Below are 57,340 nucleotides of genomic sequence, written 5' to 3'. Positions count from 1 at the left end.
CAGGCTCGCAGAAGTGCTGGAGATGGCCGCTGAACTGATTGCGGAAGGCGAAGGGCACCTGGAGCGCTCGAACGTCGTCAGCATTTAGGTCGCAATCCTCCGACTATTGGGCGCGGGCAGAGAATGGGGAATCTCCAGCGCCTCACATCAATGCCTTCTGGCGTTCGGAATAGTAGATCTTCGGTCTCTGTTTCATGGCAACACCTCCGTTGCTCACACAGATTCTAGGTGTTGCATCGACCGATTGAATCCGCCGCCAACTTCCGCCTCCGGCGCCACGCGGTCGACTCAGGTCGACCGCCTTGCTGCCATTGGTATGTGGACGGGCTGAATGTCTGGTCGGGAAGTGACTCCGATGCTCGAGAATCTTCGCCAGAGAAGGATGCGAACAGCGGAGAAAGCGCTTCGGCGAAATCCGTGAGCCCGAATCGCATCCTCTCCCTGGACGCTTACTGGAGCTAATTCCCGGCTCTTTCAAGCGTTGCCATCGCACTCTGCCACGCAAGCTCTAGACGCGCCTCGGATTCGAGTGACGGAAAAGGCATTTCCACACTTATTGCAGTGTCACGTCCTGATGGGAGCGCCCTCAGGAGTTCGACAAGCGGCAGCACCCCTTCACCAGGGAATAACCGTCCGCCGCGGGCCTCCGCAATCGTCGCCTCATCGTCACGAGGCGCTTGCGCGGCTGCGTCGCAAAGCTGAACGGAGCGGACCATATCCGAACGCAGTCGTTTCAGCTGATCGGGCGTCCCGCCAGATCGCGACAGATGCAACGCATCGACGAGCACGGCGCCATTTGTCTTGCCCGCGCCGTCAACGACAGCGCACGCCTGCTGAAGCGTCCCAACGTGGCGCCACTTCATGAACTCGATGTCGACCCGCAAGCCAAAGCGAGCAGCCAGGTCGCACATCTCCCCGAAATTTTTCGTCAGTCGAGCGAAATCGGAATCATCTCCCGACACGGTCACCGCGCGCGCACCAAGATCTGCTCCCGCCTCGAGTATGGATTCATATGACAACACATCGATATCCGGCTTGATCTGAATGAATTCGATGTCATGCAGTTCCATGCCTTCGCTTTCCAGCAAGCGACGCAATTCAAGATGTTCGGCGCTACCAACCTTGGTTGGATAAGCGGGAGCGCCTGGAGCTACCGGTACGACTCGCAGACCGACAGAGCTAAAGCCAGCTTTCGCGGCCTGCTTTACGAACGTGCCGGGGTTGAGATCGAGCGCAGTCAGATGCGCTACACCAATTTGCGGTTTCAATATGTTGCCCTCCCACCTGTCAGATCGAACGTGAACCCAGTCGTAAAACTACATGCCGGGCTCGCTATCCAGCTGACCATGGCGCCCACTTCATCAGCCTGAAGAAAGCGGCCCATTGGAATCTTTGCCTTGCTGGCTTGGATATGTTCAGCCGACATCTCAGCGAACAGCTCCGTTTCGACCATCGCCGGCGCGACGCAGTTGATCAGCACATTGTCCTTTGCCAGTTCTTTCGCTGCTGCCTTCGTGAACGCGATGACACCAGCCTTGGCCGCTGAGTAGCCGGAAATGAACTGCACGCCCTCTTTGCCTGCAACGGAGGCGACATTGATGATCCGTCCGCCACCGTGTTTTCTCATATGCGGTACTGCGACCCGACAGCCGTAGAACACACTATTCAGATCGACGGCCAGCACGCGCTCCCAGGCTTCGACCGGGTATTCCCAGCACGGCGCAATCGGTCCGTTGATCCCAGCGTTGTTAACCAGGATATCGACCCGTCCCAACGTCTCGACGGTATTCGCAAAGGCCTGTTCAATTGAGCCGAGTGACGACACATCAACCTGTTGAACATAGTCCGGTGCAAAACCAAGGTGATGCACGTCGCACCCATCGATATTGATATCCCAGACCGCGACGCGAGCACCATCGGCCTTGAGCCTTTGGCAGATTGCAAGCCCGATTCCACGAGCGCCACCCGTAACTATGGCTACCTTGTCGGCGAGAGAAGTCTGATTCATGCTATGTCCCTTCGTTAAGCAATAGGTTCGTCGAATTCGATGCGCTTGATGTCGCCGACGATAAAGATGTAGGAGAGCGCGCCAATCAAGGTCACTGCGGAAATGAAAGCGAGAGCATAGACAAATGAACCCGTGGCATTGACGATCAGGCCAATCACCAGCGGCGTAACTATCCCTGCGGCGTTGGCAAACAGATTGAATATCCCGCCGCTCAAGCCGAGGAGACCCTTCGGTGCTATGTCTGAAACGATCATCCAGGCGAGCGCCGACATGCCTTGCGCGAAGTAGGCGCAGCAGAGGATGGCAATCACGGCCGTAGTGGAATCCACGTAGTTAGCCAAGACGATCGTCGACGCTGCAAGCAGACCGAAAATGACGGGGAGTTTTCGCGACCAGTTCAGCGACACGCCACGGCTCAGTAGCGCGTCCGAGATCCATCCGCCCGCCAGTGTGCCGACAGACGCTGCAATGAACGGCAGCACTGCAACGACGCCGACTTTCAGCCACGGCATGTGGCGCTCGGTCGCGAGATAGGTAGGAAACCAAGTCAGGAAGAACACGTTGGTCGAGTTGCATGCGAACTGCCCGAGGCAGATACCGGCCATGCTGCGGCGCTTCAGGAGTGCACCAACATAAGACCACCGGAAATGCGTGTGTTGCTTGCTACCGTCCACCACGCCGCCGCCACCGGCGATGTAGTCGAGTTCAGCCTGATTGGCACGCTTCGATTGATGGGGCTCACGGAAACTCAGGGCCCACACGACTCCAAATAGCACGCCGACGGTCCCCACAATCCCGAACAGCGCACGCCATCCATACCGGTGCTCGAGCCAAAAGAGCAAGGGGCTGAGGAATGCGAGACCGATATATTCGGCAAACGTGTAGATTCCGGTGGCTCGCGCCCGCTCGCTTTGGGGGAACCATATCGCAACGACACGACTATTCGTGGGGAAGCAAGGCGCTTCGAAGATGCCAATCAGCAGGCGCATGACCAGCAGTGACGCAAAGCCCAGCGCAAGACCCTGCAGTCCTGTAAAGAGCGACCACAGGGTGAGCGCGAAGAAGTAGGTCCATTTTGTTCCGATGCGGTCGAGCAGCACGCCTCCGGGAATCTGGGACGCCGTATAGGTCCACGAAAATGCGGAAAAGATGACGCCAAGCAGCGCAGGTGTCAGCCCTAGATCGTGGCTCATGCTCGGCGCGGCGATGCCAGCGACACTGCGGTCCAGATAGTTAATCATCGTCCCAACAACGAGCAGCGCGAGAATGCCGAATCGCGCGCGGGAGCGTCGGGTGGTTGCCGCGGCGCGGGGATGCGCGGCCGGGGAGTGAGTCATCGGGTTCATCGTGTCTCCAGATTTTTCTGGCTATGTGCCATCTTTTTGCGCCGGCCTGCTGCATTGCACAATCTCGCCGGACGCTGTTCCACAAAACATCCTTGAATCGGGACGGCAGCTCGCCCCTGTCCCGTAACCAATAGTAGGGAAGTCCTCGCGCCTTGTGCTATGCCGGAACTACGGTAAGCTATAGCCTCAGGTTATTAGCCGGCGTTGACACCGATGCGCTTCAAACTCAGGCAGATGGAAGTATTTCGCGCTGTGATGCTCACCGGCTCGATCAATGCAGCCGCAAAGATGCTGTTCGTCACCCAGCCCGCCGTCAGCAAACTCGTGTCCCACATGGAAACGACGTTGGGGCTGCGGCTATTTGAACGGACGAAGAGCCGGCTGGTCCCCACCGACGAAGCACACGCACTCTTTCGCGAGGTCGAACAGGTCTATCAGGCTGCGTTGCGTGTCGACGAATTCGCGCGTGCCCTTGCGCTCGGACCGACGAGTCTGCTGCGTGTTTCATGCAGCGACGTGCTCGCTACGTCAGTGGTCGCGCCAGCAATCCTCGCGTTGAAGAAGCAGTTGCCAGGGCTAAGCATCGACTGGCATACATCGTTAATGAGAGACATGCCGCAGGAGGTTCTGAGCAAGACTGTTGACATTGCGATGTCGGCGTTCCCGATCGAACATGAGCACCTAGAATCGGTACCATTCCTGCGTGGAAGAATGGTTTGTGTGATGCCGCGTCGCCATCAACTGTCGCGCAAAAAGGCGATTTCCTTGGCTGATCTTGCAGACGAGAGGATGATCCTGTATCGACGTGACATTCCGAGCGGAACCATGATTGCGCGTGCATGCCAGCAAGCGAATGTGGAATTGACGTCGGTCGTGGATATCACCCGGGCAGAGCAGGCGCTCGCGCTTGTGAATGGGGGGCTGGGGCTCGCGATTATCGACGAATTCTCTGCCGCGCGTGCCGATGTCGACGTCCGACCACTTGTCGAAGAACTGGAGTTCGTATCGACTTTTGTCTATTCGAAATTCGTACCGCCCTCTCGCAATGCGTCATTGCTGATGGACGCCACACGCAAACAGGCTCACATCCTCAAGCGGCAAATCACTTGAAGCTAGAACGTGGGGACCGGCCAGTTGCAACTGACGCGGTCCCCACTGGCGGACTTCTGTTAGAACTTGTGGCGCAAAGCCAAACGAACAACGAATTGGTGATTGTTCGCGGAGTCGCCGAGGTTGCCGATGTCGGCTACCGCTGCGGTGCCCGTCGAGGACGTACCCGAAGCACGCTGCCAGGCACCCTCCATGTACACGTCGGTGCGCTTGGACAAGAAATAGTCGCCCAGGACAGCAATCTGGTTGTAGTGCTGGTTGCCGACCGTCTTTCCGTTTGCCAAAGCGACACCCGCACCATTCAGATAGTCGTAGGACGCAGCAAGCGCCAGCGACGGGGTTGCCATGTAGCGTGCGGTAAAGTCGTAATTGTTGAAACGCGCCATCGAGTCGGCGAAGGTCCCGCCAAGACCAGCGTACTGGATGTTGCTCCATGCCGCGGTCAGCGAAAGGGAACCGATGGTGTAGCCCGCGCCAGCGCCCACCACCTGCCACGCAGACGCACTGATGTAGCCTCGGTTCAGCGAGTTCGCCAAGAAATTCGATCCGTTCGCATTGTCAGTGAAAAATCCTGACCCTGCAGTCGCAGACGTCGGGTTCTTGAAATAGGCGTAAGCCGCGCCCAGGCTCAACGGGCCCATCGCGTAGTTGGCGCCGACCGAGTATCCGCTGTTGCCGGTGACGTTACCCGCCTGCCCGCCCACACTGTATTCGCCGCCGAACGTGACACCCGCATAGTTGCCGCTCATATAGCGGATTGCATTGTTCACGCGCACCGAGTTGCCCGTGTTGTCGATATCGCCCGGGTGCTGAAACGCGGTTGAGCCGGCCTGAGACCCTTGCGAAGTGAAGGGCTGCAGGAAGTACGTGATCATGTCGTACTGGCGACCGAGCGTGAGACTTCCAAGCGTATTGTGACTCAACCCGACGAACGCCTGACGGCCGAAGAAAGTGTTGCCTTGAGCCATCTGACCGTTGTTGAGGTTGATGCCACCTTCCAACGTGAAGATGGCCCGGAGGCCACCGCCGAGATCTTCCTTGCCCGTCATGCCCCACCGGCTGCCGTTGATGCCATTCGTCGAATCAAGCGAGACGCGCTTGCCGCCAGTCGAGCCGCCCACGTTATTTACAAACATCACGCCTTCATCGAGAATGCCATACAGCGTAACGCTACTTTGGGCGTAAGCGCAGGGTACTGCCAGCATCAGCGACGCGAACGTTAGACACTTCTTCATTTCGATCTCCTCCTGAAGGCTCGATAGCCATGTTAAATTTCTTAATAATTAATTTAGTTATGCGAATTAAAAATTACGCTCTATTTGAAATATCTCATCGATTTTTTGACAGATAGTGCCGCCTCTTCAGTTACAACGCACTCGCGATTTTGCAAATCAAACCAGCCTCTAGTCCCGAACGGCCAGAAAGCACTTGAGCAGATGCTAAAGACAAACGCTGCCCTTGTCGTATGCCGAAATACCTCTAACCTATAACTTTCGGTTAATCGCGCGAAGCGAATTCAGTATGCTTGAACTAATCGACCAGCAACTGAGATCAATTGCTGCGTAGATCCGTCTTATTTGATCTCGGCGACTGCCGCACGTAGAGCCAGAAGATAGCTCTGTACCCCAAAACCGCAGATCTGCCCTCTGACAACATCGGCGAATACGGAGTGATGCCGGAATGGCTCCCTCGCATGTATGTTCGACATGTGCAATTCGACGACGGGACAAGTAAGGATAGCGAGCGCATCCCGAATCCCGTAGCTGTAGTGTGTCCATGCACCTGCGTTGATCAGCACGGCATCGTCATGATCTTCGAATGCACGATGAATGCGCTCGCACATGGCCGCTTCGCTATTCGTCTGGAACGAATCGACCTGTATGCCCAGTTCTTTTCCCAGGAATTGAAGCTCCGCATCAATTTCGGCAAGTGTGACCGTTCCGTATTGAACCGGATCACGCTTGCCGAACATGTTGTGATTGATGCCATGAAGCATGAGAACCTTCATTGCCATTCCTTAAAAATGTGAGTTCAGTTCCGTAGCGGCCCGACAACGGCTTTTGCTGCATTCAGCGTCCGACGCAAACGCTCATCCAGTCCGATACTGGCCGCAAGTATCCGGTTGGGGACCTCGAGCCCCAATGGGATATCCGCAGGCAACGCGTTGACGAAATCGGCTAGCGGCAACCCCCCTTCACCTGGCAGCTTGCGGTCGAAGCGTGCTTCCTCAGAGATCGCCGCTAACGTCGCAGGCGCGGCGCTGCTGGCGTCACAGAACTGTGCATAGGGAAGAAGATGTGTCGGAACGCCGGCGATATCAGAAACACTGCCTCCGCTGCGGAACAGGTGAAATGGATCAAGCAGGACGGCGCCGTTCGTCTGACCCGCTGTCTGGACGACCTGAAGTGCCGACTGAACAGTACCCACCCCCAGCCATGCCGCAAACTCGAGGGAACACGTCAGTCCGAACGGCGCTGCGAGTTCGCACAGTTCGGCGAAACGGGCAGACGCATGCGCAACATCAGGAATATCGATCAGCGTCAATGCGTGCCGCGCGCCGAGCCGGGCGGCCGTCTCGAACACGGGCTTGAATTCTTGAATGTCTCGCTGCCCGGTCAGAAACAGGACCTCAATATCGAGGACTGACAGTCCTGTATCCCGCAACCTGGCTTCCGTTTCGCGCAGCATAGGGGCGTCCCCGAACATCGGATGCTGCAGCTCCCCAGCCCGGAAGGGGCTCAGACGCAATCCAACTGCGTCGTAGCCGGTGCGCTGCGCTGCTTCGACTAGTTCAGGCGGCGCCAGTTCGATTGCGGTCAGTGGCGCGAGTGAATAGCGGCGCGACATGTCAACCTGCCTCGCTCATCACTGGCTCGGCATGCTGCTCATCGTGCGCCTTGCCCTTAAGCAAATCGAGTGCAACGTCGACGATCATGTCTTCCTGGCCGCCGACCATCTTACGGCGGCCGAGCTCAACGAGAATATCCACGGTCTTGAGCCCGTACTTGCTAGCCGCAAGTTCCGCGTGCCGCAGGAAGCTCGAATAGACGCCAGCGTAGCCGAGTGCGAGGGTCTCCCGATCGACCCGCACGGGCCGGTCCTGAAGAGGCCGGACAATATCGTCCGCCGTGTCCATGAGCCGGTAAAGATCGCAGCCATGGTGCCATCCCTGGCGTTCGGCTGCGGCGATGAATACCTCCAACGGCGCGTTTCCTGCACCCGCACCCATCCCCGCGAGACTGGCATCAATCCGGTCGCAGCCCTCTTCGACCGCAACAATCGAATTCGCCACACCGAGGCTCAGGTTATGGTGCGCGTGGATTCCCGTTTGCGTCTCGGACTTCAGGACGTCCTTGAACGCACGGAAGCGCTCACGTATATCGTTCATTCCGAGGGCGCCGCCGGAGTCAACCACATACACACAGCTCGCACCATAGCTTTCCATCAGCTTTGCCTGTTCCGCGAGCTTCTGCGGAGTTGTCATGTGGCTCATCATCAGGAACCCGACGGCATCCATGCCAATTTCACGTGCATACTCGAGGTGCTGACGCGAGACGTCTGCTTCCGTGCAATGCGTCGCAATCCGCACTACGCTTGCACCAGCATCGAACGCGTTGCGCAGATCGTGGATCGTGCCAATACCAGGGATCAGGAGCGTTGCGATCCGGGCGTTCTTCACGCTTGCGGCCGCGGCTTCGATCCACTCGACGTCGGTATGCGCGCCAAAGCCGTAGTTGAAACTCGATCCTTCGATACCGTCGCCATGAGCGACTTCGATGCTATCGACACCCGCCTGATCCAAGGCACACGCAATTGCCTTCACATGGTCAATTCCGTACTGGTGACGCACGGCGTGACTACCGTCACGCAACGTGACATCGGAAATGTACAGCTTTTTGTCTGCGAAATTCATTATGCGGCCTCCTTGTGCCCACGCGCGATACCAGCCGCGATCCGCCGTTTCGCCATCATGTCTGCACACGCCAACGCCGCCGAGGTCATGATGTCGAGATTGCCCGCGTACGAGGGCAGATAATGTGCCGCGCCTTCCACCTCGAGATAGACCGACGTTTTCAGTCCATGCTGGGGGCCGATGCCCGGTACGTTGAGCGGCTTTTCGGGCGGGATAACGTCGAACTGAACTTTCTGTTTGAGTCGGTAGCCAGGCACGTAAGCCTGCACGCTCGCCACCATGCGCGCGATGCTTTCCTCGACTTTGTCGGTATCGACGAGATCGGACAGGACGAAGACCGTATCCCGCATGATGAGCGGCGGCTCGGCGGGATTCAGGATGATGATGGCCTTTCCGCGAGTGGCGCCACCCAGTTGCTCAATTGCACTCCGCGTCGTTTCGGTAAATTCGTCGATGTTTGCGCGCGTGCCCGGGCCTGCAGATTTGCTGCTGATCGAGGCCACAATTTCCGCGTAGTGAACTTTGGCGACCTGGGAAACTGCAGCGACCATTGGGATGGTGGCCTGTCCGCCGCACGTCACCATGTTCATGTTGGGTGCATTTTCAGCCTCGAGATTGATGGACGGAATGACGTACGGACCAATCGCTGCCGGGGTCAAATCGATTACCTGAATTCCGTTTGCCTGCAAGACCTCGTTATGCCGACGATGCGCACCTGCCGACGTCGCATCAAAGACGATATCGATATCCTTGAACACTTCGAGCTTGAGCAGGCCATCAATGCCTTCCGCCGTCGTTGCGACGCCCATGCGCTGCGCGCGTGCAAGGCCATCTGACTTCGGATCGACGCCCACCATCGCGCCCATTTCCAAGTTGGTGCTGTTGCGCATCACCTTAATCATCAGGTCCGTACCGATATTCCCCGGCCCGATGATAGCTACCTTCACCCTGTCACCCATTCCCAGCTCCTCTTTCTGCGGTCAACCTTTTGGAAGCGTGGCGCTTCCCTCTACAACTCGATCCGCAACCGTTTTCCCTCCGCGCCCCCAACAATCGGGCGGGACCTCGTCCACCAGTACACGTACGCCATCAATCGGCATATCGAGAGATTCGGCCATCGCGCGCGATACGCTTTCGATCAGTCGTCGCTTCTTTTCGATACCTCTGCCCTCAAGGATCTTGATCAGCGCAATGGGCATGGCGTCACTCCTGCACGTGAAAACCAGTAGTGCCCATTCGCTCCATGTCGAGCGAGACGTATTGACCGGGCTTGATCCATTCCGCAGGTGTCGCTCCACCCGCCATCACGATCCATCCGGCCTGCAACGGCTCACCAGCTAGCGCAGACAATCGCGCAGCGGCAACCAGCGAGCGCAGCGGGTGGCCGAGCAATGCTGCGGTCGAGCCGACCTGGACAACCCGCCCGTCGATGTTCAGCGTCAGGCCGAGGTTTGAGAAGTCGATCGTCGGGCTCTGCCATGCGCCCACGACAAATCCGCTCGACGACGCATTGTCTGCAATGACCTCGGGCAAAGAGAACTTGAACTCCTTGTAGCGCGAATCAATGATCTCGAGTGCAGGCGCGATCGCCTCAACAGCAGCAAGCGCCTGTGGCCCTGTAACGTTGCCTTCGAGCGGGCGCTTGAGGACGAACGCAATTTCTGGCTCAACCCGGGGATGGACGAAGCGCGCGAAACTGGTTGAGGCACCATCTTCAATCTGCATACCGTCGGTCAGGCGACCCCAGATCACATCGGACAATCCCATCTGCACCATCTTCGCCCGACTGGTGAAGCCCATCTTCACACCGACGCGCCGCTCACCGCGACCAACACGCCGCTTAATGGAGAGGGACTGGATCTCGTACGCATCGGCCAGCGAGAGTCGCCCCGTAGGATCGAACTGGCCGACTTCTCTCACTTCCCTCGCTGCGTCGTCGAGCAACGTCGCGTAGTCGTTCAGGTTGCTCATCAACTCACCTCGCTTGAACTGGATTCGAACACTGCCCGCACGGAACCGAGACCGTTAATGCGCGCCTCAAAGATGTCGCCTGGCGCCACAGCAACCATGGGTCCGAGTGCACCGGAAAGGACGAGGTCACCTGCCGACAGCGGAGTGCCGAGCGCGGCCATCTTTCTTGCGAGCCACACCACCGCATTCAGAGGATTGCCGAGGCATGCTGCCCCTGCTCCGACCGATACGGGGTCTCCGCGACGTTCCATCACCATGCCGCACATGCGCAGATCGAACTCAGAGAGTTGGCGAGGCGTTGTCCCGAGTATGTAGTGCGATGAAGATGCGTTGTCGGCAATCGTGTCCGTGATACGAATGTTCCAGTTTTCAATCCGGCTACCCACGATCTCAAGCGCGGGTAGGGCATATTCGACCGCACGAAGAACATCCTGTAGTCCTGGACTAGCTACCTTGATATCGCGGCCGAGCACGAACGCGACCTCAGCTTCGACCTTCGGCTGCGAAAGTATCGACGCCGGGATGGGCTCGCCATCGCCATATCCCATGTCGTCGAAAAGCACGCCAAAGTCGGGCTGATCCACACCGAGCTGCTTCTGCACTGCAACCGAAGTCAGCCCAATCTTGCATCCGACGATGCGTCTGCCCTCAGCAACGCGCCTTTCGGTGTTCATCCGTTGAATCGCATACGCGTCCTCAACGGACATCTGCTCGTATGTCTCACGTAACGGCGCAATGTATTTGCCCGTACGGGCCGCCTCGGCCAGCGCCATAGCTGCCTTTTCGATTTGCTGCGGCATCATTCTCATTGCTCCCGGGACTGGTTGTGCCGCGCGGCCGCTAGCTCATCCTTGGTTTGCTCACCAACAGCCCAGTGCATTGCAGGCACGGATGTCGCGTAGACGCGAATCGTCTCCAACGGTGCGCCGAGCGTCTCGTGCACGGTTCGGGCGACAGCCTTGACACATGCCTTGACTGCCTCGTCGTCCCGCCCTTCGACAAGTGATATATGTACGATTGGCATTACTTCCTCACGGATCAGAATTCAGATGCGGGTGGCGCGACAGTTGCTGCCGTTTGACCACTACGCTCGAGTGACGCGGCAACAATCCCTTCCGCCTTCATCTCTTCGACAAAATTTGCAACGAACCTCTCGCCAGTCGACCGGTGCTTTGGCAGGCAAATGGCCTGCCGGATGGTCATGAAGCTCTCGGGAAAGACTCGAAGTTGGGGAGACGATGCCGCGAATCCCTTTACGACCTCACGCACCCCAGCCAATACGTCGAGTTCTTGCGCCACGAATTGGGAGAAGGACTCCCTGGAAGTGGGAAATCGCTCCAGCTCCGCGGACACCAGACTTCTCGATAGAAAGAGGTCGTAAGCGCTTCCCTTGCCGACCGCGATCTTCACGCCCTTCCTGTCCACATCGGCACATCTCTGAAATGGTCCATCGACGCGTGCCATAAAAGCCCCTTCGATCTCCAGATAGGGAGGCGAAAAGGTAATCTGTTCGGCGCGACTGCTATCAATGGCCAGGAACGCGATATCCCAATCGTCATTCGCGAGACCATCGAAGACTTTGCCAGCAGCGTCGTACACGACGAACTGGACTGGCACGTCAAGCCGGACTGCTAAGGCCCGAGCGAGGTCCACCGATACGCCTGTTGGATCACTCCCCGGATCCGGACGCTGGGCCAGCACCGTGTTGCCAAGATTGATTGCTGCCCGCAGCACGCCGTGAGGCGCAAGATCGCGCGGAAGCTGCGGTTCGGCTTGCATCAGGCGGTCCTCTCAAGGATGACCTGCGCGGGCCGTTCGCCACTTGCCTTTCCCGTAATGGGCGGCTTCGGGAGCTTCGCTTCACCTGCCTCAATGACAAAATGGTGATCAAGTGAATACCATTTGCCGCGCACGTCATCCGCTGGCGCCTGCTCACCATCGTGCAGGACGTACTGTCCGACGAGGGCACGAGTTACGCCGAACTGGACGTCTGTCTCAAGATTCGGATCATCACTGGAATACACCTGGGAAAACTGTGTCTTGAATCCCGGCTTGTAAATCATGAAATGGATGTGGGCGGGTCGCATGTTGTGGCGCCCCTGTGCGCGCAGCAACTCACCGACCGGCCCCGACAGCGGGATCGGATATCCGGCCGGTTTGACGCTACGAAACGAGATATGCCCGTCGGAGTCTGTCGTAAACTTTCCGCGCAGGTTCATGTCGGCCTGCTCCGGGTCCTGGTTCTCGTAGAAACCGTCCGAAGACGTATGCCAAACGTCGACTTCAGCCCCCTCGACAGGGCGCCCGTCAGAGTCGCGTACCCAGGCGTTGACGAAGATCGGGGTGCCGCTCGTCGGCGAACGCACTATCGACCCGCCGTTATCGGTTCTCGGGGAATCCATTCTCCAGAACGGCCCCATCAGGTTCGCGGTGGTATCTGTCTGGCCGTTGTCCCCGTTGTTGAGCAAACATACGAGCGATGACAGGCCCAGCGACCCCGCGATCAACACCACTTCGTTGTGGGACTCGGTGCTCAACTGCCCGAGTTTTGCGATGACGGCGCACGCTTGATGGAATTCAGCCTCTGTGAGCCTTGCGTCCCTCGCAAACGCGTGCAGGTGCCGTACGGCAGCGGACATAATTTCCCGAAACCGTGCGCTTGGGGCGCGGCTTAGCTCCGACAGCACTGCTTCTGTAACTTCATGCTGGTTACTGATGATCACTTCGCGTCTCCGTTCAACACCCACATACTGGATGCGTTATATGGCTGCATAGTGCGGCAGGAGACAAGCACGGTCCAATGCTATATTTCGAGAAAGCGATACCGATTCGGTATAGGATGTCGTGCTGTGTCACGGAGACTGCTGCGATGGAACTCAAGCAGATGCGTTATTTTGTTGCGCTGGCCGAGGAGCTAAACTTCGGCCGCGCTGCTGACCGGCTCCACATCACGCAGCCCCCGCTCACCCGAAACATCAAGGCGCTGGAGGACGAACTGGGTACAGCGCTCTTTGTGCGGACGACCAAGGGAGCTGAGCTGACGGATGCTGGTCGTGCACTACTCGCGGAAGTACCAAATATCCTGGCGCTATCCAGCCGCGCCTCCGAGCAGGCGCAGTTGGCTGGTCAGGGCTTGATAGGTAGGCTCGACGTTGGAATCTTCAGTTCCGGTGTCTTGAACGTGATTCCACGGCTACTCGCCGACTTCCACACGCAGCGCCCGACGGTCAAGATTGGCCTGCATAACATGTCGAAGGCAGAGCAAATTGCTGCATTGCGGGATCGCCGCATCACGATCGGATTTAACAGGCTGGTTCCTCAGGAACCCGACATTGCCGTCGACTGGGTACAACGTGAGGATTTTCTTGTCGCGTTATATGACTCGCATCCGCTAGTAGAAAGAAAATACATCACGCTCAAGGATCTGGACGATGAGCCCATGATTCTTTATCCGAATGCCCCGGTTCATGGACTCGCGCAGGAAGTGGCAACAGCGTTCCGGACTGAGGGCTACACGCTACGTGTCGAGCAGGAAGTCGAAGATGTCGTTACGTGCATCGCGCTAGTAGCGAGCCGGTTCGGATTGTGCATTACCACTGAGTCAGCGGCGAACTTGAGACTTCCCGGCGTGGTTTACAAGCGGCTCAAATCCCCGATTCTTAAGCAGATTGAGTTGTCGTGTCTTTATCGTATGGAGGACTCATCGCCTGTACTTCTTAGCTTCCTGGAACTGATTAGACAAGCCCGTTCCAAGAGAATTTCTGTGAATTACTAGCCACACATTTCTTACTCCAGTCCGATCTAAACGCGGGGCGATCTGCTGTTTTCAATGCTCGCGCAAGCGCTTTCTCGGCCCGCCGCTTACGCTCGTCCCGCAGCGCGCTTCCGGAATCGCCGAGCCCATGCCGACCTAGACGCCGCACGAATGGCCGTTCCCGTTTGCAACGCGCCGTACCCCTCGCATCGGGATGAAAGGCAGTTGTGGGTTGGCTACCGAAGTTCGAGGCTGATGTCCGTCAGGGCGTCCGACAACCAACGTCTATTTCCGAGTTCGGCCATCTGCCGACACTCGCCGAAGCACGCGGTTGGACGCTCGAACGGCTGCTCCGACCCGCCAACGGGCCTTCGAGCGTTGAGCACAAGCGCTCGCCGGGAATCACGTTCAGCCGGACGGGTAGAATGGGCAGACTGAATCGTCAGGGGAAACCGGATGGCGCACCTCCTTATGCTCGGCGCGGGCTTTACCCGCAACTGGGGCGGGTGGCTCGCGGGCGAACTCGCCGATGACCTGATCAGCCGCCTCGCGGATGACCGGGACCTCTGCAAGCGGCTCACCGACAATCCGAACTTCGAAGAGGTTCTAGGGGACCTGCAACATGAGTGGCGTCAGAACCAGCAACCTGCGCAGCGTGAACGGCTGGACGCACTCGAGCGTGCAATCAAGGCTTCGTTCAACGACATGGACTCCATGCTCGCGGACCTTCCCGGAATGGAGTTTCAGGGCAATGGCTCGAACTTCGTCCAGCGCAGCATCGCCGCCTTTCTGGCCCGCTTCGACGCCATCTTCACGCTCAATCAGGATTTGCTTCTCGAATTGTTCTACACGGGAGACCTTCGGGTGGGCATCCAGTATCCCGGTATGCAGGTGCCGCCGAACTTCTGGGCGGCGCGTCCCGATGAAAAGCTTGCCGCAGAGTGGCGACCACGGCCGCAGGCCCAGTATCTTGTGGAGCCGCGAGGCCAGCCGATCTTCAAGTTGCATGGCTCGGTCAACTGGCGCAGCGAGGGCGGCAATGACCTGCTAGTGATGGGTGCGCGCAAGGTGGAGACGATTGCCGGATCAGCATTGTTGGCGCAGTACGCCAACGAGTTCCGCGAACGCCTGCGTGAACGCGGCACGCGGCTCATGACCATCGGCTACGGCTTTGCCGACGAGCACATCAATCGGGAGATCGTCGCAGCCGCAGAGGCAGACGACACCTTCGGCCTGTTCGTGGTCAATCCAAGCGGGCGTAAGGCACTGCGTCCGCGCAATGACAATGGAGCGATTCCGCAGCCGCCCCAGGCGATTGAGAACGTGCGCTACATCGGCGGCTCGACCCGGCCACTGAGCACGACCTTCACGAACGATGAGCTCGAACGCGCGAAATTCGTGCGCTTCTTCGACGCCTGACGCAGGCGAAGTCTATACCTAGATTGGCGTTCGCTCATCGAGCGCAGGCTTCGTTGTCTCGTTCGCTTCACTGAGGAGCTCGCCCCGATCCAGGACGTATTTCGAGCGCCGGTCAAAGTCGCTAGGAAAGAAGCGCATGTGCAAGTTGAAAATCCAGTTCGGCCACGGACTGAAGACGAACCGGTCGAGGTAGTAGTTCGCAAGTATTGCGTGTTCCACGCAGCGATCCCATGCCCACGTTGCCTGTGAAGCGCAGAAGTCCAGTTTTAGCTCCGACGCGGAAACGTCCTCGGGTGAGGGATGCGGCGCGCGCGCTTCGTTGCGTGCCTCCCGATATTGTTCAAGTCGTGGCTCAAACTCTTCATGCGTTCGATGAGCATTGATGATATGGAGAAAGAGCCTCGTATCAATGTCATATAGCTGCGTGACGACCGCGCTGTGAAGTGCGTTTATCGCCGGGCGGGCCCTGATCAGCATGTCGCAGACAAGGCGCTTCTTACGCGCCTTCGTCAGGTGGCTTACCTTCACGGCCGCAACGATCTGGTCGTTCTGGGCTCGAAGGCTGTAGATCTCGGGAAACACGGTGCTCGCAGCAATCCTGCGTTCTCTTCGCGTACCGCGTGTTGCCACAATCAGCGCACCGACGACGCCCATCAGCGCGCCGATGACTGCACCAGCAAGGTCTTGCCAGTCGTGCAGTATGGAGATGAAGTCGAAGCTGTCTGGAATGGGCAGGTGCTCGCACATCAGTGCTGCTGCCTGCGTGATCTGGAATATATGTCCGTCCGCCGCCACGTTTGCCCCCGGTTGTTCTGGTCGCTAGTGTAGCAACGTCGCTGCCTGGGACTTTCCCTTGATCTTTTCTCCGTGCTCCCTGCCGGGTCCTCCGCTCGCCATGCCCGATCCGCCACCCGCTGAACCTGACACTCCGTTCTGCCCACCACCGCCATGCGCGCCGGCCGGGTCGACAGTGCGCATGGCGGTTGAAGCTCGAACGCCGATTGTGGAGCTACCTCGGGTCGAACGGCGGCAATGGGTCGCGTGGCGCGGCCCTCCGGTTCCGGCGGGCGCAGCCTAAGCATGGCCCCGATGAGGCAGAGGTCGGCCATGACGCGTCGTTCGTCTCGGCGCTTGGCGTGACATTGGCGCGGCGCCATCACATTCAATAACGGTCATCCTTCACCAAACAAAGCGTTGACAACAATACTCGCAGACCAAACTATAGATACTCTGCAGGACACTTCCCAAAATATGTGACAACACGGAACACTATGACCGCGAAGACCACGCGCACGATCAAATATTCAATGATCGGAGATATTCGAAAGGGCGACCTTTACGCACTACTGTCGGTTTGTACCGACCATGACCTAAAGCCGCTCCTCTCCCTAATCAAAGACCGTGTTAGCAGCTCAATCGAATCAGACGACGAGTACAAGAAATCCCCCTCACAACCGTCCCGGTACTACCGGGCAATTGGTGACGAGATCCGAAGGTTTGGCGGCAATACGATGGCCAATACGGTGCGGGGGGGCGGTCCTGACTACAGGGAGATCGTCGGTGACGTCTGCAAAAGATTTGGTGTTCCCTTTGACGAAAGCGATATTGTCAAGGGCGAATCGGCGTTGCTGAACCTGTATCTGGACGTTGAGTGGACAACACTCCCCCATTCCGAGCGCGATGCCGCAGCGGAACGGGCACGGGCCAAGGTGCTATCCGAAGCGACGAAATTTTCGAACGTGGTCAAGGGCAACGCAGCCAAAGGACCGCTTGCGATATTCGGGCTTCCGGGAGTACCCGCACTCACAACACTTTCGCTTGCCGATCCCGCGTACCGCGTTACGGCGCCCTGCGTGCTGCATATTGCGTACGTGCGTCGCCAAGTCCTGGAGTCGATAGCGTCAAACTCCACCGCCGTGTTCGAAAACGCTCCGGCTGTCCCGCGGTCTGTGACGCGCTCCGCCACATTGACCGTCAGCGAGACGGGCGCGGACTCCCTGGTTTCGCTGACGCGCATATCCGATCCCGGCATTGAAGACTGGCCGCGTGAGAGCAGCGACGCGGGTATCAGTAGACTTAGCCCGCTGTTCCAGGCGGTACCAAGCCTAGCCGCGGCTCAGAACGTCGCGTCGAATACCTACATGGAAGTGGTCATCAACGGGCCTCTGCTGACGGCAAAGGGCAAAGAGGGCTATCGTTTGATCACGATGATCGATGGCAAGCCGAGTCACGGTACCCTTCTCGATCCTTCGTCACTGTCCAATATCGTTAACGCTGGCGCCCTCTTGCAGGTCGCTTCTGTCGCGCTTGGACAAAAGCATCTCGCTGACATCAAGCGCGAGCTCAATGAACTGAAAACGACCGTCAAGTCCATCGAGGATTTCCAGCAAAACGGCAGATTCGCGGAGGTATCCGGAATTGTCGCATATCTCGAACAGGTAGCTCCCTCGGTGATGGCAGGCGAGGCTCCGGAAGGGTTGTCAATGGTTCTCGAAATGAACGAAGTCGCGCTTTTGCGCGATCAAGGTCACCTGCAAACAGACATTGGCAAGGCAATTGAGGAGATCGCAGGAATCAGTGATCCCGACACCTTCGGGACCGGCGGCATACACACCGCACTCAAAGGACTTCACGCGCGTCTCGAAAGGCTTTGCGCGGAGATGCACTTCTGCATTCGCGCGCGCGCCGCGGTTTTGCAACTCGCCGTGACTCTGGGCCTGAGCGAAAGCCTCAAAACTACGCGGCTCGACAATATCCGACGATCGTTGCACGACCTACGAGAGGATGGCCCGCTTATCGCGAGAGCGACCAAACTTATGCGGCAGAGGGCACAAGCATTGTCTGCGGTAACAAACACGAATTCAACGATTTCACAGCGCAAGCTGGAACTTCTGGCACTGAACCAGAACCTCATTGATCGGCTAAAGCTCACCCGGGAAGACGTAGAGCGCGAACTCGACGCCGCGATCGGGTTCTTTCGCCAGCAGGTTGAGCCCGTACGATTGATTCTAAGACTGGACGGCGAGAGGATAATTGGCTCGAAAGCCGCGTAGTGTAGCGGCCGACACGCCTGCTCGAATGGCTGTTCTTCTTTGGAAGTTGCCGTAGAGCTCGGGGCGAGTCGAAGGGCTGATGTGGGTCGCACTCAGCCGCTCGCTACGAGGCACGCTGCGATCCATGCAAAGCGCATGAGGCAGTAGTCGGCCATCTGCAGTCATACGCCCACGCGCCCATGCAGACGTTCGAGCGTCGCTTACGCTCAAACAGCCGTCACTCACGTATCGCCTAGATGCGCCGCATTTCGGCGGACGAAGCAGTCAATCAGCTGCGGTGATTTAAATAGGCAGGAGCAGCGCTTCACACTGGCGCAGATCAATACAACACCCAGCAAGACACGAATTTGACGAGTCGATATCAGTATCTCAATCCGGGCGTACACGGTGAGATCGACGTATTCAGCTACGGTCAGGACGCAAGGCAAGGCGGCGAAGACGACGACGCCGACGTAGGGAGTAGTTGCGTCGTCTGAGTCAGGCAAGGGCCCGTCATAAAGATGACGTTCGCACGGTTTCATCGAACAGCTGAACATCTACCATGACGGAGATCGGGCTGGATCCGGAGCTTGAACAACTACGGACATCGCGCGGCTCGAATTCGGTGCCGAATTCACACGTGCAGATGGTCGTGATGTTCAGCGGCATCGCCATGATGATGGCGTGACCGCTCAACGAGTGCCGGCATCGTGTGCAGGTTTGCGAAGCGGACGCCGCGCTGGCTAGTAATACCATCCCCACTTAGGCGTACGTTGAATCGGCGACTCAATCGCGTTGCGCCAAATGCTCCGCGCAACGCGCTTGCAACCTCTGGCCCCCATGCGACCGATAGTCCAGAAACCACCTCGTCAGTTTCACGCGCGCTTTCACAGTAATTTCCTCGCACTTTCAATTCACATGCGCAAGCAAGTGAATTGAATGGATCAGAGGCTAATTGACCTGTTTTTTCGAGCGTCGATTGACGCGCCGGGTATGCGGCTATTACCCTCTCGCGCTGATGGTTCCCGGCGACGGGATCAAAAGGGAACGCAGTAAGAGGCGATAGCGCCTTGAGTCTGCGGCTGCCCCCGCAACTGTGAACGGCGAGTTCATGCCTGAAGTGCCACTGGGAAACCGGGAAGGCTGGCAATGGACGTCGACCCGCGAGCCAGGAGACCTGCCATCAAACGGCGTCAACGCATTCGCATCGGGCGGGGTGTCCAGATGAAGGTTCAGGTTCTGCTCCCTGAGCCGGTCTGCTGAGACGAACGCCACTGGAGGCAAGATTCATGCTCAGAGCTTTAAAACACGTTTTCAACGACGGTTCCTCCGATGTCAAAGGCAAGGTCATCGGCATTTACGTCTTTCTCATCGCCGCCAATCTTGGTGCCTGGGCCTGGGCGCTCATCGCGTTTCATAATCGCCCGGTGCTGCTCGGGACCGCACTGCTGGCCTACGGCTTCGGCCTGCGGCACGCAGTAGATGCGGACCATATCGCCGCGATCGACAATGTCACGCGCAAGCTGATGCAGGAGAAGAAGCACCCTGTCGCTGTTGGTTTCTTCTTCTCCATCGGTCACTCCCTGGTACTCCTCATCGGAACAGTCGTCATCGCCGTCACGGTGATGAGTCTCCAGAGCGGCTTCGACTCGTTCAACAATATCGCGGGCATTGTCGGCACGCTCGTGTCGGGCAGCTTCCTGCTGGTGATGGCGATCCTGAACCTCGTGGTCGCGCGGGATGTGTATAAAACCTACCGCCATGTGCGTCGGGGCGGTGACTACGACGATGACAGCCTCAACATTCTGCTCAACAACCGGGGCTTCATCGCCCGCATGCTGAGACCGTTGTTCCGCCTCGTCAATCAGAGCTGGATGATGCTGCCCGTGGGGTTTCTGTTCGGACTCGGGTTCGACACGGTGACCGAAGTCAGCCTGCTCACCGTTGCGGCGACGCAGGCCAGCCAGGGATTGCCGATCTGGTCGATCCTCGCGTTTCCGGCACTGTTCTCGGCCGGCATGTCGCTGGTCGATACGACCGACGGTATCCTCATGCTCGGCGCCTATGGATGGGCCTTCGTGAAACCGATTCGCAAACTCTATTACAACCTCACCATCACCATCGTCTCCGCCGCCGTGGCGATTCTGATCGGCGGGATTGAGACGCTAGGCTTGATCGCTGGAGAACTGAACCTGCAAGGCTGGTTCTGGGATCGCATGAACGATCTGAACAACAATTTCGGCCTGCTGGGCTACGGCATCATCGGGATTTTCGCGGCGGCCTGGATCGTGTCCTTCATCGTCTACCGCGTAAAGAAGCTGGACGAGGTGGAAATCGGCCAGGCTTCGGAGCCGTGAGCATGGATCAGGGCGCTTACGCGCCCGTCTAGCTGTGGGCGAGGTTAAGACCGAAGCGCGAGACGTGAAAAAATGTCCAGGAGCCGGTTTCTGGGGGGCCTCCTCATGAGCACATCTAATGGACACATGAAGGCTATTCAATAGTCGGCAAGGTGTCCTCTAGCGATAATTGCGGGGTCGCCAGATAGAGCCGGTCTTCATGGTCTATTCACCAGATGAATCTGTCCCTGAGTCATCCGGCTCTCGCAGATCACGCCACACACTGCCGGCGATCGTATTACGCACGAATCTGGTTTCCATGACGCCGGCGCCAGTCAGTTCGCCGATTTACAAGGAGACGTGACGCATGCGCGCAACGCCCTTCCGTGACGGCTGTACGATTGAAACGTGTGTACGCGACCTGCGTCGTGTGCCCATCCACCCCGACCATTGGTACCCGCTCGCCTGGTCGCGCGAACTCAAGTCCGGCAAGACGCTGGGCACGCATTTCGCCGGCAAACCGGTCGTGCTGGCGCGCACCGCGTCGGGCAGGGCGTTCGCACTCGAAGACCGCTGCGCGCACCGTCAGGTCCCGTTGCATGCGGGCGTGGTGGATGGCGAGACGATCCGCTGCGGCTACCACGGCTGGACCTACGACTGCTCCGGCCAATGCGTGGATGTGCCCTACCTGGGCAGGGAGCGCTTGCCCAACGGAGTGCGCTCGTATCCGTGCCGCGAGGCGCACGGCATGATCTTCGTCTTTCCCGGCAACGCCACGCTCGCCGACGAGCAGCCTCTGCCCGTGCTGGACTCTGTCGTGAACAAGAACTACAAGACGCGCCGCTTCGGCCGCGAAGTGAAGTGCCACTACTCGTTCATGCACGAAAACCTGATGGACATGAACCACCAGTTCCTGCACCGGCGGCAAATGGGTCAGATGCGGGCGCGCTCGCTCGGGCGGCGGCGCGGTGAGAACTGGATCGAAGTCGATTACACGTTCGTGCGCATGGCCGGCAAACAGCCTGCGGGCGAGGCGCTCGTGTTCGGCGCGAGCAAGCGGGGCACGGACCAGGGCGGCCGCAGCGTGATGACCATCCGCACGCAATATCCGTATCAAACGCTGCAGATCCGTTCGAGCGACGACGCCCTCGTGATGGACCTCTGGATCGTATATGTGCCGCTCGATGCGCAGCAGCGCACGAACCGCACGTTCGGGCTGCTTTCGGTGCGCAAACCCGGCGTGCCGCTCCTGCTCGATGCCGCCTGGCCGCTACTGGTCTGGTTCACGGAGCGCATCTTCAAGGAAGATCGCGCGATCGTCGAACTGGAACAGGCCGCGCATGACAGCCAGGGCGCCGACTGGAACCACGAAGTGTTTCCGGTCATCAACGAACTACGCGATCTGCTGCGTAGTTGCGGCGAACGCACGGTGATACCGATCAGTCAGTCTGCGGAAAGTGCCGAAAGCGGATGCGAACGTTCGTGAGACCCGCCTGACCCGACTGGGTCCAATCTGTCGCCGGCACAACACCCCGTTTGCCAGGCGGTCTGGTAAACGCTCAAACTGCGCTATGCGCGCCGATGTTGCGATAGTGCCCTTTGAAATACAGCAATGGCTGCGTAGCGGCAGCTTCTTGCAGGTTTAACGCTTTCACTTCGCCAATGACGATCAGGTGATCGCCTGCGGCGTGTTCGGCGTAAATTTCGCAATCAAGCCAGTGAAGGCTGCCTGCAATGACCGGATTACCCAGCGGCGATTCCTGCCATTCGACTCCGTGCCACTTGTCCGTGCCTCGCCGAGCGAACTGGTTGGAAATCCGGACTTGCTCGTCTGACAGGATATTGACTGCGAAACGACCTGCCCTGCGAATCTTGGGGTAACTGCCCGAACTGGACATGACGCTGAATGACACCAGCGGCGGGCTCATCGACACGCTATAAAACGACTGGCAAGTGAAGCCAACCGGTTCGCTATCAACGTGTGATGTAATCACCGTAATACCGGATGCGTAGTGCCCGAGCGCTTCACGAAAGCTCAATGGCTCGATAGCATTACTGGAAAGTGACATGGTAGGTACTGGCTACTGTGCGCAGCTCGAATGTGTCAGGGAAGGCCTGAACCAGGCCGACAATGCTGGCTGCTTTACGCCGGCCTGCTAACACTTGCCGGCTCAATCAGAGTCGAAAAAACTCATGGCTTCATCCGGATGCTCGGGCAACCTGGCGGCGTACGCGTCCAGGCAATTCCCTTAAATCTATGCCGCCTTCAAGCCGCCCGGGCACCACTTCCGACTCTGGCTCAGAGTGAGTTCGAGAGTTCCTTGCGAACGATTTCCGCGCCTGCGCTCAAGGCTTCCAGCTTGCCCTTCGCGATTGCGCGAGACAAGGGCGCCATGCCGCAGTTGGTGCATGGATAGAGCTTGTCGGCATCGACAAACTGGAGCGCTTTTCGCAAGGTAGCGGCGACTTCCTCGGGCGTTTCAACGGTTTCGCTAGCCACATCAATGGCCCCCACCATCACTTTCTTGCCGCGAATCAGCTCGATGAGCTCCATCGGGACGTGAGAGTTATGGCATTCCAGCGAGACCATGCCGATATTGGACTTTTGCAGCTTGGGGAAAGCCTCTTCATACTGGCGCCACTCCGAGCCCAGCGTCTTCTTCCAGTCCGTATTGGCCTTGATGCCGTAGCCATAGCAGATGTGGACAGCCGTTTCGCACTTAAGCCCTTCGATGGCGCGCTCCAGCGTGGCAACGCCCCACTCATTCACCTCATCGAAGAACACATTGAATGCGGGTTCGTCAAACTGGATGATATCGACCCCGGCCGCTTCCAGCTCCCGCGCTTCCTGATTCAGGATTTTGGCGAATTCCCAGGCCAGCTTTTCGCGGCTTTTGTAGTGATCGTCATAGAGCGTATCGATCATCGTCATGGGGCCAGGCAGCGCCCACTTGATGGGTTGATTCGTTTGCTGACGTAGGAATTTGGCGTCTTCGACAAAGACCGGCTTTTTGCGAGCAACGGCACCCACTACCGTCGGTACGCTTGCATCATAGCGATCGCGAATCCGGACGGTCTTGCGGTTTTCGAAATCGACACCGTCCAGATGCTCGATAAACGTGGTAACAAAGTGCTGGCGCGTCTGTTCGCCATCGCTAACGATGTCGATACCTGCGTGTTGCTGTTCTTGCAGCGACAAGAGCAAAGCATCCTGTTTGCCCTCGACCAGTTCCTCATCCTGCAACTTCCACGGGGACCAAAGCTTTTCGGGCTCTGCAAGCCAGGAGGGTTTCGGCAGGCTACCAGCAGTCGAAGTGGGCAACAATTTTTTCACAGTATATGACCTTGCGTTTTTGATGGATCAGAGAGCGTAGTTGGCGGACCACTGCTGAAGAACAGCCTGGTAGGGTTTGATGAAGTGCTCTTCAGCAAACTTGCCCTGCTCGATAGCCAGACGGCTACGCTCTTCGCGATCGTAAACAATCCGGGTTAACGAAAAATCCTGATGCTTCAAGCTGGGCTGATAGGATTCCCCTGCCGCAGAATTCGCATTGTAAATTTCCGGGCGATAGATCTTCTGGAAGGTATCCATCGTGCTGATCGTGCCGATAAGCTCGAGGTTGCTGTAATCCGCAATCAGGTCGCCAGCAAAATAGAACGCCAGAGGCGCGACGCTATTCGGCGGCATGAAGTAGCGAACCTTCAGACCCATTTTCTTGAAGTATTCGTCGGTGAGCGAATACTCGTCCTGCAGGTATTCAACACCCAACACAGGATGCTGATTCGCCGTGCGTTGGTAGGTCTTGCTGCTCGAAACGCTCAGGCAGATCACCGGCTGCTTTTTGAAGTTGGCACGGTAAGCGCTGGAATTCACGAAACTCTTGAAGAGCTTGCCATGCAGCGACCCGAAATCATCGGGCGTGCTGAATTCAGACTGGTGCTTGTTATGCTCCAGCAGCAGAACGCTGAAGTCATAGTCTCGCACGTACGAGGAGAAATTATTGCCAACAATGCCCTCGATGCGCTCGCCGGTTTTCTGATCGACAATATTCGTCTTCAGTATCTCAATCAAAGGCAGCGTATGCGTGCTGCTTCCACCATCAACATTCATCTCGACGGAAATGATCTCGTGCTTGACGGTATAACGATCGCCTTTAGGGTTATCCCAATGCGCCAGAGCATTGAAACGATTGTCGATCATCCTGAAGGTGTTGCGCAAATTCTCCTGACGACTCGTGCCTCTCGCCAGGTTAGCGAAATTGGTGGTTATGCGCGTGTTATCCGCAGGGTGATAGTCTTCATCGAAACAAATGCTTTTGATCGCAAATGTGAAGTCTTTACTCATTTTGATCTGACGCCCTAATTTCCGAGATGAATCTGCATCTATTGCCTGTTTTCACAACTTTTCCGGGTTGCTACTCGCCAGCCTAAGTGCCTGATATTTGAAATGAATTGTATGCTGCGCCACTGATGAAAAAAAGTGAATTCATTTCATGAAACCATTAGAAAACGTCATGGTTATGGGGCATCTGTCGCAAGGATCTTCCCTGCTTCGGGGACTTGCCCCACTCAGCACTCAGCCGAGCAATCAGGCTGATGGCGAGTTCAGGATTCGTTCGCGGTGTCTTCGTCGCCGTAGAACTTCACGCCCAGCTGAATGCGTTCCCGGCCGCTTTCCACGCGATGCCGATTGGTATCACGCAGCGAATAGACGCAACCGCAATATTCCTGCTGGTAGAAGTTTTCCCGCTTGCTGATTTCGATCATGCGCGCCGAGCCGCCGCCTTTGCGCCAGTTGTATTCCCAATACAGCATGCCGGGATAGTGCGAAGCCGCGCGCACGCCGCAATCGTTGATTTGCTGCATGTTCTTCCACCGCGAGATGCCCAACGAACTGGTGATGACAGGAAAGCCGTGTTCATGGGCATACAGCGCCGTGCGCTCAAAACGCATATCGAAGCACATGGTGCAACGGATGCCGCGCTCCGGTTCGTTTTCCATGCCCTTGGCACGTTCGAACCAGTTGTCGCGATCGTAGTCGGCATCGACAAACGGAATGCCGAATTGCTCGGCAAACCGGATGTTTTCCTGCTTGCGAAGTTCGTATTCCTTCAGCGGATGGATATTCGGGTTGTAGAAGAAGATCGTGAAGTCGATACCGGATGCCTGCATGGCTTCCATCACTTCGCCCGAGCAAGGCGCACAGCACGAGTGCAGCAGCACCTTGTTATGTCCGCCAGGCAAGGGAAGAGGCTTGCGGTCATTGGTTGTTGTCATGGCACCTCCTTCGATGAAACTGCGCGCCGGCTGACACAGCGCCGGTGCGCGAAAGCAAAGCGTATCGCCGCTCAGGCGTCGCCCCGGATCTCAGGTGCGGTATCGAGCACCGAGGCTGCCGACGCGGAACGCAAAAAATCAGGGAGCGAGCCATAACTTGCAGCGAAGAACGGCCGGATTGCTCGGGTAACCGCGAATTATGCGCGACCGCCCGATGCACGACCATCGATTAATCTTCATGAATCCATTAATTTTGTTCATGTGAAACTCCAACCATGGGCCGCGCATCCTGCTGGGGTAGCATGGAGAAGGTTTGGCTCTTCAAGGCTTGATGCCTCTCTGGAAATGCTGCTACGCGACCCTGTTCACGGCGATATCGAACTCAACCCGGCGGAAGTCCAGATAGCCGATCTCGCAATCGTGCAGCGGCTGCGGGGTATCAAACAGCTCGGCACCGCGCACCTGGTTTATCCGGGTGCCCTGCATACGCGATTCGATCACTCGGTGGGCGTCTGCGCCGTCGCCCACGAGATCGTGACGGCGCTGCGTCATTCCGGACTGCATGTCACTGAGGATCTTGAGACGGCGATTGCCATCGCTGCCCTGCTGCATGATGTGACGCACGTGCCGTTCGGGCATACGCTCGAAGACGAACGCCGGCTCTTCGATCGCCATGACGAGGGTTCGCGGCTCGCGCAGCTGTTTTCACGCGAACTGGGCCACGCGCTTGAACGCCTTGGCTTGCGCGAGATCGTCGGGCACCTGCTGGGGCTGTCGTCGACCGAATCCGCACCGCAATGGGCGAAGGACATCGTGTCGGGTTGTATCGACGCCGATCTGCTCGACTATCTGCGGCGCGACAGTTACTTTGCGGGCAGTTACCCAAATCCGGCCCACAGAATCGCCGGGCAGCGATGGAGCCGCTAACCGCGCCGCCTGCTTTTCCGGCTGGGAGAGGGCGTTGCCTCAGAACTGGCGCCGAAATCCGCGTGAAGATTGAGCGCCAGCCAGCAGTCGATGCACACTTCCCAGGAGCGCGAGACATTCCTCCGTCTGTTCGTTCGAAGCCGGGAACGTCAGCATGTGTTCGAGTAACGAGCGGGCGGCGTAGAGGAGATGTACATGCGTGGCCCATGCACCGTTTCGGGCTCTTGGGATACGCATGATTAAGGCGAGTTCAACGATCGCGTATGCTGCCCGCACACCGTCATAGACAACAGAAACGTGGCGACTGGAGAGTTCACTGCATAAAAACAGGACGCAAGGTGCCTGCCTCGCCTGCGCGGCGAGTTCGATGCCGGATAACAGATTGTCGACGGAGCCTTTCACTGCCCCGGCTTCTATCTGGCGCAACCAGTTGCGCGCCGCAACCTTGTACCCCGACTCCAGGCATGTCCGCGCGATGACCAGTAACAGCTCCATTTCCGAAGCAGGCGACTCACGGAACAGGCGAAGAAAAAGGGCATCAAGGCTGGTAGCGCCCGCGCTCGATCGAAGCGCGGCCAGCACCTCTTGCGCAACATCGTGCGACGACGGTCCGGTGTCGGTCGAGATATTCATCCATCTACCAGTACACTACACCAGCGCAATGCTTCATTCGTTACTGCGCCCGTGGAAGCACCGCTTTGCGGATAAGCGAGAAGAGCGCTGCGTCCACATCTGCCGCCGCAGACTGGACCTGACCGTATTGCGGTGAATCGGGCCATGTATCCGCGAGCTCGCCTTGTGTCCGTAAACTGGCGGCCCACGCATCGACGATGCCAGACATCGTCTTCCGGTCACGCGCGATGAGATGTGAGACGACGATGCGCCCGACCTCTTCGTAAAGCGGCCAGCATTCTTCCCCGTCCGCCTCAAGCACACTCATGAGCCGGTTGAGTTCATCCCTGTCGCCTGTCGTCATTCCACTGGTCTTAGGAAAATCCATTGCAAATATACCGTTGGGGGACGTGCTCTGTCTCCACGAGCATATACGCAGGAAAGCAGGCCCCCGATGTCGACGATGGTCAGCCATGCACCGGCATGTGGCGCGTCATTGCGCTTACCTGAACACGCACGATTCGTTCAAGGATGGCCTGCATTGCGGTGCGGGCTAACTGAAGCGTCCCGGGACCGGACCGGGACACAGAATGCGGCTTGCGCTACGCGCTTATTGCGCCTGGCTGCGCAGCGCCTTCGCTGCCGCGACCATGTTGGTCAGCGCCGGAATCACTTCGGCCCACTGACGCGTTTTCAGACCGCAGTCCGGGTTGACCCACAGACGTTGTGCCGGAATGCGCTCGGCGGCCTTCCGCATCAGCTGGACGATGTGATCCTGCGTCGGGATGTTCGGCGAGTGGATGTCGTACACGCCCGGGCCGATCTCGTTCGGATATCTGAAGTGGTCGAACGCGTCGAGCAGCTCCATATCCGAGCGCGAAGTCTCGATCGTAATGACGTCCGCGTCCATATCCGCGATCGACGCGATGATGTCGTTGAACTCCGAATAGCACATATGCGTGTGGATCTGCGTTTCATCCTGCACGCCATTGGCCGTGATACGGAACGATTCGACGGCCCAGCGCAGGTATTCGCCCCACTGAGCGCGGCGCAGCGGCAGACCTTCGCGTAGCGCGGCTTCGTCGATCTGGATCACGCGCACGCCGGCCTTTTCGAGGTCGAGCACTTCTTCGCGGATCGCCAGCGCCAGCTGGTAGCAGGACACCGAACGCGGTTGATCATCACGCACGAACGACCAGTTCAGGATCGTCACGGGGCCCGTGAGCATGCCCTTCATCGGCTTGTCCGTGAGCGATTGCGCGTAGGTGATCCACTCGACCGTCATTGCCTTCGGGCGGCTGATGTCACCGAACAGGATAGGCGGCTTCACGCAGCGCGAACCATACGACTGCACCCAGCCGAACTGGCTGAACGCGTAACCGTCGAGCTGCTCGCCGAAATATTCGACCATGTCGTTGCGCTCGGCTTCGCCGTGCACCAGCACGTCCAGACCCAGCTTTTCCTGTTCGCGCACGCTGCGCTCGATTTCGGCGCGCATCGCCACCTGGTAACCGGCATCGTCCAGCGCACCGGCCTTGAACTGGCTGCGGGCGTGGCGGATTTCCGCCGTTTGCGGGAACGAGCCGATTGTCGTGGTCGGGAACGCGGGAAGCTTCAGCAGCGCGGCCTGCTTCGCGGCACGTTCGGCGTAGGCATGCTGACGGTTGCCCAAGTTCGCGTCGATGCGCGCGATAGCAGCCTTGACCGCCGGGTTGTTGACGCGCGGCGAACTGCGGCGCGCGGCGATTGCAGCCGCGTTGGCGTCCAGTTCGGCGGCGACGGCGGCGCGGCCTTCGTTGAGCGCGGTCGCCAGCACCTTCACTTCGTCCAGCTTCTGCAGCGCGAAAGCGAGCCACGAGCGGATTTCGGCGCCGAGCTTTTCTTCGCTCGCTAGATCAACCGGCACGTGCAGCAGCGAGCACGACGGCGCAATCCACAGACGCTCGCCCAGTTGCTGCGCGAGCGGTGTGAGCCAGTCGAGCACAGCGTTCAGGTCCGTCTTCCAGATGTTGCGACCGTTAATCGCGCCCACCGACAGCACGCTCGATGCGGGCAGCTTCTGCGCGGCCTGCGCCACTTCTTCGCGGGCATTGATCGCATCGATATGCAGGCCGTCCACCGGCAGGCCGCAGGCGAGATCCAGATTGTCCTTGAGCTGGCCGAAGTACGTGGCCAGCAGCAGCTTGACGCTGCGCTGCTCGAAGCCTTCGTAGGCGCTCCTGAACGCGTCGCGCCAGACCTGGTCCAGTTCCATCACGAGGATCGGCTCGTCGATCTGCACCCACTCCACGCCCAGCGCGTTGAAATGGCTCAGCAGCGCGCGATAGACCGCCATCAGGCGCGGCAGCAGCGCGAGCTTGTCGGAGTCGTCCTTGGCCTTGCCGAGCCACAGATAGGTCAGCGGGCCGACGATCACCGGCTTGGCCCTGACGCCCTGTGCCTGCGCTTCCTTCAGTTGCTCCGAGAGACGCGAGAAGTCGAGGTTGAACTGCGTATCGGCCGTGAATTCGGGGACGATGTAGTGATAGTTCGTATCGAACCACTTGGTCATCTCGCCGGCTGCCACGCCGCCGCAGCAGGCTGCGTGATCGTCGGCACCCGCTGCCGAGCGGCCACGCGCCATGCGGAAGTAGTTGTCGAGCGCATCGCCATGGAAGCCCTGCACGCGAGCCGGCAGGTTGCCGAGCGTGAAGCTCATGTCGAGCATCTGGTCATAGAACGCGAAGTCGCCCACGGGCGCCAGATCCAGATCCCGCTGGTTCGCCCAGTGGCGCGCGCGCAGTTCGGCGCCCAGCGCCTTGAGTTCGGCGCGCGACGACTCACCCTTCCAGTAGCGCTCAAGACCGAACTTCAGTTCGCGTTTGGCGCCAATGCGCGGAAAGCCGAGGTTGTGCGTGGTGACCATATCCGCTGCCATCCCTATGAGAATTGATGAAATCCATCCAGAGTGGAAGCGATCATAGAGCTATTCTTCGATGAGGAAAAATGGCATTATTTCATCTGTTCATTATATTTTTTCATCGATTTTCGGGGAGCCCAGCGTCATGCTCGAACGCGTTCATCTAGTCATCGTGCGCGAAGTCGCCCGCCAGGGCTCGCTTACCGCTGCCGCGGCGTCGCTCTTTCTGACGCAGTCGGCGCTGAGCCACACGGTCAAAAAGATCGAGCAGCAACTCGGCACGCCGATCTGGGATCGCGAGGGCCGCAGTCTGCGACTCACCCAAGCGGGCCAGTATCTCCTCTCCCTCGCAGAGCGCCTTTTGCCCCAGTTCGAACTGGCTGAAGAGCGCATGAAGCAATATGCGGCGGGCGAGCGCGGCACGCTGCGCATCGGCATGGAGTGTGCGCCCTGCTATCAATGGCTGCTCAAGGTCGTGTCGCCGTATCTCACGCGCTGGCCGGACGTCGATGTCGACGTGAAGCAGCGCTTCCAGTTCGGCGGTATTGGCGCACTGATTGGCTACGATATTGACGTGCTGGTCACGCCTGATCCACTCAACCGTCCGGGCCTGCGCTTCGAGCCGGTGTTCGACTATGAGCAGGTGCTGGTGGTCGCCGAAGAGCACCGGCTTGCCAAAGTGCGTTACGTAAAGCCGGAACAGCTGATCGATGAGACGCTCATTACGTATCCAGTGGACACCGACCGGCTCGACATCTACAACTATTTTCTGCGCCCGGCAGACGTGGTGCCGCGTCGGCACAAGACGATCGAAACCACCGACATCATGATGCAGATGGTCGCCAGCAACCGCGGTGTGGCCGCGCTGCCGAAGTGGCTGGCCGAAGAGTACGCCGACCGCATGCCGCTCGTCAGTGTGAAGCTCGGCAAGGAAGGCATCGCCAAGCAGATTTTTCTCGGTACGCGCGAAGCCGATGGAGCAATCGATTATCTGAGTTCCTTTGTCACTTCCGCGCGGGAATCCAACTGGCAGGCACCGCGCCTGCGACGTTGAGCGTGGACGGTCGATACGGCGGCGGCGATGACGCGGGCACGCAATGAGATTAGGATGGTCCCCCACGGTATCAATTGAAAACGGGAATACAGGAATGGGCCACACGATTCGCGAGAAGCAGAAACTGCTGAACCGTATCCGTCGAATAAAGGGGCAGGTTGAAGCGATCGAGCGTGCGCTTGAGGACGAGCGCGGCTGCATGGAAGTCCTGCAACAGGTCACTAGTTGCCGTGGCGCGATGAACGGGTTACTCGCCGTCGTGCTGGAAGATCACATCCGCACGCATTTGGTCGATGCTGAACCAGGCGGCAAGCATGAAAGCGGAACCGAGCAGTTGATCGAAGTCGTGCACAGCTATTTCAAGTGAAAATAAACCTGGAACGCAACGGCACATTCCGGAGGATGTAGCCTCAGCAAGAGGGACAGTGAATGACCGCTGTGCTTTCGGAAGTGGCCGCCGGAACGCGCTGGACAGAGCGTCCGAGAAGGGTCGGGTTATGCCATTTGTATCGTACGCCCGCGCAACTAGATCGTCGCGGTCGGTCGTCGGGCGATCGCCGGGCCACTAGTTGCCGTTCGCCCTCGTCGTCGCTCAGTCATTCGAGGGGCTGCTCTGCACTAGCCAGAGGACCGTCACGAGAGCTGTGCGCAGCGGTCGCCCACATGGAAGAGGTCGCCATGCCGCTCGCGAAGCTGCCGGCCCAAGCCAGCAGTCACCGCAGTGTCCAGTCCGTGTTGCTTGATGTTCACGATGGAAGGTCTCCTTGAACAATGTCCCACAGGTGATAGCGTTCAACGCGCTGCCTGCACATTCGTGCTCACTGCAGACCGAGGCGTTGGTGCTCGCCCAGAAGGTAGGCAATGTAGCTGCGCGTGAGGTCGCACACGAGTCGTGCTTCTCCTTCGCTCAGATCGTAAGCATCATTCAGGACCGTGCCGTGCCGCACGCCGCCACCGCTGGGCGACGAGAGGTAGCCATGCAGGTTCTGCATCCACTTCAACGCCTGGGCAAGCATGCGTCCCGTGTTGAACTTCATCAGTTCGCCGATGATGTGGTTGAAGTATTTGCCCTGCACGGTATTGTCACCATGCTTCGAACCTTCGAAGGCCGTTGAGATCGTTTCCAGCAGCCACAGGATCTCCTGAACGGCCTGCCGGTAACGGCCGCTGTTCAGCAGATCTTCCGACTGCGCGAGCGATCGCTGGATCAACTCGTTAGCCTGCTCATCGAGGGACGGCACGTTTTCGGGCACTGCGACAGCTGAGCCCATAGCCCCGATGATCAGGTTTGGTGGGGCGATCACGTATCCGCTGGGCGCGAGTACGCGGTTCACGTAGTGCCAGGGCGGCAACCCCACGCTCGGGTGCAGGCGCTGGATATCCGACATGCCGTCATGCAGGGCTTCAACAAAGAGCGCGGCATTGGCGGCCGCGTGCCTCATGTAGTCGCGTAGATCGCTCTCTGCCCAGCTCGCACTTGAGCTGCGGGACGCCGTGCGACCCGAGGCCTGCGCGAAGCGCCGCTTAAAGATTTCCAGCAAGGTCTGGGGATCAGCCTGACCCGCGATCCGCATCACGATCTCCGAGAATACGTCATCCACCAGATCGGCAGTCAACCCACCGGGTGACGCCCAGCGCAGCGCACCATCAAACTCCAGCATTGCGTTTCTCCGTCAGCAGCGTGAGGACAGGCCGCCGTGTTCAGGCAGCAGCATGTTGCCAGTAAAGGTCCCCGCCACCGGTGATCCCGTACAATTCGGCCGCGAGGTCGGCATATTCGTCTTCGCTGACGCCGGCCGGTACGAACGGGTAGGGATCTGCCTGCGCAAGCGGTCCGGTCGGGGTGATGTCGATCAGTGTCCCGTCTGGCCGGCGCACCACCGAATGCGACACGAAACGGCAGTAAGCTAGGCCCGGCAGAGCGAAATACAGCCAGCCACGGACGATCTCATGGTCTGGGTGCAGGCCGCACCATTCATCGACATTTTCATGGCAGCGTTTGACCCCTGGCTGCCAGGTCTCATCGCCAACATCCCTGCGCGGCACCGGGACCGCTTCATGGCGCCGCTCATAGAGCGCGCGCGCATGTTCACGGAGCGCGTCAGAAGGCGGTGCGTGATAGCCGATCAGCGTGATGTCCATGGATGATGGTCCCCGTGTTCAACTGTGGTATCTGTCGATGGCAGGCCGACCGGTACAGTCAGATTGAACCGTCCGAACTGCCTTGCCATTTTTCGCATGCGAAAACGCCCCCGCAACGACCGCAACTAGGCAGCGGCCGTCATGCTGCCTGGCTCGGTGCGGATTACCGGGTTACAAAAGTCGGCCGGATGTTCTCGTACGGCGGAGGAGCCGACAACAAGCCGCAGAAATCATCCAGGAAAGCCACGGCAGTCCGCACGCTCCACTCCGCCGCACCGTGCCCGATCACATGTTGCGGGAAATACGGAGCACCCGGCCCCGCCAGGCGGCTATCAGGAAAGAAATTCCTCAGCTTCTTCTCAAAATCGCCCAGCTTCTGTTCCGCGAGTGGCTTGCCTGCCTCCCGGCTGACCAGCTTGTAGTGCATCAACATGTTCCGCAGCGCAAACAGTGAGTCGACCGCCTTGTAGGTGTCCGACTTGCGATCCAGAGCAGACAGGTCGAGCAGGCGCAGCGCCAGGTCGTACTTTTCCAGCACCGATTCACGCTCGACCTTGGGCACATCGTTCCAGACACGGGCAATCAACGCAGCCTTTTCCGGAGGAATACGCAGATGATTCTGTGCACCGGCGTCACGACACTCCGCGAACAGTTCGTTCACGAAAGCCTCAACGGCGGCTGCGCTCAGCATGATCGCCCCGGTTGAGTACGCCAGATGCTCGGGAATGCGGGCGCGCTCGACCGTCAGCCAGTCACTGCCGCTCTCGATGTCATGCGCTTTCTTGGCTAGCAACGCAGCGCTGGTCAGGTAGGTCATCGACAGGTACGTGCGCATCGTGATGCTCACGGAATCGCTCATCGTCATCGTGCTCATCGGGTGTATTCAAAGTCGTGGTATCGGCGAATCCACGCATGTGGATTGTGCAACCTTCCGAACGCGTGCGCTTTTCAAGTAACCAAGGCAGTCGGTCACCATGCCGATGATGCCAGTGCCTATGCTGATGTAGTCAGTCAGAGTAGTCACGGTTGGTTGGCTCCGGTTTCCGGCACAGGTGGCCATGCTGGCTTATTCGCCTTTACCCACGTTTGCAGTCTTCTGCGTGCCGAATCGCCGCCTGTTTGGATATGCAAGTGATCGCATATTGCCTTCCAATTGGTCAGGCCGCGCTTAGTTTTCAGTTCTGGTACGGACGCAACCCAATCGAGAGCGCTTGGTGACGCGGCTTTCTTTGGCTGACTCTCAGCCACTATTTCCATTGACTCGGCAAGCAACTCGTTCAGATCGACCTGCGGTTTTAGTTCTCCGGACATGAGCCCGGTCAATACGCGTCGCAGTGCATTGTTAAACGACAAATTCTCAAACGGCTTCGGATTGGCGAGCCTCTCTACAAGGCGTGCTACGTCCTCATCAACTTCGAACTTGGGCATTTGGCTGGTCTCCTACTTGCGAGATTTCAGTGTAGCCAAAAGTGCATACCAGTGCAAGTGTTTACCACTATCGATAGTAGTGTAACTTGAGCGCGTCTGCCAAGGCCGAACTGTCGTTCCCGAGAAGGCGATTCGGATGACCGGACCACGCCACAGGACCCGCCCTTGAACCGCGGATAGTGCGACAGGCCGCAGTGGGTCGGTTTCGGGCGACCGCGTCGGGCAGTGACCGGCCAATGCGCGTCGTTCGACGCTCTGCCAGTCTGGTTCCGCCAGCATCCCTGAGCGGTCACTCACGGATCGGCGCCGACATCGGAGGTGTGTCGGCCAAATCAAAGCAGATGCCCTCCGCGATTTCCGCGGCGGATCACCGCGAGCGGATCTGACAAATTCACTCACTCGGCACCGGGAAAACGTCGCTGACGCGACAGGCGTCGCTTATCGTGGCTATGCGACCGACCATCTGCGGATAGCGAAGGGATTGAGCGGGCGAGTGCAGCACGGCGAGTTCGCCTGCTCGCCGTCCCGACTCTGCTACAAGCATTCCTGCGCTTGCTCAGGTAACGGGCACGAACTCTCCTTCGGCGAAGAACCACGCCGACATCGTCCGTGCCAGTTCGAGCACGACCTCCGCGTCGGTCCGGCCGGAGGACGCGCGCACGTGGAACGAATGATCTGCGTCGTCCACCACATGCAGCGTGGCGCGTGGCCCCAGCGTCTCGACGACCGACCTCAGCAGGGGAAGCTCGGCCAGCTTGTCGCGCGTGCCCTGCAGGAAGAGAATCGGCACCGTGACGTCCGCCAGGTGCCGTGCCCGCTCCACGCCAGGCGCGCCCGCCGGGTGCAGCGGGAACGCGACGAAAGCGAGGCCACGCACGCCGTCGAGCGGGGAGATGGCTTGAGCCTGGGAGGTCATGCGACCGCCGAACGACCTGCCGCCCGCGAAGAGTGGCAGGGCTGGCAGCCGCCGGCGGGCCTCTGCGACGGCCGCCTGCACGGCAGCATGTGCCACGGCCGGCGAGTCCACCCTCTTGGAGCCCCGTTCCATGTACGGAAACTGGTAGCGTAATGTGGCGACATTGGCCGCCGCGAGCGCGTCGGCCAATGACGACATGCCGGCATGCTGCATGCCCGCCCCGGCGCCGTGCGCGAAGACATACAGGGCTCGCGCGTCCTCCGGCACTCGGAGGAGCGCAGAGACCTTAGTGCCGTCGGGCAGTGCCAGGGAAAGCGATTCTGGGTCGTCCATCGTATTCAGGTCGTGTCGTTGTGGCCATTGCGCCGATTCTGCATCAATGAGGCATCTGGGAGCGTTTGTAGCGGCGTCCGGCAAGGCATTGCGCACGCGGAGTTTGCCGGCCGATCCATGGAGCGCGCGCCCATCGTGAACGGCGCCGCAGCCGCGATGTGTCGGTTGACGACCGCAAGCCCGACGGCGTAATTGCACGCCTGCATCATTGTCAGCGAGGCAGCTGCGGCTGCAATGCTACCTTCCTCGATCACGGCAAGGAACAGGTTCTGGGACACCGGGTCGAGCTTCATGTGGGAGGCCAGAAAGTCACGCAGTGCCCAATCTTATGGCGTTACAAATCCGCGGCCCGAAAGGCCTCCGCGTGAACGTCGCGCACATAAATAACCCGCCTGTCGCCGTCCCGCGATAGCGGTTACCCTAACACAGACGTCTTAACGCTCGGAGCATTCGTTTCCGCGCGTCTCAAGTGTTGCAACCGTCACGCCTGTGATGTGGTGTGTCGCTACCGCGGCGTCAACGATCCCATTTTTCAGGGCATAGGACACGAACTTTTGGAGGAACTGCGCGCCAGCGGTTCGTCCTTTGGGACTGCCCATGGCCTGCTCTATCACCATGAAGCGCCCCGGCAACATGCGTAGGCCGCCCAGCCGTTTCGCATCGGCCTCAAGTTGCTGTCGCACACCTGCCGCAGCCTCGCATTGCTCCTTCAACATCGTGTCAACTACTTCAGGCGAAGTCGGAGCGCGCAGAATAGTCGCGTGCTGAATAGTACGGTTCAAGAACAGGTCGTATGCGCTACCTTTGCCGACTATGATTCTTGTGCCGGCCACATCAATGTCGTCGTTCGACTGGATGAGCGAATGCTGCGGGACCAGATAGGCGCCCTCGATTAGTATGTACGGGCGTGTCTGCTCGATGCCTTTGCCGCGCACCGGGTCGCGGGCGACAAACGCCACGTCCCACTCGTCACGCTCGCATCCTGAAACAACTTCTCCAGCTGCATCGTATAGAACGAACTGTACCTGCACGTCGAGCAAGCCCGCGAGCTGTGTTGCAAGGTCGACCGACACGCCGGTCGGCGCGCCGCTCGACGAATGGCGATGCGCCAGTATGGGATTGCCGAAATTGATGGCGGCTCGTAGCACTCCATTGGGTGCAAGCTGTTCGCGAGCATCAGTAGATATTTCAAGCGTCGACATAGACGTTCCTCGAAAACTCAGTGGATGTGTGCGACAACGAGTAGCGTACCGGTCACGGTCAGTGCGCCACCGATGCGCGTCGCAATCTGTGCAAAGGGCATGAGGCTCATCCGGTTGCATGCGGTGAGAATGGCAACGTCACCCGTACCCCCTTGCCCGCTGTGACAGGCATTCACGATTGCAGTGTCGATTGGATACATCTTCAGCCACCTTCCCACCACAAAACCCGTCGCCATGAGCGCTGCGACGGTACTGGCAATAGTGGCTACGTTTGCCAGATTGATGGCTGCGATGAGCTGGTCCCACGGAGTCATGGCCGTCCCGATTGCAAACAGCAATGGGTACGTTACCGCGGTGGAAAAGAACTGGTAGACGATTCGTGCGCCTCCCTGAAGGTTCGGCGACACAAAGCGTCCCACCTTGATAAAGACCGCGACGAAGAGCATTGCGACCGGCGCCGGCAGGCCCATCAGCCGATGACAAAGCAGACCCACAAGGTAGAGCGAGATGGCGGTGATGGCTGCAGCAGCGACCGTGTTGACGTCTGGTGCCGCCGGAATCTCGTCATCGTGCATGCGACCAGGTTGCTCGGGCACAGCCGGTTGCAGCATGCCGTTGCCCGTTAGATGAGGACGCTTCTCCCCCAGCCAGCTGAGAACGCCTGAGAAGAGGATTGCACACAGGCTGCCAATCATCACTGCAGGCAACACCTGCGCGAAGATGGGACCCTGCGGAATATTCATGATTTCGCCGTAGCCGACCGACAGCGGAATCGCTCCCTCACCCACGCCTCCCGCCATGATAGGGATGACAATATAGAGGAGCGTATGGCGGGTGCCGAGACCGAGCAGCGCGCCAACTGTGGTACCGACGATTGCGGCAACTATTGAACCTGCAGCGAGTGGCAGGAATATCTTCGCGAAGCCCCGTATCAGGACCTGCCGGTCCATGCTGAAGATACTGCCAACGATGATTGAGGCGATGAACAGGTACATGAAGTTGCTGACGTTGGTGAACGTGGTCACCATATCGAGCAGCTTGCGAGGCAGCAGATGGTAGAACGCCAGAAAGGACGGCAGAAACGTCGCCACTATCGCAGCAGCGCCTATCTTCCTGAGCACAGGAAGGCGCTTGCCCAGTTCTGCGCAGGTGAAGCCGCACAGAACCAGCACTGCGATGGCCATCGAAATCTCGCCAGGAACTTTGCCCGTCACGACGAACGCAGCAACGAGCCCGACAAGCAGCACATATACCGGTAAAGGGATGATGCCAATTCGCAACTCGACGATGGCCCACCAGCCATATGGCCAGAAAGGGAAGCGTTCTGAGCTTTCGGCGGTCGGAGAGACTTCGCTTGCGTGTTCCATTCATTTGTCTCCAGCATGAACGAGGCCCGCGCCGGCTCTACGGCCAGCGTTCTTGGCGTCTGAAAGCGGTTGGTCGGTCAGCGAGATTGCGCTGACCAAGGGAGGTCAGGAGAGAGCGACGGTCGCGTCCGAAGGCACGTAAACCACGCCCTCCATCAGCCGACGGGCACTACGACTCATGATTGCTTTCGTCACAGTCCATTCGCCATCGCGCTGCACCGCCTCAGCTCCAACGGCCATCGTTCCGGAGGGGTGACCAAAGCGCAGTTGGCCGGAAGCCTTACCGGCGACCAGCCGGTTGACCACCGTATCCGGAATGGCGGCAGCCACTGCCAGCGCGACGGCGCCCGTTCCGGTCATCGCGTGATGGAGCTTGCCCATCGACAGGATGCGAGCGTTGATGTCAACGCTTTCTGGCCTAACCTGCTTGCCACTCGAAGCGACGTACGCTTCGGGCAGCGATACGAATGCAAGTTTCGGCGTATGAGGACGTTGCACGGTGACCTCTTCTGAAGTTGCACCGAGACCCATACGAACAGCAGCATGCGCACGAATCGCTTCGCACTTCGCCAGGAGTGCCGCGTCGCCGTTCACGTCGGCCTGCATCTCGTTTCCCCTGAGGCCAAGCGCTTCGGCATCGACGAAGATAGCCGGGTTGCCCGCATTGATGAGCGTCGCCCGGAATGTGCCGTAGCCAGGCACGTCGAGTTCATCGATGGGTTTCCCAGTCGGAAACATCGCACCACCACCCTCTTCTGCATCCTCGGCGCCGCCGGGGTCGAGAAATTCAATCCTGATTTCTGCCGCGGGGAATGTCACGCCGTCCAGCTCGAAATCTCCTTCCTCCATGACCTGACCGTCCTTCATCGGGACATGAGCAATGATTTTCGCGTTGATGTTGGCCTGCCAGATTCGAACGGTGGCAATGCCGTTCTCCGGCGCGTCGACAAGGCCCTGTGCGATGGCATAGGGTCCCACCGCCGATGTCAGATTCCCGCAGTTGCCCGACCAGTCGATGACCGGCTCCCTGACCGATACTGCGCCGAAGAGATAGTCGACGTCGCAGTCCGTACGCGACGAAGGACCTATGACGACCACCTTGCTCGTGCTGGATGTCGCGCCACCCATCCCATCAATCTGCTTCTCATACGGGTCCGGGCTGCCAATGACGCGCAGTAGAATTGCGTCGCGCGAGCGGGTGTCGGAAGGCAGGCTGTCCGCCCGGAAGAACACGCCCTTACTCGTGCCACCGCGCATGTAGGTAGCCTCAATGCCAGTCTGTGCCATTTGTCATTCCTTAGTCATTCTAAATACGACGCTCACCGGGCTTCCCGTTCTGATGGAGCGTCCAGTTGCGATGGGTTGTCTGCTGTCGGGGTCGAGCCGGAATTGCTCGATGCTGTGCGAGGTTTCGTTCGCGACGTAAAGCGTCTGCCCGTCTGGTCCGATACACAGGAAGCGCGGACACCTTCCGCGCGTGGAGGCCCAGTGAACGTCGCGCGGCAGGCCCGTTGACCGTTCAAGCTCGAAGGTCGCCACTGTGTCGTGTCCCCGGTTAGTGACGTAGAGCGCCTGGCCATCGGGTGCGACGACGATTCCGGCCGCACGCGACCGTCCGTGATGGTTCGGCGGAATCGCTGATACCGTATTCAGCGCCTCAAGCTGGCCACTGATTGGGTCAAACGACCAGGTCGTCACCGTCGAATCGAGTTCGTTGACGACATAGACCAGTGGCAGTTCTGGATGGAAGGCGGCGTGGCGCGGTCCGGCGCCTTCGCGCGCGCGAGCCGCCTGAACGATGGGTTTTTCGTCAATCGACCACCTGACAGCGAAAACCGTATCGAGGCCCTTGTCGGGCACGATGTGCCAGTCCGTGTCGAACCGACGCGTAACGTATCGTGCGATGTAGTGCGGGTGAGACGAAGACTGCTCGACACGATGCGGCCCGCGTTCGCCGTTGAATGTCAACGGCGCTTGAGGAGGCTCGATAGAACCGTCCGCAGCCAGTGGAAACGGTGTAGCGGTGCCGCTAGCGTAGCCCGCAACGACCAGCTTCGCTGCGTCGCGCGAGAAGTCGAGATGCACAGGGTTGCTTCCAGTGCCCGCCTGACTGTTCAGCAGCGTCAACAGGCCAGTCAGCGGGTCAATCCGGAATGCACTGACGGTCGCGCCGTCTCCGTGAACGGCGTACAACGTGCTCTGCTCCCGGTTGAGTGCAAGGAAGCTCGGGTTGGTCAGTGGCTCGAGCGTCTGGAGATGCTGCCAGGCGCCCGACGCATACACCTGATACACGCCGATTCCGGTGCCTTCGGCATGGCGCTCGCGCGTCGTGCGGCACCCGACGTAGGCGAAAGTGCGCGTCATGATTACGCGACCTCGCGCTGCTCGTCGGCAATACGCGGCAGCAGCCCTCCCGCACGGAAGATTTCAGCTTCCTCTTCCGTATCGATGCGACAACGCACAGGCGCGGTCACCACCTCGCCGTTTTTGCGTGTGATGGATAGTGCAAGAGTCATGGACGGCGTCACGCGGTCCGTGATGCCTTCGAGCGAGAACAACTCGGAACCGTCGATATGTAGCGTCTTGCGGTTGACGCCGTCCATGAATTCGAGCGGCAGAACACCCATGCCAACCAGATTCGAACGATGGATACGCTCGAAGTTTTCGCATACCACCGCACGAACGCCGATGAGTCGCACGCCCTTGGCCGCCCAATCGCGGGAAGAACCGGAGCCGTAATTCTTCCCGGCCACCACAATCAGCTCCTGGCCTTTTTCCATGTACTGCTCGGCGGCGTCAAATAGACGCATCACCCGGCCCTCGGGTTCGAGGCGCGTCAGTGAGCCTTCCATGCCTGCAGCCATCTCGTTGTGCAGCCGGTTATTGGCGAACGTCGCGCGAATTGCAACCTTGTGGTCGCCGCGACGCGTCCCGTAAGAATTAAATTCAGACCTGGCTACACCGTGCGCGATGAGGTATTCGCCGGCGGCGCTATCCGGGAGTATTGCGCCCGAAGGCGAAAGGTCGTCGGTCGTCACGTTGTCACCGAAGACCCCGATGGCGCGCATCGCATTGAACGTGGCGGCCTGGGTCAGGCTCGCCTGCCAGTACGGGGGACGACGGATATAGTTGCTGTCGTCTCGCCAGGGGAAGCGGGCCGGTACGGCGTCGGTGTCGTCGAGCCGTTCGCTTTTGCGAAACATTTCTGCGTAGATGTGAACATATTGCTCACCGCGAATACTGTCATTGAGCAGGTTGTCGATTTCGTCGTCGCTCGGCCAGATATCGCTCAGACCTACAGGGCTGCCCTGCGAGTCGGTCCCAATGGCTTCGCTTTCGATGTCGATGTCAATCGTTCCGGCGATGGCATACGCGACAACGAGCGGGGGCGAAGCCAAGAAGGCTTCTTTCACGCGCGGGTGGATACGGCCGTTGAAGTTGCGGTTACCAGACAGAACGGCAACCGCGTGTACGTCGCGGCTGACGATTTCATCTTCGATGTGCCTGGGCAGCGGGCCCGACATGCCGTTGCATGAGGTGCAACCAAAGCCGATGATGCCGAACCCCAGCGCTTCGAGCGGCGCCATCAGATTCGCAGCGCGCAGATAGCTCTCCACAGGCTTCGAGCCAGGCGCGAGGGAGGTCTTCACCCACGGCTTGCGCTGAAGACCTCGAGCCTGCGCCTTTTGAGCAAGCAGGCCTGCAGCAATCATGTTTCGTGGATTCGACGTGTTGGTGCAGCTCGTAATGGCCGCGATGACCACCGAACCGTTTGCGAGCTTTGCCGATGACGTCGCTTCCTGTGCTTCTACCCTTCGCTCGGGCTTCGCAATGCCTTTCGAAATCAGGCTCGAAAGCGGAACCCTGTCGTGCGGGTTAGCCGGCCCGGCCAGCGCGCGGCCGACCGACGAAAGGTCAAATGTGAGCACCCTGTCGTAGTCGGCGTGCAGGAGGTCATCGGCCCAAAGCCCTTGTGCTTTCGCATAGTCCTCCGTCAACGCTATCTGCGACTCTGTGCGGCCAGTCAGACGCATGAAGTCGAGCGTCTTTTCATCGATAGCAAAGAGCGCGGCGGTCGCGCCGAACTCCGGAGCCATGTTCGAAATGGTAGCGCGGTCGCTCAGCGCCAGGCCACGCGCTCCTTCGCCATGAAACTCGATGATGGTGCCCACGACCTTCTGCTGGCGCAGAAACTCGGTAATGGCGAGCACCAGGTCGGTCGCGGTCACACCGGCCTGGCGTCGACCCGTCAGTTCAACGCCAACGATTGTTGGCAACCGCAGCCACACTGCGCGCCCGAGCATCACCGACTCAGCCTCGATGCCGCCTACGCCCCAGCCCAGCACACCAATCGCGTTAATCATGGTGGTGTGGCTGTCTGTACCGACGAGCGTATCCGGGAAAGCCACGCCGTCTTTCACCTGTATAACCGGCGAGAGATGTTCGATGTTCACCTGGTGCAGGATGCCATTGCCCGGCATCAGCACGTCGAGATTCGAGAATGCCTGCTTGCACCACGCAAGAAACTCGAATCGTTCGGCGTTCTTCTGCTGCTCGATGGCCATGTTCTTCGGCATCGCCTCGGGGTCGCTGCCGTCAATCTCAACGTTCAGGGAATGGTCAACTACGAGTTGGGTGGGCACCACCGGGTTGATGGTGCCCGGGTCTCCACCGCTTTCTGCAATCGCGTCACGCATGCCAGCCAGGTCGACCAGCGCGGGCGTGCCCAGCAGGTCCTGCAGCACAACCCGCGCCGGGTAGTACGGAAAGTCCACGTCGTGACGCCGCGCCGCGAGTGCCTTCAGATAACGGGCTGCGTCTTCTGCCGATTGCCGGCGAACGATGTTCTCGGCGAACACCCGGACGCTATAGGGCATGCGCGAGAAAGCGTTGTCGTCGAGCGGCTTCAGCGCTTGAGCGACGCTGGCATAGGTGACGGTCTGGTTGGGGAGCGAGGTGGACATCGGGGTTTTCTCCAGGGTGTTGCAGGGCGTCTTGCGTTCGAATGAAGTGCATTCTATGATTATAAAACGCAATATGCAAACGCAGTTGAGCTTGGTGATTACCCTGGTGAGCGGACTCGGTTAGCCGAACATGGGAGGCAGACGATGGCAAAATTGCTGACTGGTCATTCAGATGCACCGCCGCACCCGGCGGTCGTGAGTGGCCTTTTGCTGCCCTCAACCGCTATGGATTCGACCGCTGAAAGTCCGGCACTGACCCCGCTACAGACACGGGTGACGCGCGAAATACTCGCAATTGCCCGCCGGGAGGACCTCACCACGGGCGACCGGCTCGCGGAATCGGTTCTGGCCGAAAAGATTGGAACGTCGCGAACGCCGGTGAATGCGGCCCTGCATCACCTCGTCTCGCGAGGGGTCGTCTACTACGACGTCAATCGCGGCTTCTTCATGGCGAAGCCCGCGCGGGATGTGACAGACGTAGCCGAGCAGTTCTTCCGTGAACCGGACAACCCGCTCTACCTGAAAATCGCTGAGGACCGGTTGGCGCGCCGGCTGCCCGATGACGTGACTGAAGCCGACCTGATGCGTCAGTACGAGGTTTCTCGCAGCGAGTTGCGGCGGGTGCTCTCACGCATGCAGGAAGAAGGCTGGCTCGAACGACAGGTCGGTCACGGCTGGCAGTTCATGCCAATGATTGACTCGGTTGAAGCGTACGAAGAGAGCTACCTCTTTCGTGCGGCCATTGAACCGACCGGCGTGATGTCGCCCACTTTCAGGGTGAATCCAGTTGAACTCGAGGAACTGCGTCGACGCCAGCGTTTCATCGCCGAGAGCGGGTACCTCTCCATGGATTCAGTTGAACTGTTCGAGGCAAACAGCGAATTCCACGAGACTATTGCGAAATGGTCGGGCAACAGGTTCATCGCGCAGTCCGTGCGCCGGATGGACCGCTTGCGTCGGCTCGTCGAATACCGCCAGGCCCGGTCGCGGAAACCTCGCCAGGAGCAGGCTCTCGAGCATCTGAAGATTCTCGATGCCATCGCGCGCCACGACCTGCTCGGCGCTGCGGCACTGCTGCGCGACCACATTGAGGGTGCCCGCCGCGCCAAGGTCCATGCGCGGGAGGTTTTCACCGAAACCGATACTTAACCTACTGCCTCGAGGCGGCCGCCCGGCCGCTCTTTTTTACCCTAAAGTGCATTTTGTTTTCACAAAACGCTTAACACGAGCCTGATACCAGGTTCGCATCGATTCTAAAAGTACGGAGACAACCATGTCGTATCGCCGCGGATGGATAGCCTTCCTTTTGTTTTCGCTGTCGATGATTAACTACATGGACCGCGTCGCGCTTTCGATTGCCGCTCGTCCGATTGCCAATGAATTCAAGCTGACCGCCATCGGCATGGGCTATCTGCTTTCGTCCTTCGTCTGGAGCTACACGCTGTTCCTGCTTCCTATGGGGTTCCTGATTGACCGCTTCGGCACGAAGCGCATGGCCGCCGCCGGTATCTTCGTGTGGTCCGCAGCCACTGCGCTAACGGGGGCCGCCGGAAATTTTGTGAGCCTGATTGCTGCGCGACTGGTGATGGGTGCGGGTGAGTCATCGAGCAATCCGGTGGGGGCAAAGGTCATCCGCCAATGGATTCCCGCAGGCGAGCGCGGGATGGTCACGTCGATGTTCAACAGCGGTTCGTACGCAGGCCCTGCAATCTGTTCGGTCCTGCTCGGCATCCTTGTCTCAGCGTTCGGCTGGAGGCTATCGTTTTTGATAGCAGGCGGCATCGGCTTTGTATGGCTCGCCGCATGGCTCGTGTTCTTTGGAGACCCCGAGAAGGTAAGCTGGCTCAAGGCGGACGAGCGCGACAAAATCCTGCGCGAGCGTGACACGACTTCCGCGATGAGCAAGTCCGCACCAGGCGAGTCCGCCGGACTGCTTGCCCTGATGCGCTCGCGCACTCTGTGGGGGCTCGCCCTCACGCAGGGCTGCAACGTTTACACGCAGTATCTCTTCCTGACCTGGCTGCCGAGCTATCTGCAAGCGACGAGGCATCTGGACATTGCACACACGGGAGCGTTCGCTGCGGTGCCCTACGCGGCGTCCGTGCTTCTGTGTATCGCGGCCGGCAAGTTGAGCGACCACTACCTCAAGAGAAGCGGAGTGGGTACGGGCAAGCGGCGTAATGCAGTAGCGATTGCCATGCTCACCGGCGCGACGGTTCTCGCGGTGCCATTCATCTCGAGTCTTGCCGGCTTGCTTGTAGTGTTCTCAGTCGCGCTTGCCGGGATTGCCTCGACAACCTCACTCAACTTTGCGCTTCTGAATGACCTGCTCCCGGACTCCCGCAACGTAGCGAAGGCCATGGCTTTCGTTGTTGTTGGTGGCAACATCTTTGGCATGATGGCGCCAATTGTGACCGGCTACGTCGTTGCTTCCAGCGGGAGTTATGACTGGGCATTCGGTATTGCTGGCCTCTTACTTCTCACAGGTGCTACCGTCGCGCTAACCATGACGCGCTCGCCAATTTCAGGTCAAGTCGAACGGACCGCCTCCCACGCGGCCGCATGAGCCCACTCAAGGGTGGCGCCCGCTTGGCGTCTGGAGATGCCGGCGTGTGATGCGGCGCCCAATCGTCTAAATCATGCTTGCATCGTGGGAGAGATGCGCAACGCACATCGCGTGAATCTGTTGGACCACGGGCTTCCTATAGTCCAGAAACCAACCTCGATTCAGATTGAAGAGCTGCACCAGGTCGGCCTCGACTTCAGGAAACGGCAGGTCGAGCGCCTTGATGACAACCACCCGGCACGCGTCGACGAGCTGAGCGCGTTCAAGCCAATCGCATACGGCGCCGTTGGATCTGAGCCACATCTGCGCTGACTTGATGAGATGGTCCGTGCGCAACCATTCGCCGGTGCGAGCAAACGAGAATAGTTGCCCGACCACGAGGAAAGTAAGCAGTTCCGCCTTCGCCTCTTCATCCATATTCGTCATTTCGAGGCTTCCATTTTCGGCGCGTTCGTAGTCCTCTTTGGCGCACGCGGCGGCGAGGGGAACGCCTCGGCCTGCATCAGCTCGGCAGGGAAGAGATTCAGGAAGGAACGTGCTTCATCCGTTGAGTTACTGCCGAGCCAGTTCTCATAGTCGGTCGGTCGCACAATGACGACGGAGCGCTTCTCGTCACCCGGTTTGTGGAAGCGCTTCATGAGCGGATGCTCATTTGAATTGACGGTCAGCATGGTGAACGAAAGCGCCTTGCCATCGGCGCCTTCATCCCACTCGCGCCATAGCCCGGCAATTGCGAATGGTTCGCCTGAGGCCATGGCAATGCTCCACCGCACAGCTTTCCCGCTTTCGTAATTGGGCTCGTAAAACGCTTCGCACGGGATGAGGCACAACTGCAGCCGCTTCCACGCACCGCTGAAGCTACGCTTCTCGCCAACCGTTTCCGCGCGCGCGTTCATTGTGTCGAAGACACGGACCCCGGGCGGAATATGCTTGCGCGGCACCATTCCGAACGTTGCGACGTCGGCTCTTTCAGCGTCGGCCACGCGCCTGATAATTGGTGCCGGATAGCCCTTGTACACCTCGTCTCGCCACGGGCTATCGGGCGGTTCAACGCCGAACTGCTTGAATATCCGGTCGCGGCGCGCCGCCGCATAGTTCGTGCACATAGGGTCCCTCCGTCGAGGCCGAAGTATCTTGCCCGTCTACTTGCGCTACGGGATATACTGTACATCCATACAGTATTTTTGTCAGGTCATGGAGCCGGTTTGGGAATACAAGTGGGCAGTCTGGGACGAGGTCAAGGCCCGCTTCGTACCCACGCCAATATGGCTTACCGATGAGGAGGCCCGGTCCGACTGGTACGCCTACGACATGTGCGTGTACCGGCTCGAGCATACGAAGCGAGACCGGATGCATTCGGTCGGCCCAGCGGTGGACCCACCTGCTGCCGACCTACCGTGGCATCGCGAGCGCCGGGTGCGCGCCGAACGATGCCGATACGGCCTGCCACCGTTCATCACTCCGCTCGACGATGAGTTAAGACGCATCTGGAACCGGCATCCACGAGATGAGGTAGGTCGCCTCGCGCTTGAGGTGCAGACGGGCCGTTACGCCCTCTCTGAACTCAAGGCGATTGCTGCGGAGAGCTACTGGCACCTGCAGAAGGACCATGCGACCGTCGAGGAAGCACGCAAGTCGTTGGGTCGGCTGCGGCGCCGCCTGATGCAGGAACTGCATCGAATTGGGCCCATCAGGTGGGAGCGGCGGTAATCTAACGCCGATGCGGACGACTATTTTAGGGTCCCATCATGTCGGTCGTCTTTTTTTATTCGCCGGGCGCAACCGCCGTCACGATCCCCGATCACAGTGCTTGACTCGCCAGCCCGACGAATCCACGAAGGCCGAATACCCGACCCAGCAGGCTCGATCCTAGGTGGGCGGTGGTCATTGGCTACTGCCTTCGCTGGGAATGCTTGAAGAAAAAATGGCCGCAGCGGTGGCTGTGGCCATTAGTAGACTTACTAGAAATAAAAATAGCTCAAATCATTGTTGGTACTCACTCACACAATGATTAGTAGTGTTTTTATGCCGCATAGGCCATCACCGGCGTGCCATTTTTTTCATCTCTAGCGCGTAGTCTCTTGCGAGGCGCGCAACGCGAATCAAGCCGCGCCGCTCACCACCAGCCGCTCCGGCGCGAGCACGCCATTGCCCGCCTTCGCGACGCCAAGCAAGCGCCCCTCTTCTCCATAGACGCGCACGCGATCGGCCGCTTCGCACGCCGTACGATCGAGCGTGAGCTCATTGAGCGGCAGGCGCTGGCCATGCGTGAACCGGCGGGCCGCCTCGGCATTCAGCGTCACGGCGGGAAACGTGGAAAGCAGCGCGTCCACGGGCTGCAGCCATGCGTCGCGCGCAGGCTCGTCGGCGGCCGTGAGCGCGTCCAGCGTCACGGCGTGCTCGAGCGTGAGCGCGCCCACGCCCGTGCGCCGCAGCATCACGAGATGCGCTCCGCAGCCGAGCGCCTCGCCGATGTCCTCGGCAAGCGTGCGCACATAAGTGCCCTTGCTGCACGTGACGCGAAACATCACGTCGGGCAGCGCGCAAGCGATCATCTCCAGCGCGAGGATCGTCACCTGGCGCCCTTCGCGCTCGACCGTCTGGCCCGCGCGCGCGTATTCGTAGAGCGGCTTGCCGTCGCGCTTGAGCGCCGAATACATCGGCGGCACCTGCACGATCTCGCCGACGAACTTCGCCATCGCCTCGCGCACGGCGGCTTCGTCGCAACGCACTTCGCGCGTCTCGATGGCTTCGCTTTCGGCGTCGCCCGTCGCGGTGCGGATGCCGAGGCGCATGGTCGCCTCATAGGTCTTGTCGGCGTCGAGCAAGTCCTGCGAGAACTTGGTCGCCTCGCCGAAGCACAGCGGCAAGAGGCCCGTGGCGAGCGGATCGAGCGTGCCGGTATGGCCCGCCTTCTTCACGCGAAAGAGGCGTTTCGCGCGGATCAGCGCGTCGTTGCTGGACAGGCCAAGCGGCTTGTCCAGCAGGAGCACGCCGTCGAGCAGGCGGCGCGGCACCTTTGGTCGGGCCGCGCCTTGAGGAGTCTTGGAAGGTGCAGTCATATCGGAGTTCGGACGCGCGCAGCGCCTGGCGGCGTGCAGCATGAAACTTGCGCGTGCGCCGGTTTGGCGTGGCGGCTCAGGCGTCCTGCGGATCGTCCTGGTCGTCGTCCTTTGCACGCGTCGCGTTCGCCTCGTCGATGAGACGCGACATCTCAACACCCTTTTCGATCGACTGGTCGTAGTGGAAATGCAGCGTCGGCACGGTGTGGATGTGCAGGCGCTTGAACAGCAGATTGTGCAAATGGCCCGCGGCGTGATTGAGCGCTTCCTGGGTGGTCTTCGGATCTCCCGTGAGGGTCGTGAAGTAGACCTTCGCGTGCGCGTAGTCGGGCGTGAGCTCTACGCTCTGGATCGTCACGAGTCCGATGCGCGGATCCTTCACTTCGCGCATCAACTCGGACAGATCGCGCTGGATCTGGTCGGCGATCTGCGCGTTGCGATTCGGGGAAGTACGTTTTTTCGGCATGATGGTTCCACCTCTTTTCTACGAGGCAATCAGGCGGCGTTTCGTCCATTTCGTCCATCGATGAAGAAACCGCCGCGCAAAAACAAAACGGGCGGGGCTGGCCAGCGCCTGCCCCGCCCGTTATCGGCAAACCCGCGGCTCAGCTCGCGGGCGGTCTGAAACCCGCCCGCGTGCGCCGCTGTGTTACAGCGTACGCGCGACTTCGGTGATCTCGAACACTTCGAACTGGTCGCCTTCGACGATGTCGTTGAAGTTCTTGATCGACATACCGCACTCGAAGCCTTGCTTGACTTCCTTGACGTCGTCCTTGAAGCGCTTGAGCGAATCGAGCTCGCCGGTGTGGATGACCACGTTGTTGCGCAGCACGCGCACCGACGACGAACGCTTGACGATACCGTCCGTGACCATACAGCCGGCCACCGAGCCGACCTTCGGCACCTTGAAGACCTGGCGCACTTCGACCATGCCGGTGATGACTTCGCGCTTTTCCGGCGCCAGCATGCCCGACATCGCCGCCTTCACCTCATCCACTGCGTCATAGATGATGTTGTAGTAGCGGATGTCCACGCCGTTGGTCTCGGCCAGCTTGCGCGCCAATGCGTCGGCACGCGTGTTGAAGCCGATGATGACCGCCTTCGAAGCCGTCGCCAGGTTGACGTCGCTTTCGCTGATGCCACCCACTGCGGCGTGCACGATCTGCACGCGCACTTCGCTCGTCGAGAGCTTGAGGAGCGCGTGTACCAGCGCTTCCTGCGAGCCCTGCACGTCGGCCTTGACGATGAGCGGCAGGTTCTGCACTTCGCCTTCGCCCATCTGCTCGAGCATGTTTTCGAGCTTCGCAGCCTGCTGCTTGGCGAGCTTGACGTCGCGGAACTTGCCTTGACGGAACAGCGCGATTTCGCGCGCCTTGCGCTCGTCCGGCAGGACGATGACTTCTTCGCCGGCGCCCGGCACTTCCGAGAGACCCTGGATCTCGACCGGAATCGACGGGCCCGCTTCCTTCGTGGGCTTGCCGGTTTCGTCGAGCATCGCGCGCACACGGCCATAAGCCGTGCCTGCGAGCACCACGTCGCCGCGGTTGAGCGTGCCCGACTGCACGAGAATGGTCGCAACCGGACCCTTACCCTTGTCGAGCTTCGCTTCGATCACGAGGCCCTTGGCCGGCGCTTCGACCGGTGCCGTCAGTTCCAGCACTTCGGCCTGCAGCAGCACGTTTTCGAGCAGATCGTCGATGCCCGCGCCAGTCTTCGCCGACACCGGCACGAACGGCGAATCGCCCCCGTACTCTTCCGGCACGACGCCTTCGGCGACGAGCTCCTGCTTCACGCGCTCGGGGTTCGCATCGGGCTTGTCGATCTTGTTGATCGCCACGACGAGCGGCACACCCGCCGCCTTCGCGTGCGAGATGGCTTCCTTCGTCTGCGGCATCACGCCGTCGTCGGCCGCGACCACCAGAATGACGATGTCGGTTGCCTTCGCACCGCGTGCACGCATGGCCGTGAAGGCCTCGTGACCCGGCGTGTCGAGGAACGTGATGACGCCACGCGGCGTTTCGACGTGGTAAGCGCCGATGTGCTGCGTAATGCCGCCCGCTTCGCCCGCTGCGACCTTGGCGCGGCGGATGTAGTCGAGCAGCGAGGTCTTGCCGTGGTCGACGTGACCCATGACGGTGACGACCGGCGGACGCGGCAGTTGCTCGGCGTCCGTCGCCGTGGACTGGCCTTCGACCAGCAGCGCTTCCGGATCGTCGAGCTTCGCGGCAACCGCACGGTGGCCGAGTTCCTCGACGATGATCATCGCCGTTTCCTGGTCGAGCATCTGGTTGATGGTGACCATCTGGCCCATCTTCATCATTACCTTGATGACTTCCGAGGCCTTCACCGACATCTTGTGCGCGAGATCGGCCACCGTGATGGTTTCCGGCACGTGCACTTCACGCACGATCGGCTCGGTCGGCGCCTGGAACGTCGAGCTGTTGTCCTGGTGACGGCCACGGCCCTTCGGACCGCCGCGCCAGCCGCGGTCGACGCCGCCCGACGAGTCGCCGCGCGTCTTGATCCCGCGGCGCTTCGCTGCGTCGTCCTGCCAGCCGCCCTTGCCTGCGCCCGGCTTCTTGTTGCGATCGCCCGCGCCTGCACCCGGTGCGCTCGTCGAGGGCGCTGCCGCCGTGGCGGGCTTCTTCGCGCCCGCACCGCCGGCTGCCGGACGTGCCGCGGCGCCTTCCGGACGCGCCGGCTTGTGCAGCGTGCCCTTGGCTTCGGCGGGCTTGGGCGGCTCGACGGGCTTGGGCGGCTCGACCGCCTTCACCTGCGCCTTGCGCGGCGTGTTCATCATCTCGCGGATCGCGCGCGCTTCGGCTTCAGCAGCCGCGCGGCGGCGAGCGATTTCTTCCTGTTCCTTCTGCGCCTTCTCGGCGGCCTCGCGCGCGGCGGCTTCGGCCTTCTGGGCTGCTTCGCGCTGTGCGGCGCGCACGGCTGCGGCGCGCTGCTCGTCCTGCTGGTCTTGTTGTTGCTTCACTTCCTTCGTCGCTTCGCTCTCAGCGTTGCGTTGCGCAGCTACGGCCTGCGCAGCCAACTCACGCGCGGCGGCGTCGGCTGCGGCCTTCTTCTGCGAGGCTTCTTCCTCGGCGCGGCGGCGTTCGGCCTCGGCGGCCTCTTCGCGCGCACGGCGCTCCGATTCTTCACGCGCGAGACGCTCCTGGCGCTCCTTGAGCTCCTGAGCCTGACGCTCGAGCAGCTCGGCCTCGCGGCGCGCTTCCTCTTCGCGGCGCTGCAGCTCCGCCTCTTCGGCGGCAGCGGCTGCGTCGGCGGCATGATTCGATGCGTCCGCCTGCTCGGCGGACTCGTCGCGGCGGACGAAGGTGCGCTTCTTGCGCACCTCGACCTGAATGGTGCGAGCCTTACCCGTCGAATCGGATTGCTTGATTTCCGACGTATGCCGTTTCGTCAGCGTGATCTTGCGCTTGTCTGCATCAGTCGAGCCGTGAGACTTGCGCAAGTGGTCGAGCAGACGCGCCTTGTCCGTTTCAGACAAGGAGTCGGCTTCGCTCGCTTTCGTGACGCCCGCCGCCTGCAGCTGCTCCAGCAGCACGCCAGCCGGCATTTTCAGTTCCGCGGCAAATTGGGCTACGTTGTTACTCGCCATTCATTCCTCTTAATGCAAGGACCGATTCCTTGCGGTTGACATCGTTTCATGCGGCACCGTGTGCCCCGCGCCTGTGCTACCGGCTAGCGGGGCGGCCGCGATAAGTTCAGTGGGTCATGGTCGCTTCCTGCTCGTCGCGCCCGGGTTCCGTGCCTGTTGCCAGGTCACTGGAACCAGTGCTCGCGCGCTTTCATGATCAACGCCTTGGCGGCGTCCTCTTCCATTCCCGTCATTTCGGTAAGTTCGTCCACGGCCAGCTCGGCGAGCTCGTCGCGGGTGTGAACCTCGTGTTGCGCCAGCTTCGCCAGCAGGTCCGGGTCCATGCCGTCGAGGCTCTTCAGATCCAGCGCGGCGCTTTCCACCTTCTCTTCGTTCGCGATGGCCTGCGTGAGCAACGCGTCACGTGCGCGGTTGCGCAGTTCGTGCACGGTGTCCTCGTCGAACGCCTCGATTTCCAGCATTTCGTTGAGCGGCACGTAGGCGATCTCTTCGAGGCTCGTGAAGCCCTCGTCGATCAGGATGTCGGCGACTTCCTCGTCCACATCGAGACGCGCCATGAACAGGTCGCGCAGCACCGTGCGCTCCTGGTTCTGCTTCTGCGCGGATTCGTCCGGCGTCATGATGTTGATCTGCCAGCCGGTCAGCTCGCTGGCAAGACGCACGTTCTGGCCGCTGCGGCCAATGGCGACCGCAAGCTCGCTCTCGTCGACCACGACGTCCATCGCGTGCTTTTCTTCGTCGACGACGATCGACTGCACGGCAGCCGGCGCGAGCGCGCCGATCACGAACTGGGCGGGATCCTCCGACCATAGCACGATGTCGACGTTTTCGCCACCGAGCTCGTTGCGCACAGCCTGCACGCGCGAGCCGCGGATACCGACACAGGTGCCGATCGGATCGATGCGCTTGTCGTAAGCCACCACGCCGATCTTGGCGCGCACGCCCGGATCGCGCGCCGCAGCCTTGATCTCGAGAAGACCCTGCTCGATTTCCGGCACTTCCATCTCGAAGAGCTTCATCAGGAACTCGGGCGCCGTGCGCGAGAGTTCGATCTGCGGGCCGCGCGCGGTGCGGTCGACCTTGCCGATCCAGGCGCGCACGCGGTCGCCCACGCGCAGGTTTTCCTTCGGAATCAGCTGGTCGCGGCGCAGCAGCGCTTCGACACGGCCCGACTCGACGATGAAATTGCCTTTGTCCATGCGCTTGACCGTGCCGGTCATGATGCTTTCGCCGCGCTCGAGGAAGTCGTTCAGGATCTGCTCGCGCTCGGCGTCGCGCACCTTTTGCAGGATGACCTGCTTGGCGGCCTGCGCGCCGATACGGCCGAACTCGACCGACGGCACCGGCTGCTCGATGAACTGGTCGATCTCGGCATCAGGCTTCTGCTCGCGTGCCTCGAACAGCAGGATTTCCTGGTCCGGCTCCTGCAGGCCCGCCTCGTCCGGCACGACGCGCCAACGGCGATACGTTTCGTGCTCGCCGCTGTCGCGGTCGATATGCACGCGGATATCCGCATCCTCGTCGAAGAGTTTCTTGGAGGCTGACGCAAGCGCCGCTTCAAGGGCGGCAAACACCACGTCCTTGTCGACATTCTTCTCGCGTGCCAGCGCATCCACCAGCATCAACACTTCGCGACTCATTGTTTGCGGCTCCTAAAGTCAACTTTGGGGATCAGGCGGGCTTTGTCGATGTCCGCGAGCGTGAAATCGAGCATCGCAGGACCCGCCTTCCCTTCGAATTCCAGACCGATGGTCTCGCCTTCCGGGGCATGCACGATGCCGCGGTACGATTTCCGTCCGTCCAATGGCTTTTTCAACGTGATGACCGCTTCGCAGCCCGCGAAGCGTTCGAAGTCCGCCAGTTTCTTCAGCGGACGGTCGAGGCCGGGCGACGAGACTTCGAGGCGCTCGTAGTCGATGTTCTCGACCGTCAGAACGTGCTGCAGCTGACGCGTGACCTTCTCGCAGTCCTCGATCGCGATACCCGCGGGCTGATCGATGTAGATGGTCAGCATGCCGCGCCCGGTGCGCTCGAGGTCGACCAGCTCGTAACCGAGCCCGGTGACCGTGGTTTCAATCAGTTCCGTCAGTTGCACAATGCCCACTCCAGATGTTCGCGCAGCGAGCCGGCAACTTCCGTGATTCAGGATTCGCGGGCCGCGCGCCAGGTGAGCGCGCGCTCTTGCACTTTGCCCCACGATGACGGCCATCCAGGTCGGGTCCGGCGCCGACGATGTTTTTGCAAGAGTTATCTGCAACACTCAATCGGGCGGACCAAAAAAAAATGGGCGAAACGCCCATCTTCTCACTTAGCCAGGTGGTCGCACCTGGGGCGCAAATAAAAGCCGCACGCCCAGCGACTCCGAGATTGTAGCTTTTTTTTGGCTTTAACGCAAACCGCTGCTGGCGCCGAGCCCCGCGTGCCGGGGGAAATCCCGGCATTGTGCGGCGCGTTCAGGCACATTCGCGCACATTTATGCACTTTCAAGCTGCTTTCCAGCGCAAACCTGATTGCACCGGAAAGCAGCGAACAGCGTCTCAGTGCCCGCGCGTACGGTTGCGCGGCGTGCCGCGCTGGCCGCCGGTGCGGTTGCCGCCCGGCGCACGGTTGCCGTTCGGGTTGGCGCCGGCGTTGGCATTGTTGCCCGGCCCACGGCGGTTGCCGTTCGCGTTGCCGCCCGCACGCTTGCCCGCGCCGGGACCCGCGCTGGGTGCGCGGTTGCCGTCGACTTCACGCGTGCCGCTGCGGGGGTTGCCGCGATTGCTGCGGTTGCCGCCCGCCCCGCCGCCAAAACCACCGCCAGCGCCGAAATTGCCCAGCGCGCTGCCAAAGCCGCCCTGTGCCGCGCCGCGCCGGCCCTGGCCTTGCCCCTGACGAGGCTGGCGCGCCTGGCCCATCGCACCGTGCGAACTGAGCACCGGCTCGCGGTTGATGAAGCCCATCGAGGTTTGCATCGGATCGGGCTGACGGCGCTCCTGTTCCTTGCCGCGGCCACCCTTCTCCTCGGTCGGCGCCTTCAGGCCGACCGCCGCCATCAGGCTGCGCACCTGGTTGTCCTCGAGCTCCTCCCAGCGGCCGCGCTTGAGGCCCTTGGGCAGCGCGATCGGGCCGTGGCGCGTGCGGATCAGTCGGCTCACCATCAGGCCGACGGCTTCGAACATGCGGCGCACTTCGCGGTTACGGCCTTCGGCCAGCGCGACGTGGTACCAGTGATTCGTGCCCTCGCCACCGCCGTCGCGGATGCGCAGGAAGTTCGCCGGGCCGTCGTCGAGCTCGACGCCCTTGAGCAGCTTCTGGCGATTGCCTTCGGTGAGCTCGCCCACCACGCGCACCGCGTATTCGCGCTCCACGCTGTAGCGCGGGTGCATGAACCGGTTAGCGAGGTCGCCCGAGGTCGTGAGCATCAACAGACCTTCGGTGTTGAAGTCGAGACGGCCCACGGCCAGCCACTTCGCCGTCTTCATCGACGGCAGGCGGTCGAACACCGACGGGCGGCCTTCAGGGTCCGCGTGGCTCACGATTTCGCCGGTCGGCTTGTGGTACAGCAGCACACGCGGCGGCTTGTTCGGCAGCTTGCGCCTGATCGGCTTGCCGTTGATGCGGACCTGGTCGGTCGGCAAGATGCGCTGGCCGATGTGCGCAGGCTCGCCGTTCACGGACACGCGCCCCGCGATGATCAGCTCTTCCATGTCGCGGCGCGAGCCCATGCCGGCGTCGGCCAGCACCTTGTGCAGCTTCGGCGCATCGTCGTCCGGGCTCAGCACGCGCTTCTCCTGCTGGACGCGGCCACGGCGCAGCATCGGTGCGCGCACGCCACTGCCCGTGCCGTTATCGGCGTCGAAGGCCGGCGACGTCACGTACAGGAACAGATCGTCCTGGGCGCCTTCGGTCGTGGCAGCGGGCGTGTCGGCGCGAGCCTTGCCACCCTTCGCGCCCTTGCCAGCGGCGGCGCTCCTGGCGCCCTGCTTGCCGGCTTGCGCGGGCTTGGCTTGCCCCGCGGCGGCCGGCTCGCGGCGGCCCTTCTTCGCACCGGCGTCCTTGCGCGGCGCGCGCGCCGGCGCGGCGGCGACGCCCTCCGGCGGCGTCTCAGTC

The 57,340-nt window shown here is 60.1% G+C and carries 55 protein-coding genes, 1 pseudogene and 1 riboswitch (1 of these 57 cut by a window edge); of the genes and pseudogenes, 15 read left to right on the top strand and 41 right to left on the bottom strand.

The features are described from left to right. Positions 1-88: the 3' end of a hypothetical protein gene (locus BO1_RS05280; protein ID WP_156992144.1), read on the top strand. The gene continues 794 nt to the left of window position 1, outside the view; the window shows 88 of its 882 coding nt (coding positions 795-882); its start codon lies off the left edge, out of view; its stop codon occupies positions 86-88. A 370-nt stretch (positions 89-458) separates the two neighbouring features. Here the strand turns inward: BO1_RS05280 and BO1_RS49750 are convergent, their stop codons facing one another. From BO1_RS49750 to BO1_RS05265, 3 genes are read right to left on the bottom strand one after another with little or no spacing between them, the layout of a single operon-like run. Next, on the bottom strand, positions 459-1,268 hold the full coding sequence (locus BO1_RS49750; RefSeq protein ID WP_043283859.1) for a sugar phosphate isomerase/epimerase family protein: 810 nt from the start codon (positions 1,266-1,268) through the stop codon (positions 459-461). Beyond that, entirely contained in the window at positions 1,265-2,008 is a 744-nt protein-coding gene (locus BO1_RS05270; RefSeq protein ID WP_028216664.1) for an SDR family NAD(P)-dependent oxidoreductase, read from the bottom strand. Before BO1_RS05270 ends, BO1_RS49750 begins: the two co-directional genes overlap by 4 nt. A gap of 14 nt (positions 2,009-2,022) precedes the next feature. Beyond that, on the bottom strand, positions 2,023-3,354 hold the full coding sequence (locus BO1_RS05265) for an MFS transporter (RefSeq protein WP_028216663.1): 1,332 nt from the start codon (positions 3,352-3,354) through the stop codon (positions 2,023-2,025). Positions 3,355-3,567: 213 nt separating this feature from the next. Here BO1_RS05265 and BO1_RS05260 point away from each other — a divergent pair, with 213 nt between their 5' ends. Then, positions 3,568-4,464 (top strand): LysR family transcriptional regulator, encoded by an 897-nt coding sequence (locus tag BO1_RS05260; protein ID WP_043283858.1) that lies wholly within the window; start codon positions 3,568-3,570, stop codon positions 4,462-4,464. 59 nt (positions 4,465-4,523) lie between these two features. Here BO1_RS05260 and BO1_RS05255 read toward each other — a convergent pair whose 3' ends face one another. The 11 genes from BO1_RS05255 to BO1_RS05205 all read right to left on the bottom strand — a co-directional run bounded on the left by BO1_RS05255 (position 4,524) and on the right by BO1_RS05205 (position 13,071). After that, positions 4,524-5,699, bottom strand: coding sequence for a porin (locus tag BO1_RS05255; protein WP_156992140.1), 1,176 nt, complete (start codon positions 5,697-5,699; stop codon positions 4,524-4,526). Positions 5,700-6,037: 338 nt separating this feature from the next. Further along, on the bottom strand, positions 6,038-6,472 hold the full coding sequence (gene aroQ, locus BO1_RS05250; protein ID WP_028216660.1) for a type II 3-dehydroquinate dehydratase: 435 nt from the start codon (positions 6,470-6,472) through the stop codon (positions 6,038-6,040). A gap of 23 nt (positions 6,473-6,495) precedes the next feature. Continuing rightward, positions 6,496-7,311, bottom strand: coding sequence for a sugar phosphate isomerase/epimerase family protein (locus tag BO1_RS05245; protein ID WP_028216659.1), 816 nt, complete (start codon positions 7,309-7,311; stop codon positions 6,496-6,498). A gap of 1 nt (position 7,312) precedes the next feature. Next, on the bottom strand, positions 7,313-8,377 hold the full coding sequence (gene dmpG, locus BO1_RS05240) for a 4-hydroxy-2-oxovalerate aldolase (protein ID WP_028216658.1): 1,065 nt from the start codon (positions 8,375-8,377) through the stop codon (positions 7,313-7,315). After that, positions 8,377-9,336, bottom strand: coding sequence for an acetaldehyde dehydrogenase (acetylating) (locus tag BO1_RS05235; RefSeq protein WP_028216657.1), 960 nt, complete (start codon positions 9,334-9,336; stop codon positions 8,377-8,379). The genes dmpG and BO1_RS05235 overlap by 1 nt, the downstream gene beginning before the upstream one ends. A gap of 21 nt (positions 9,337-9,357) precedes the next feature. Beyond that, complete coding sequence (locus BO1_RS05230; protein ID WP_028216656.1) at positions 9,358-9,576, bottom strand: 2-hydroxymuconate tautomerase family protein; 219 nt, start codon at positions 9,574-9,576, stop codon at positions 9,358-9,360. A 4-nt stretch (positions 9,577-9,580) separates the two neighbouring features. Beyond that, complete coding sequence (locus BO1_RS05225; RefSeq protein ID WP_028216655.1) at positions 9,581-10,348, bottom strand: 2-keto-4-pentenoate hydratase; 768 nt, start codon at positions 10,346-10,348, stop codon at positions 9,581-9,583. Beyond that, a complete protein-coding gene (mhpD, locus tag BO1_RS05220; protein WP_028216654.1) occupies positions 10,348-11,151 on the bottom strand; it encodes a 2-keto-4-pentenoate hydratase in 804 nt (267 codons plus the stop codon). The genes BO1_RS05225 and mhpD overlap by 1 nt, the downstream gene beginning before the upstream one ends. Positions 11,152-11,153: 2 nt before the next feature. Then, complete coding sequence (locus BO1_RS05215; protein WP_028216653.1) at positions 11,154-11,372, bottom strand: tautomerase family protein; 219 nt, start codon at positions 11,370-11,372, stop codon at positions 11,154-11,156. A 14-nt stretch (positions 11,373-11,386) separates the two neighbouring features. Continuing rightward, on the bottom strand, positions 11,387-12,127 hold the full coding sequence (locus tag BO1_RS05210) for a transporter substrate-binding domain-containing protein (protein ID WP_028216652.1): 741 nt from the start codon (positions 12,125-12,127) through the stop codon (positions 11,387-11,389). Next, entirely contained in the window at positions 12,127-13,071 is a 945-nt protein-coding gene (locus tag BO1_RS05205; RefSeq protein WP_028216651.1) for a dioxygenase family protein, read from the bottom strand. The genes BO1_RS05210 and BO1_RS05205 overlap by 1 nt, the downstream gene beginning before the upstream one ends. Before the next feature lie 146 nt (positions 13,072-13,217). Between BO1_RS05205 and BO1_RS05200 the strand changes: the two genes are divergently transcribed. Next, the gene (locus tag BO1_RS05200; RefSeq protein ID WP_028216650.1) at positions 13,218-14,123 is read left to right on the top strand and encodes a LysR substrate-binding domain-containing protein; all 906 of its coding nucleotides are present in this window, start codon (positions 13,218-13,220) and stop codon (positions 14,121-14,123) included. Between the two features lie 435 nt (positions 14,124-14,558). Next, on the top strand, positions 14,559-15,521 hold the full coding sequence (locus BO1_RS05195) for an SIR2 family protein (RefSeq protein ID WP_028216649.1): 963 nt from the start codon (positions 14,559-14,561) through the stop codon (positions 15,519-15,521). A gap of 18 nt (positions 15,522-15,539) precedes the next feature. Here BO1_RS05195 and BO1_RS05190 read toward each other — a convergent pair whose 3' ends face one another. Then, entirely contained in the window at positions 15,540-16,316 is a 777-nt protein-coding gene (locus BO1_RS05190) for a hypothetical protein (protein WP_156992138.1), read from the bottom strand. Positions 16,317-16,792: 476 nt separating this feature from the next. On the opposite strand from BO1_RS05190, the gene BO1_RS56200 reads away from it, so the two are divergent. The 5 genes and pseudogenes from BO1_RS56200 to BO1_RS05170 all read left to right on the top strand — a co-directional run bounded on the left by BO1_RS56200 (position 16,793) and on the right by BO1_RS05170 (position 22,375). Beyond that, the gene (locus BO1_RS56200) at positions 16,793-18,574 is read left to right on the top strand and encodes a hypothetical protein (RefSeq protein WP_028216647.1); all 1,782 of its coding nucleotides are present in this window, start codon (positions 16,793-16,795) and stop codon (positions 18,572-18,574) included. 359 nt (positions 18,575-18,933) lie between these two features. Next, positions 18,934-19,050, top strand: a pseudogene (locus tag BO1_RS57115) (type II secretion system protein GspG); the annotation flags it as partial. A 65-nt stretch (positions 19,051-19,115) separates the two neighbouring features. Beyond that, positions 19,116-19,241 (top strand): hypothetical protein, encoded by a 126-nt coding sequence (locus BO1_RS61735; protein ID WP_281179150.1) that lies wholly within the window; start codon positions 19,116-19,118, stop codon positions 19,239-19,241. A 314-nt stretch (positions 19,242-19,555) separates the two neighbouring features. Continuing rightward, positions 19,556-19,752, top strand: a riboswitch (cobalamin riboswitch). A 90-nt stretch (positions 19,753-19,842) separates the two neighbouring features. Next, entirely contained in the window at positions 19,843-20,910 is a 1,068-nt protein-coding gene (locus BO1_RS05175; protein ID WP_028216646.1) for a HoxN/HupN/NixA family nickel/cobalt transporter, read from the top strand. 346 nt (positions 20,911-21,256) lie between these two features. After that, positions 21,257-22,375: an aromatic ring-hydroxylating oxygenase subunit alpha gene (locus BO1_RS05170; protein WP_028216645.1), complete on the top strand. Its 1,119-nt coding sequence runs from the start codon at positions 21,257-21,259 to the stop codon at positions 22,373-22,375. A gap of 73 nt (positions 22,376-22,448) precedes the next feature. Here BO1_RS05170 and BO1_RS05165 read toward each other — a convergent pair whose 3' ends face one another. The 4 genes from BO1_RS05165 to BO1_RS05150 form a co-directional block, all read right to left on the bottom strand. Then, entirely contained in the window at positions 22,449-22,958 is a 510-nt protein-coding gene (locus BO1_RS05165; RefSeq protein WP_028216644.1) for a flavin reductase family protein, read from the bottom strand. Between the two features lie 230 nt (positions 22,959-23,188). Further along, positions 23,189-24,223 (bottom strand): methionine synthase, encoded by a 1,035-nt coding sequence (locus BO1_RS05160; RefSeq protein WP_028216643.1) that lies wholly within the window; start codon positions 24,221-24,223, stop codon positions 23,189-23,191. 27 nt (positions 24,224-24,250) lie between these two features. Then, entirely contained in the window at positions 24,251-25,234 is a 984-nt protein-coding gene (locus BO1_RS05155) for a DUF1852 domain-containing protein (RefSeq protein WP_028216642.1), read from the bottom strand. 260 nt (positions 25,235-25,494) lie between these two features. Further along, positions 25,495-26,166 (bottom strand): epoxyqueuosine reductase QueH, encoded by a 672-nt coding sequence (locus BO1_RS05150; protein ID WP_028216641.1) that lies wholly within the window; start codon positions 26,164-26,166, stop codon positions 25,495-25,497. Between the two features lie 345 nt (positions 26,167-26,511). On the opposite strand from BO1_RS05150, the gene BO1_RS49740 reads away from it, so the two are divergent. Next, the gene (locus BO1_RS49740; RefSeq protein WP_052409360.1) at positions 26,512-27,093 is read left to right on the top strand and encodes an HD domain-containing protein; all 582 of its coding nucleotides are present in this window, start codon (positions 26,512-26,514) and stop codon (positions 27,091-27,093) included. 39 nt (positions 27,094-27,132) lie between these two features. Here the strand turns inward: BO1_RS49740 and BO1_RS05140 are convergent, their stop codons facing one another. From BO1_RS05140 to metE, 3 genes are all read right to left on the bottom strand, one after another. Next, positions 27,133-27,726: a hypothetical protein gene (locus BO1_RS05140; RefSeq protein WP_028216640.1), complete on the bottom strand. Its 594-nt coding sequence runs from the start codon at positions 27,724-27,726 to the stop codon at positions 27,133-27,135. Between the two features lie 40 nt (positions 27,727-27,766). Then, the gene (locus tag BO1_RS05135; RefSeq protein WP_028216639.1) at positions 27,767-28,093 is read right to left on the bottom strand and encodes a hypothetical protein; all 327 of its coding nucleotides are present in this window, start codon (positions 28,091-28,093) and stop codon (positions 27,767-27,769) included. A gap of 222 nt (positions 28,094-28,315) precedes the next feature. Then, entirely contained in the window at positions 28,316-30,610 is a 2,295-nt protein-coding gene (gene metE / locus BO1_RS05125) for a 5-methyltetrahydropteroyltriglutamate--homocysteine S-methyltransferase (RefSeq protein WP_028216638.1), read from the bottom strand. Between the two features lie 139 nt (positions 30,611-30,749). Here metE and BO1_RS05120 point away from each other — a divergent pair, with 139 nt between their 5' ends. Together BO1_RS05120 and BO1_RS57105 are read left to right on the top strand one after the other, a co-directional pair. Then, positions 30,750-31,658: a LysR family transcriptional regulator gene (locus tag BO1_RS05120; protein ID WP_028216637.1), complete on the top strand. Its 909-nt coding sequence runs from the start codon at positions 30,750-30,752 to the stop codon at positions 31,656-31,658. A gap of 94 nt (positions 31,659-31,752) precedes the next feature. Then, positions 31,753-32,025: a metal/formaldehyde-sensitive transcriptional repressor gene (locus tag BO1_RS57105; RefSeq protein WP_084687771.1), complete on the top strand. Its 273-nt coding sequence runs from the start codon at positions 31,753-31,755 to the stop codon at positions 32,023-32,025. A 451-nt stretch (positions 32,026-32,476) separates the two neighbouring features. Here the strand turns inward: BO1_RS57105 and BO1_RS05100 are convergent, their stop codons facing one another. The 11 genes from BO1_RS05100 to acnA form a co-directional block, all read right to left on the bottom strand. Next, on the bottom strand, positions 32,477-33,319 hold the full coding sequence (locus BO1_RS05100) for a hypothetical protein (RefSeq protein WP_028216636.1): 843 nt from the start codon (positions 33,317-33,319) through the stop codon (positions 32,477-32,479). Between the two features lie 40 nt (positions 33,320-33,359). Next, the gene (locus BO1_RS05095) at positions 33,360-33,800 is read right to left on the bottom strand and encodes a hypothetical protein (RefSeq protein WP_028216635.1); all 441 of its coding nucleotides are present in this window, start codon (positions 33,798-33,800) and stop codon (positions 33,360-33,362) included. Between the two features lie 163 nt (positions 33,801-33,963). Further along, complete coding sequence (locus BO1_RS05090; RefSeq protein ID WP_028216634.1) at positions 33,964-34,674, bottom strand: hypothetical protein; 711 nt, start codon at positions 34,672-34,674, stop codon at positions 33,964-33,966. Between the two features lie 146 nt (positions 34,675-34,820). Next, entirely contained in the window at positions 34,821-35,228 is a 408-nt protein-coding gene (locus BO1_RS58830) for a hypothetical protein (RefSeq protein ID WP_156992136.1), read from the bottom strand. A 556-nt stretch (positions 35,229-35,784) separates the two neighbouring features. Next, on the bottom strand, positions 35,785-36,477 hold the full coding sequence (locus tag BO1_RS05085; protein ID WP_028216633.1) for an alpha/beta hydrolase family protein: 693 nt from the start codon (positions 36,475-36,477) through the stop codon (positions 35,785-35,787). Between the two features lie 5 nt (positions 36,478-36,482). Beyond that, complete coding sequence (locus tag BO1_RS05080; RefSeq protein WP_028216632.1) at positions 36,483-36,770, bottom strand: hypothetical protein; 288 nt, start codon at positions 36,768-36,770, stop codon at positions 36,483-36,485. 141 nt (positions 36,771-36,911) lie between these two features. Next, positions 36,912-37,679: an ABC transporter substrate-binding protein gene (locus BO1_RS05075; protein WP_043283849.1), complete on the bottom strand. Its 768-nt coding sequence runs from the start codon at positions 37,677-37,679 to the stop codon at positions 36,912-36,914. Between the two features lie 17 nt (positions 37,680-37,696). Beyond that, positions 37,697-39,046 (bottom strand): 2-hydroxycarboxylate transporter family protein, encoded by a 1,350-nt coding sequence (locus BO1_RS05070; RefSeq protein ID WP_028216630.1) that lies wholly within the window; start codon positions 39,044-39,046, stop codon positions 37,697-37,699. Between the two features lie 105 nt (positions 39,047-39,151). Beyond that, positions 39,152-40,333: a 2-methylaconitate cis-trans isomerase PrpF gene (prpF, locus tag BO1_RS05065; RefSeq protein WP_028216629.1), complete on the bottom strand. Its 1,182-nt coding sequence runs from the start codon at positions 40,331-40,333 to the stop codon at positions 39,152-39,154. Between the two features lie 3 nt (positions 40,334-40,336). Next, positions 40,337-41,410, bottom strand: coding sequence for a lactonase family protein (locus tag BO1_RS05060; protein ID WP_028216628.1), 1,074 nt, complete (start codon positions 41,408-41,410; stop codon positions 40,337-40,339). Positions 41,411-41,412: 2 nt separating this feature from the next. After that, positions 41,413-44,010: an aconitate hydratase AcnA gene (gene acnA / locus BO1_RS05055; RefSeq protein ID WP_043283846.1), complete on the bottom strand. Its 2,598-nt coding sequence runs from the start codon at positions 44,008-44,010 to the stop codon at positions 41,413-41,415. 144 nt (positions 44,011-44,154) lie between these two features. On the opposite strand from acnA, the gene BO1_RS05050 reads away from it, so the two are divergent. Both BO1_RS05050 and BO1_RS05045 read left to right on the top strand, forming a co-directional pair. Continuing rightward, the gene (locus BO1_RS05050; protein ID WP_245643714.1) at positions 44,155-45,159 is read left to right on the top strand and encodes a GntR family transcriptional regulator; all 1,005 of its coding nucleotides are present in this window, start codon (positions 44,155-44,157) and stop codon (positions 45,157-45,159) included. 124 nt (positions 45,160-45,283) lie between these two features. Beyond that, on the top strand, positions 45,284-46,576 hold the full coding sequence (locus BO1_RS05045) for an MFS transporter (protein WP_028216625.1): 1,293 nt from the start codon (positions 45,284-45,286) through the stop codon (positions 46,574-46,576). 66 nt (positions 46,577-46,642) lie between these two features. Here the strand turns inward: BO1_RS05045 and BO1_RS49735 are convergent, their stop codons facing one another. After that, the gene (locus BO1_RS49735; RefSeq protein WP_043283844.1) at positions 46,643-47,002 is read right to left on the bottom strand and encodes a hypothetical protein; all 360 of its coding nucleotides are present in this window, start codon (positions 47,000-47,002) and stop codon (positions 46,643-46,645) included. Next, positions 46,999-47,682, bottom strand: a complete 684-nt coding sequence (locus BO1_RS05035) for an SOS response-associated peptidase (protein ID WP_028216624.1) — start codon at positions 47,680-47,682, stop codon at positions 46,999-47,001. The genes BO1_RS49735 and BO1_RS05035 overlap by 4 nt, the downstream gene beginning before the upstream one ends. Before the next feature lie 88 nt (positions 47,683-47,770). On the opposite strand from BO1_RS05035, the gene BO1_RS49730 reads away from it, so the two are divergent. After that, positions 47,771-48,286 (top strand): hypothetical protein, encoded by a 516-nt coding sequence (locus tag BO1_RS49730; protein WP_156992134.1) that lies wholly within the window; start codon positions 47,771-47,773, stop codon positions 48,284-48,286. A gap of 392 nt (positions 48,287-48,678) precedes the next feature. Here the strand turns inward: BO1_RS49730 and truB are convergent, their stop codons facing one another. From truB to rluB, 6 genes are all read right to left on the bottom strand, one after another. Then, positions 48,679-49,638: a tRNA pseudouridine(55) synthase TruB gene (gene truB, locus BO1_RS05025; RefSeq protein WP_028216623.1), complete on the bottom strand. Its 960-nt coding sequence runs from the start codon at positions 49,636-49,638 to the stop codon at positions 48,679-48,681. Positions 49,639-49,714: 76 nt separating this feature from the next. Continuing rightward, a complete protein-coding gene (gene rbfA, locus BO1_RS05020) occupies positions 49,715-50,104 on the bottom strand; it encodes a 30S ribosome-binding factor RbfA (RefSeq protein WP_028216622.1) in 390 nt (129 codons plus the stop codon). Positions 50,105-50,287: 183 nt separating this feature from the next. Continuing rightward, a complete protein-coding gene (infB, locus tag BO1_RS05015; RefSeq protein WP_028216621.1) occupies positions 50,288-53,248 on the bottom strand; it encodes a translation initiation factor IF-2 in 2,961 nt (986 codons plus the stop codon). Positions 53,249-53,412: 164 nt separating this feature from the next. Continuing rightward, entirely contained in the window at positions 53,413-54,888 is a 1,476-nt protein-coding gene (nusA, locus tag BO1_RS05010) for a transcription termination factor NusA (RefSeq protein ID WP_028216620.1), read from the bottom strand. Continuing rightward, positions 54,885-55,343: a ribosome maturation factor RimP gene (gene rimP, locus BO1_RS05005; protein WP_028216619.1), complete on the bottom strand. Its 459-nt coding sequence runs from the start codon at positions 55,341-55,343 to the stop codon at positions 54,885-54,887. The genes nusA and rimP overlap by 4 nt, the downstream gene beginning before the upstream one ends. Before the next feature lie 442 nt (positions 55,344-55,785). Continuing rightward, on the bottom strand, positions 55,786-57,340 hold a 1,555-nt coding region (gene rluB / locus BO1_RS49725; RefSeq protein WP_043283840.1), incomplete at its 5' end, for a 23S rRNA pseudouridine(2605) synthase RluB.

Source organism: Paraburkholderia oxyphila NBRC 105797 (assembly GCF_000685075.1).
Classification (GTDB): domain Bacteria; phylum Pseudomonadota; class Gammaproteobacteria; order Burkholderiales; family Burkholderiaceae; genus Paraburkholderia; species Paraburkholderia oxyphila.
This window is presented reverse-complemented; position numbering and strand designations above follow the sequence as displayed.

Coding starts and splice junctions, on each gene's coding strand:
- BO1_RS05270 (WP_028216664.1), bottom strand. CDS start 2,008: ATGAATCAGACTTCTCTCGCCGACAAGGTAGCCATAGTTACGGGTGGC.
- BO1_RS05265 (WP_028216663.1), bottom strand. CDS start 3,354: ATGAACCCGATGACTCACTCCCCGGCCGCGCATCCCCGCGCCGCGGCA.
- BO1_RS05260 (WP_043283858.1), top strand. CDS start 3,568: ATGCGCTTCAAACTCAGGCAGATGGAAGTATTTCGCGCTGTGATGCTC.
- BO1_RS05255 (WP_156992140.1), bottom strand. CDS start 5,699: ATGAAGAAGTGTCTAACGTTCGCGTCGCTGATGCTGGCAGTACCCTGC.
- aroQ (WP_028216660.1), bottom strand. CDS start 6,472: ATGAAGGTTCTCATGCTTCATGGCATCAATCACAACATGTTCGGCAAG.
- BO1_RS05245 (WP_028216659.1), bottom strand. CDS start 7,311: ATGTCGCGCCGCTATTCACTCGCGCCACTGACCGCAATCGAACTGGCG.
- dmpG (WP_028216658.1), bottom strand. CDS start 8,377: ATGAATTTCGCAGACAAAAAGCTGTACATTTCCGATGTCACGTTGCGT.
- BO1_RS05235 (WP_028216657.1), bottom strand. CDS start 9,336: ATGGGTGACAGGGTGAAGGTAGCTATCATCGGGCCGGGGAATATCGGT.
- BO1_RS05230 (WP_028216656.1), bottom strand. CDS start 9,576: ATGCCCATTGCGCTGATCAAGATCCTTGAGGGCAGAGGTATCGAAAAG.
- BO1_RS05225 (WP_028216655.1), bottom strand. CDS start 10,348: ATGAGCAACCTGAACGACTACGCGACGTTGCTCGACGACGCAGCGAGG.
- mhpD (WP_028216654.1), bottom strand. CDS start 11,151: ATGATGCCGCAGCAAATCGAAAAGGCAGCTATGGCGCTGGCCGAGGCG.
- BO1_RS05215 (WP_028216653.1), bottom strand. CDS start 11,372: ATGCCAATCGTACATATATCACTTGTCGAAGGGCGGGACGACGAGGCA.
- BO1_RS05210 (WP_028216652.1), bottom strand. CDS start 12,127: ATGCAAGCCGAACCGCAGCTTCCGCGCGATCTTGCGCCTCACGGCGTG.
- BO1_RS05200 (WP_028216650.1), top strand. CDS start 13,218: ATGGAACTCAAGCAGATGCGTTATTTTGTTGCGCTGGCCGAGGAGCTA.
- BO1_RS05195 (WP_028216649.1), top strand. CDS start 14,559: ATGGCGCACCTCCTTATGCTCGGCGCGGGCTTTACCCGCAACTGGGGC.
- BO1_RS56200 (WP_028216647.1), top strand. CDS start 16,793: ATGACCGCGAAGACCACGCGCACGATCAAATATTCAATGATCGGAGAT.
- BO1_RS61735 (WP_281179150.1), top strand. CDS start 19,116: ATGACGGAGATCGGGCTGGATCCGGAGCTTGAACAACTACGGACATCG.
- BO1_RS05175 (WP_028216646.1), top strand. CDS start 19,843: ATGCTCAGAGCTTTAAAACACGTTTTCAACGACGGTTCCTCCGATGTC.
- BO1_RS05170 (WP_028216645.1), top strand. CDS start 21,257: ATGCGCGCAACGCCCTTCCGTGACGGCTGTACGATTGAAACGTGTGTA.
- BO1_RS05165 (WP_028216644.1), bottom strand. CDS start 22,958: ATGTCACTTTCCAGTAATGCTATCGAGCCATTGAGCTTTCGTGAAGCG.
- BO1_RS05155 (WP_028216642.1), bottom strand. CDS start 25,234: ATGAGTAAAGACTTCACATTTGCGATCAAAAGCATTTGTTTCGATGAA.
- BO1_RS05150 (WP_028216641.1), bottom strand. CDS start 26,166: ATGACAACAACCAATGACCGCAAGCCTCTTCCCTTGCCTGGCGGACAT.
- BO1_RS49740 (WP_052409360.1), top strand. CDS start 26,512: ATGCTGCTACGCGACCCTGTTCACGGCGATATCGAACTCAACCCGGCG.
- BO1_RS05140 (WP_028216640.1), bottom strand. CDS start 27,726: ATGAATATCTCGACCGACACCGGACCGTCGTCGCACGATGTTGCGCAA.
- BO1_RS05135 (WP_028216639.1), bottom strand. CDS start 28,093: ATGGATTTTCCTAAGACCAGTGGAATGACGACAGGCGACAGGGATGAA.
- metE (WP_028216638.1), bottom strand. CDS start 30,610: ATGGTCACCACGCACAACCTCGGCTTTCCGCGCATTGGCGCCAAACGC.
- BO1_RS05120 (WP_028216637.1), top strand. CDS start 30,750: ATGCTCGAACGCGTTCATCTAGTCATCGTGCGCGAAGTCGCCCGCCAG.
- BO1_RS57105 (WP_084687771.1), top strand. CDS start 31,753: ATGGGCCACACGATTCGCGAGAAGCAGAAACTGCTGAACCGTATCCGT.
- BO1_RS05100 (WP_028216636.1), bottom strand. CDS start 33,319: ATGCTGGAGTTTGATGGTGCGCTGCGCTGGGCGTCACCCGGTGGGTTG.
- BO1_RS05095 (WP_028216635.1), bottom strand. CDS start 33,800: ATGGACATCACGCTGATCGGCTATCACGCACCGCCTTCTGACGCGCTC.
- BO1_RS05090 (WP_028216634.1), bottom strand. CDS start 34,674: ATGAGCACGATGACGATGAGCGATTCCGTGAGCATCACGATGCGCACG.
- BO1_RS58830 (WP_156992136.1), bottom strand. CDS start 35,228: ATGCCCAAGTTCGAAGTTGATGAGGACGTAGCACGCCTTGTAGAGAGG.
- BO1_RS05085 (WP_028216633.1), bottom strand. CDS start 36,477: ATGGACGACCCAGAATCGCTTTCCCTGGCACTGCCCGACGGCACTAAG.
- BO1_RS05080 (WP_028216632.1), bottom strand. CDS start 36,770: ATGAAGCTCGACCCGGTGTCCCAGAACCTGTTCCTTGCCGTGATCGAG.
- BO1_RS05075 (WP_043283849.1), bottom strand. CDS start 37,679: ATGTCGACGCTTGAAATATCTACTGATGCTCGCGAACAGCTTGCACCC.
- BO1_RS05070 (WP_028216630.1), bottom strand. CDS start 39,046: ATGGAACACGCAAGCGAAGTCTCTCCGACCGCCGAAAGCTCAGAACGC.
- prpF (WP_028216629.1), bottom strand. CDS start 40,333: ATGGCACAGACTGGCATTGAGGCTACCTACATGCGCGGTGGCACGAGT.
- BO1_RS05060 (WP_028216628.1), bottom strand. CDS start 41,410: ATGACGCGCACTTTCGCCTACGTCGGGTGCCGCACGACGCGCGAGCGC.
- acnA (WP_043283846.1), bottom strand. CDS start 44,010: ATGTCCACCTCGCTCCCCAACCAGACCGTCACCTATGCCAGCGTCGCT.
- BO1_RS05050 (WP_245643714.1), top strand. CDS start 44,155: ATGGCAAAATTGCTGACTGGTCATTCAGATGCACCGCCGCACCCGGCG.
- BO1_RS05045 (WP_028216625.1), top strand. CDS start 45,284: ATGTCGTATCGCCGCGGATGGATAGCCTTCCTTTTGTTTTCGCTGTCG.
- BO1_RS49735 (WP_043283844.1), bottom strand. CDS start 47,002: ATGACGAATATGGATGAAGAGGCGAAGGCGGAACTGCTTACTTTCCTC.
- BO1_RS05035 (WP_028216624.1), bottom strand. CDS start 47,682: ATGTGCACGAACTATGCGGCGGCGCGCCGCGACCGGATATTCAAGCAG.
- BO1_RS49730 (WP_156992134.1), top strand. CDS start 47,771: ATGGAGCCGGTTTGGGAATACAAGTGGGCAGTCTGGGACGAGGTCAAG.
- truB (WP_028216623.1), bottom strand. CDS start 49,638: ATGACTGCACCTTCCAAGACTCCTCAAGGCGCGGCCCGACCAAAGGTG.
- rbfA (WP_028216622.1), bottom strand. CDS start 50,104: ATGCCGAAAAAACGTACTTCCCCGAATCGCAACGCGCAGATCGCCGAC.
- infB (WP_028216621.1), bottom strand. CDS start 53,248: ATGGCGAGTAACAACGTAGCCCAATTTGCCGCGGAACTGAAAATGCCG.
- nusA (WP_028216620.1), bottom strand. CDS start 54,888: ATGAGTCGCGAAGTGTTGATGCTGGTGGATGCGCTGGCACGCGAGAAG.